Source organism: Moraxella sp. E33BD (genome assembly GCF_041807865.1).
In the GTDB taxonomy this organism is placed as follows: domain Bacteria; phylum Pseudomonadota; class Gammaproteobacteria; order Pseudomonadales; family Moraxellaceae; genus Moraxella; species Moraxella haemolytica.
In genome coordinates, this window is the sequence record NZ_JBGTZD010000002.1 from 1 (window position 1) to 57671 (window position 57671).

The 57671-nt window shown below is 40.9% G+C and carries 52 protein-coding genes and 4 tRNA genes (1 of these 56 running past the window's edge); 27 read left to right on the top strand and 29 right to left on the bottom strand.

Features of this window, described 5'->3' with window-relative positions; all coding sequences use genetic code 11:
* Nucleotides 1-149: 149 nt before the first annotated feature.
* The 5 genes from ACERC6_RS01180 to ACERC6_RS01200 all read right to left on the bottom strand — a co-directional run bounded on the left by ACERC6_RS01180 (nt 150) and on the right by ACERC6_RS01200 (nt 5029).
* Nucleotides 150-395 carry a helix-turn-helix transcriptional regulator gene (locus tag ACERC6_RS01180; protein ID WP_373627431.1) on the bottom strand — a complete coding sequence of 82 codons (246 nt, stop codon included), beginning with the start codon at nt 393-395 and terminating at the stop codon, nt 150-152.
* Nucleotides 396-582: 187 nt separating this feature from the next.
* Nucleotides 583-1404 (bottom strand): hypothetical protein, encoded by an 822-nt coding sequence (locus ACERC6_RS01185; RefSeq protein ID WP_373627432.1) that lies wholly within the window; start codon nt 1402-1404, stop codon nt 583-585.
* Nucleotides 1405-1510: 106 nt separating this feature from the next.
* A complete protein-coding gene (gene fic / locus ACERC6_RS01190; RefSeq protein WP_373627433.1) occupies nt 1511-2599 on the bottom strand; it encodes a protein adenylyltransferase Fic in 1089 nt (362 codons plus the stop codon).
* Between the two features lie 863 nt (nt 2600-3462).
* The gene (locus ACERC6_RS01195) at nt 3463-4698 is read right to left on the bottom strand and encodes a tyrosine-type recombinase/integrase (protein WP_373627597.1); all 1236 of its coding nucleotides are present in this window, start codon (nt 4696-4698) and stop codon (nt 3463-3465) included.
* A gap of 254 nt (nt 4699-4952) precedes the next feature.
* Nucleotides 4953-5029, bottom strand: a tRNA-Arg gene (locus tag ACERC6_RS01200).
* 273 nt (nt 5030-5302) lie between these two features.
* On the opposite strand from ACERC6_RS01200, the gene ACERC6_RS01205 reads away from it, so the two are divergent.
* The 4 genes from ACERC6_RS01205 (at nt 5303) to queF (ending at nt 8731) form a co-directional block, all read left to right on the top strand.
* Nucleotides 5303-5851, top strand: coding sequence for a cytochrome c5 family protein (locus tag ACERC6_RS01205; RefSeq protein WP_373627434.1), 549 nt, complete (start codon nt 5303-5305; stop codon nt 5849-5851).
* Between the two features lie 219 nt (nt 5852-6070).
* Nucleotides 6071-7048 (top strand): ABC transporter ATP-binding protein, encoded by a 978-nt coding sequence (locus ACERC6_RS01210; protein ID WP_373627435.1) that lies wholly within the window; start codon nt 6071-6073, stop codon nt 7046-7048.
* Nucleotides 7045-7815 (top strand): ABC transporter permease, encoded by a 771-nt coding sequence (locus ACERC6_RS01215; protein ID WP_373627436.1) that lies wholly within the window; start codon nt 7045-7047, stop codon nt 7813-7815. The genes ACERC6_RS01210 and ACERC6_RS01215 overlap by 4 nt, the downstream gene beginning before the upstream one ends.
* Before the next feature lie 76 nt (nt 7816-7891).
* Complete coding sequence (queF, locus tag ACERC6_RS01220; RefSeq protein ID WP_284674159.1) at nt 7892-8731, top strand: NADPH-dependent 7-cyano-7-deazaguanine reductase QueF; 840 nt, start codon at nt 7892-7894, stop codon at nt 8729-8731.
* A gap of 131 nt (nt 8732-8862) precedes the next feature.
* Here the strand turns inward: queF and ACERC6_RS01225 are convergent.
* Both ACERC6_RS01225 and ACERC6_RS01230 read right to left on the bottom strand, forming a co-directional pair.
* Nucleotides 8863-8938, bottom strand: a tRNA-Glu gene (locus ACERC6_RS01225).
* A gap of 162 nt (nt 8939-9100) precedes the next feature.
* Nucleotides 9101-9589 carry a YajQ family cyclic di-GMP-binding protein gene (locus tag ACERC6_RS01230; protein ID WP_373627438.1) on the bottom strand — a complete coding sequence of 163 codons (489 nt, stop codon included), beginning with the start codon at nt 9587-9589 and terminating at the stop codon, nt 9101-9103.
* Between the two features lie 1167 nt (nt 9590-10756).
* On the opposite strand from ACERC6_RS01230, the gene ACERC6_RS01235 reads away from it, so the two are divergent.
* From ACERC6_RS01235 to ACERC6_RS01255, 5 genes are all read left to right on the top strand, one after another.
* Nucleotides 10757-11263 carry a toxin-activating lysine-acyltransferase gene (locus tag ACERC6_RS01235; protein WP_019520343.1) on the top strand — a complete coding sequence of 169 codons (507 nt, stop codon included), beginning with the start codon at nt 10757-10759 and terminating at the stop codon, nt 11261-11263.
* A gap of 35 nt (nt 11264-11298) precedes the next feature.
* On the top strand, nt 11299-14082 hold the full coding sequence (locus ACERC6_RS01240) for an RTX family hemolysin (RefSeq protein ID WP_373627439.1): 2784 nt from the start codon (nt 11299-11301) through the stop codon (nt 14080-14082).
* A 64-nt stretch (nt 14083-14146) separates the two neighbouring features.
* Nucleotides 14147-16360: a type I secretion system permease/ATPase gene (locus ACERC6_RS01245; RefSeq protein WP_373627440.1), complete on the top strand. Its 2214-nt coding sequence runs from the start codon at nt 14147-14149 to the stop codon at nt 16358-16360.
* A 46-nt stretch (nt 16361-16406) separates the two neighbouring features.
* Nucleotides 16407-17834 (top strand): HlyD family type I secretion periplasmic adaptor subunit, encoded by a 1428-nt coding sequence (locus ACERC6_RS01250; RefSeq protein WP_373627441.1) that lies wholly within the window; start codon nt 16407-16409, stop codon nt 17832-17834.
* An 83-nt stretch (nt 17835-17917) separates the two neighbouring features.
* A complete protein-coding gene (locus ACERC6_RS01255; RefSeq protein WP_373627443.1) occupies nt 17918-19225 on the top strand; it encodes a TolC family protein in 1308 nt (435 codons plus the stop codon).
* Between the two features lie 148 nt (nt 19226-19373).
* Here the strand turns inward: ACERC6_RS01255 and rnt are convergent, their stop codons facing one another.
* From rnt to argG, 3 genes are all read right to left on the bottom strand, one after another.
* Nucleotides 19374-20054, bottom strand: a complete 681-nt coding sequence (gene rnt, locus ACERC6_RS01260; RefSeq protein WP_373627444.1) for a ribonuclease T — start codon at nt 20052-20054, stop codon at nt 19374-19376.
* Nucleotides 20054-21112 (bottom strand): dihydroorotase, encoded by a 1059-nt coding sequence (gene pyrC, locus ACERC6_RS01265; protein WP_373627445.1) that lies wholly within the window; start codon nt 21110-21112, stop codon nt 20054-20056. The genes rnt and pyrC overlap by 1 nt, the downstream gene beginning before the upstream one ends.
* Nucleotides 21113-21453: 341 nt before the next feature.
* The gene (gene argG, locus ACERC6_RS01270) at nt 21454-22794 is read right to left on the bottom strand and encodes an argininosuccinate synthase (protein WP_284674167.1); all 1341 of its coding nucleotides are present in this window, start codon (nt 22792-22794) and stop codon (nt 21454-21456) included.
* Nucleotides 22795-23082: 288 nt separating this feature from the next.
* On the opposite strand from argG, the gene ACERC6_RS01275 reads away from it, so the two are divergent.
* A complete protein-coding gene (locus ACERC6_RS01275) occupies nt 23083-23592 on the top strand; it encodes a L,D-transpeptidase (RefSeq protein WP_284674168.1) in 510 nt (169 codons plus the stop codon).
* 65 nt (nt 23593-23657) lie between these two features.
* Complete coding sequence (locus tag ACERC6_RS01280; protein ID WP_373627446.1) at nt 23658-24680, top strand: LysR family transcriptional regulator; 1023 nt, start codon at nt 23658-23660, stop codon at nt 24678-24680.
* 176 nt (nt 24681-24856) lie between these two features.
* Here ACERC6_RS01280 and ACERC6_RS01285 read toward each other — a convergent pair whose 3' ends face one another.
* The 3 genes from ACERC6_RS01285 to ACERC6_RS01295 all read right to left on the bottom strand — a co-directional run bounded on the left by ACERC6_RS01285 (nt 24857) and on the right by ACERC6_RS01295 (nt 27875).
* On the bottom strand, nt 24857-25480 hold the full coding sequence (locus ACERC6_RS01285) for a FixH family protein (protein WP_284674170.1): 624 nt from the start codon (nt 25478-25480) through the stop codon (nt 24857-24859).
* Between the two features lie 249 nt (nt 25481-25729).
* Nucleotides 25730-27085 (bottom strand): cytochrome c oxidase accessory protein CcoG, encoded by a 1356-nt coding sequence (gene ccoG, locus ACERC6_RS01290; protein WP_373627599.1) that lies wholly within the window; start codon nt 27083-27085, stop codon nt 25730-25732.
* A gap of 406 nt (nt 27086-27491) precedes the next feature.
* Complete coding sequence (locus ACERC6_RS01295) at nt 27492-27875, bottom strand: SCP2 sterol-binding domain-containing protein (protein ID WP_373627447.1); 384 nt, start codon at nt 27873-27875, stop codon at nt 27492-27494.
* 781 nt (nt 27876-28656) lie between these two features.
* Here ACERC6_RS01295 and ccoN point away from each other — a divergent pair.
* From ccoN to ccoP, 4 genes are read left to right on the top strand one after another with little or no spacing between them, the layout of a single operon-like run.
* Complete coding sequence (ccoN, locus tag ACERC6_RS01300; RefSeq protein WP_284674172.1) at nt 28657-30147, top strand: cytochrome-c oxidase, cbb3-type subunit I; 1491 nt, start codon at nt 28657-28659, stop codon at nt 30145-30147.
* 10 nt (nt 30148-30157) lie between these two features.
* Nucleotides 30158-30796 (top strand): cytochrome-c oxidase, cbb3-type subunit II, encoded by a 639-nt coding sequence (ccoO, locus tag ACERC6_RS01305; RefSeq protein WP_373627449.1) that lies wholly within the window; start codon nt 30158-30160, stop codon nt 30794-30796.
* Nucleotides 30796-30972, top strand: coding sequence for a cbb3-type cytochrome c oxidase subunit 3 (locus ACERC6_RS01310; RefSeq protein ID WP_284674174.1), 177 nt, complete (start codon nt 30796-30798; stop codon nt 30970-30972). Before ccoO ends, ACERC6_RS01310 begins: the two co-directional genes overlap by 1 nt.
* On the top strand, nt 30969-32039 hold the full coding sequence (gene ccoP, locus ACERC6_RS01315) for a cytochrome-c oxidase, cbb3-type subunit III (protein ID WP_284674175.1): 1071 nt from the start codon (nt 30969-30971) through the stop codon (nt 32037-32039). The genes ACERC6_RS01310 and ccoP overlap by 4 nt, the downstream gene beginning before the upstream one ends.
* A gap of 155 nt (nt 32040-32194) precedes the next feature.
* Here the strand turns inward: ccoP and ACERC6_RS01320 are convergent, their stop codons facing one another.
* Nucleotides 32195-33154, bottom strand: coding sequence for a hypothetical protein (locus tag ACERC6_RS01320; RefSeq protein ID WP_373627450.1), 960 nt, complete (start codon nt 33152-33154; stop codon nt 32195-32197).
* A 226-nt stretch (nt 33155-33380) separates the two neighbouring features.
* On the opposite strand from ACERC6_RS01320, the gene ACERC6_RS01325 reads away from it, so the two are divergent.
* The gene (locus ACERC6_RS01325; RefSeq protein WP_373627451.1) at nt 33381-34628 is read left to right on the top strand and encodes a lipoprotein-releasing ABC transporter permease subunit; all 1248 of its coding nucleotides are present in this window, start codon (nt 33381-33383) and stop codon (nt 34626-34628) included.
* 9 nt (nt 34629-34637) lie between these two features.
* Complete coding sequence (gene lolD / locus ACERC6_RS01330; RefSeq protein WP_284674178.1) at nt 34638-35312, top strand: lipoprotein-releasing ABC transporter ATP-binding protein LolD; 675 nt, start codon at nt 34638-34640, stop codon at nt 35310-35312.
* Nucleotides 35313-35378: 66 nt separating this feature from the next.
* Here lolD and ACERC6_RS01335 read toward each other — a convergent pair whose 3' ends face one another.
* The gene (locus ACERC6_RS01335) at nt 35379-36017 is read right to left on the bottom strand and encodes a DUF2062 domain-containing protein (RefSeq protein ID WP_373627452.1); all 639 of its coding nucleotides are present in this window, start codon (nt 36015-36017) and stop codon (nt 35379-35381) included.
* 333 nt (nt 36018-36350) lie between these two features.
* Here ACERC6_RS01335 and orn point away from each other — a divergent pair, with 333 nt between their 5' ends.
* Nucleotides 36351-36941, top strand: coding sequence for an oligoribonuclease (gene orn, locus ACERC6_RS01340; RefSeq protein WP_373627453.1), 591 nt, complete (start codon nt 36351-36353; stop codon nt 36939-36941).
* Nucleotides 36942-37081: 140 nt separating this feature from the next.
* Here orn and ACERC6_RS01345 read toward each other — a convergent pair whose 3' ends face one another.
* The 5 genes from ACERC6_RS01345 to ACERC6_RS01365 all read right to left on the bottom strand — a co-directional run bounded on the left by ACERC6_RS01345 (nt 37082) and on the right by ACERC6_RS01365 (nt 42296).
* Nucleotides 37082-37414 (bottom strand): DUF3144 domain-containing protein, encoded by a 333-nt coding sequence (locus ACERC6_RS01345; protein ID WP_284674181.1) that lies wholly within the window; start codon nt 37412-37414, stop codon nt 37082-37084.
* A 226-nt stretch (nt 37415-37640) separates the two neighbouring features.
* Nucleotides 37641-38807 (bottom strand): methionine adenosyltransferase, encoded by a 1167-nt coding sequence (metK, locus tag ACERC6_RS01350; RefSeq protein WP_284674182.1) that lies wholly within the window; start codon nt 38805-38807, stop codon nt 37641-37643.
* 248 nt (nt 38808-39055) lie between these two features.
* Nucleotides 39056-39253, bottom strand: coding sequence for a hypothetical protein (locus tag ACERC6_RS01355; RefSeq protein ID WP_284674183.1), 198 nt, complete (start codon nt 39251-39253; stop codon nt 39056-39058).
* A 122-nt stretch (nt 39254-39375) separates the two neighbouring features.
* Nucleotides 39376-40959: a minor capsid protein gene (locus ACERC6_RS01360; protein ID WP_373627454.1), complete on the bottom strand. Its 1584-nt coding sequence runs from the start codon at nt 40957-40959 to the stop codon at nt 39376-39378.
* A 176-nt stretch (nt 40960-41135) separates the two neighbouring features.
* Nucleotides 41136-42296 carry an MFS transporter gene (locus tag ACERC6_RS01365; protein WP_373627457.1) on the bottom strand — a complete coding sequence of 387 codons (1161 nt, stop codon included), beginning with the start codon at nt 42294-42296 and terminating at the stop codon, nt 41136-41138.
* A gap of 352 nt (nt 42297-42648) precedes the next feature.
* Here ACERC6_RS01365 and ACERC6_RS01370 point away from each other — a divergent pair, with 352 nt between their 5' ends.
* The 7 genes from ACERC6_RS01370 (at nt 42649) to secB (ending at nt 46829) form a co-directional block, all read left to right on the top strand.
* A complete protein-coding gene (locus tag ACERC6_RS01370) occupies nt 42649-43854 on the top strand; it encodes an FAD-dependent monooxygenase (protein ID WP_373627600.1) in 1206 nt (401 codons plus the stop codon).
* 79 nt (nt 43855-43933) lie between these two features.
* Nucleotides 43934-44024, top strand: a tRNA-Ser gene (locus ACERC6_RS01375).
* A 37-nt stretch (nt 44025-44061) separates the two neighbouring features.
* Nucleotides 44062-44152: transfer RNA gene (locus ACERC6_RS01380), tRNA-Ser, on the top strand.
* 136 nt (nt 44153-44288) lie between these two features.
* Nucleotides 44289-45350: a ribosome small subunit-dependent GTPase A gene (gene rsgA, locus ACERC6_RS01385; protein ID WP_373627458.1), complete on the top strand. Its 1062-nt coding sequence runs from the start codon at nt 44289-44291 to the stop codon at nt 45348-45350.
* Nucleotides 45351-45495: 145 nt separating this feature from the next.
* Nucleotides 45496-45915, top strand: a complete 420-nt coding sequence (locus ACERC6_RS01390) for a rhodanese-like domain-containing protein (protein WP_373627459.1) — start codon at nt 45496-45498, stop codon at nt 45913-45915.
* A 126-nt stretch (nt 45916-46041) separates the two neighbouring features.
* On the top strand, nt 46042-46302 hold the full coding sequence (locus tag ACERC6_RS01395; protein ID WP_284674189.1) for a glutaredoxin domain-containing protein: 261 nt from the start codon (nt 46042-46044) through the stop codon (nt 46300-46302).
* 89 nt (nt 46303-46391) lie between these two features.
* Nucleotides 46392-46829 carry a protein-export chaperone SecB gene (secB, locus tag ACERC6_RS01400; RefSeq protein WP_284674190.1) on the top strand — a complete coding sequence of 146 codons (438 nt, stop codon included), beginning with the start codon at nt 46392-46394 and terminating at the stop codon, nt 46827-46829.
* Between the two features lie 146 nt (nt 46830-46975).
* Here secB and ACERC6_RS01405 read toward each other — a convergent pair whose 3' ends face one another.
* The 9 genes from ACERC6_RS01405 to ACERC6_RS01445 all read right to left on the bottom strand — a co-directional run bounded on the left by ACERC6_RS01405 (nt 46976) and on the right by ACERC6_RS01445 (nt 56245).
* Nucleotides 46976-47707, bottom strand: a complete 732-nt coding sequence (locus tag ACERC6_RS01405; protein WP_373627461.1) for a YdcF family protein — start codon at nt 47705-47707, stop codon at nt 46976-46978.
* A complete protein-coding gene (gene murB / locus ACERC6_RS01410; RefSeq protein ID WP_373627462.1) occupies nt 47704-48792 on the bottom strand; it encodes a UDP-N-acetylmuramate dehydrogenase in 1089 nt (362 codons plus the stop codon). The genes ACERC6_RS01405 and murB overlap by 4 nt, the downstream gene beginning before the upstream one ends.
* The gene (locus tag ACERC6_RS01415; protein ID WP_284674193.1) at nt 48773-49243 is read right to left on the bottom strand and encodes a low molecular weight protein-tyrosine-phosphatase; all 471 of its coding nucleotides are present in this window, start codon (nt 49241-49243) and stop codon (nt 48773-48775) included. Before ACERC6_RS01415 ends, murB begins: the two co-directional genes overlap by 20 nt.
* 300 nt (nt 49244-49543) lie before the next feature.
* Nucleotides 49544-49969: an RNA-binding S4 domain-containing protein gene (locus ACERC6_RS01420; RefSeq protein ID WP_373627463.1), complete on the bottom strand. Its 426-nt coding sequence runs from the start codon at nt 49967-49969 to the stop codon at nt 49544-49546.
* A 32-nt stretch (nt 49970-50001) separates the two neighbouring features.
* Nucleotides 50002-50316: an ASCH domain-containing protein gene (locus ACERC6_RS01425; protein ID WP_373627601.1), complete on the bottom strand. Its 315-nt coding sequence runs from the start codon at nt 50314-50316 to the stop codon at nt 50002-50004.
* A 163-nt stretch (nt 50317-50479) separates the two neighbouring features.
* A complete protein-coding gene (argS, locus tag ACERC6_RS01430) occupies nt 50480-52207 on the bottom strand; it encodes an arginine--tRNA ligase (RefSeq protein ID WP_373627464.1) in 1728 nt (575 codons plus the stop codon).
* Between the two features lie 283 nt (nt 52208-52490).
* Nucleotides 52491-54032 (bottom strand): threonine ammonia-lyase, biosynthetic, encoded by a 1542-nt coding sequence (ilvA, locus tag ACERC6_RS01435; protein WP_373627466.1) that lies wholly within the window; start codon nt 54030-54032, stop codon nt 52491-52493.
* A 505-nt stretch (nt 54033-54537) separates the two neighbouring features.
* Complete coding sequence (locus tag ACERC6_RS01440) at nt 54538-55287, bottom strand: YebC/PmpR family DNA-binding transcriptional regulator (RefSeq protein ID WP_284674198.1); 750 nt, start codon at nt 55285-55287, stop codon at nt 54538-54540.
* Nucleotides 55288-55330: 43 nt separating this feature from the next.
* Nucleotides 55331-56245: a LysR family transcriptional regulator gene (locus tag ACERC6_RS01445; RefSeq protein WP_373627467.1), complete on the bottom strand. Its 915-nt coding sequence runs from the start codon at nt 56243-56245 to the stop codon at nt 55331-55333.
* 100 nt (nt 56246-56345) lie between these two features.
* Here ACERC6_RS01445 and ACERC6_RS01450 point away from each other — a divergent pair, with 100 nt between their 5' ends.
* Together ACERC6_RS01450 and ACERC6_RS01455 are read left to right on the top strand one after the other, a co-directional pair.
* Nucleotides 56346-57035 (top strand): pirin family protein, encoded by a 690-nt coding sequence (locus ACERC6_RS01450; RefSeq protein WP_373627468.1) that lies wholly within the window; start codon nt 56346-56348, stop codon nt 57033-57035.
* A gap of 140 nt (nt 57036-57175) precedes the next feature.
* Nucleotides 57176-57671, top strand: the 5' portion of a protein-coding gene (locus tag ACERC6_RS01455) for an NADPH-dependent FMN reductase (RefSeq protein WP_373627469.1). 50 nt of this gene lie beyond the right edge of the window; the window shows 496 of its 546 coding nt (coding positions 1-496); the start codon lies at nt 57176-57178; the stop codon falls past the right edge of the window.

Sequence of the window (57671 nt, forward strand, 5' to 3'; positions counted from 1 at the left end):
CGATAGGCTGGCTATATTCATCGTGTTAATGGCGTACTTGATATGTACTTCCACGCCATCTAGCATGGCTTGTAGCACCTGCATAGCTTGATGGCTTTTTTGATTGTGGGAAATGGGTAGCATGGTTTCGCTCCTATGATGGGTGCTGGTTATTGTTTGGTGCTGGTGGTCTGTGAAATGGCTGGATAGTCATCAACCGTTTCTAGGCGGTTAATCCAATCCAAAATATCGCTGTTACGCCATGCGGTCATTGTGGGGGATAACTTAATGGGTGCTGGAAATTTACCAGTCTTTACCCAGTTATAAATCGTGGATTTGGATAAACCAGTCATCATGCACACGGATTTAATTCTGCTAATGCCTTGTGCTGGGAAAGTGTCGTTTGAATGGGTCATAAAATACGCCTTTTTTGTTGTTGGTTGTTTTTTGCTAGTTCCGTAATACTCCATTGCTTTGTAATACTGTCTAGCGGTGGATAAGGCGTATTGTAAACGGTTGATTTTTAAGAACAATAAAACACCCCCTTGCTACATGAGTAAGGGGGTTATTTGGGGTGATAGGGGGGTCTTACATTTTCTGTGTTCACTCAATTTGGGTGGTTGAGTGTTCTTTACGGTCTTTATCTGCTTGTTTTAATATGCTCTCTATCCATTCATAGTTTTTGTTTTCTTGGTTGTCGTACTGAAAAATATGCCTGACGGTTTCGGCATAGCTTGTAAAACCCTGTTTTGTCATGATGTTTAAGTATTTTTTTCCTAGCCTTGCCCTTTCTTGTCTTTTATGTTCGGTTGCTTTTAGGGCGTGTTGTTTGCCTTGCTCTCGTTGGATTTGCTTATGAATGGCGGTTTTGTCATCATCGGATAAAAGCTCAAATTTTAAGATTGTATCTTGTGGCAGTCCATACAAATACTTAGCACCGCCTAGCACTTCCAAAGATTTATTAGCAAGTGCCATAGCATAAAACGCATTGCCATTTTGATATAAAAAACTGGCAAGGTGTTTTAGGGTAAGGGATAAAGCTATTAGTTCTACTACTTTTTGGCGTATGGCAGGCGTGGGCGGTGTGTGTAGGCTTGATTGCTCAAAGCTGGCAAAAAAATTATCAAGGGCGGTGCTAAATAATGTATTTTTATTAAAATAACTAACTAATTGGGCGTAAGTAAAATTACCACCGCTATTTATTATAACTTCCATGATAACATCAGTGCAAATGCTGATAATATCAGAAATACACTTATCAAATTGCGTTTGATGGTCTGCTGGCAGGGGTGTATCAGCGAAAAAAACAAGTGCAAGACGGTATATATCAATTGTATTTACACCTAAGTTGCTTTCAAACAATGCTTTTGTATCAGCAATTTGGCTCAATTCTTTTAATTTATTTTCCCATTCGGTGTGTTTCATCTCATACCTTATCCATACCTTAACCAAAAAAAGAGTGCAGGCGGGGCGGTCTAAGGTATGAAAAATAACCGCCGTTCGGTTAATTACTCCTAGCCTGCAAAAGGGTTTAAAATTGATTGTCGCTACTTTGTAGTAGTCTCATTAGTGCTGGATTGATAAACAGCTTTTCTTTGCCAGCTTGCATTTCATTCAATACGCCTATTTCACACAATTTGGCTAAGTAAGTGCTGGCGGTTTGGCGTTTGGCAATGCCTTTATCAACCAAATTGTTAATACGACAATATGGCATTTCAAAAATCACATCGACCAATTCACGGCTATAAATCTTGGGGGCGTTGTCTTTGATAAAATTAGCGGTGTTTTGGTGTAGCTCTTTGATTGCCAAAATCTTTTTAGTTGTCCAATCGCTTGTTTCCTTGATGGCAGTTAGCATATACACTAGCCAATCTTGCCAGTTACCATCGGCAGTTACGCCCATCAAGCTATGATAATAACCTGCCTTGTTTTGAATGATATAACGGCTAAGATACAAAATAGGCAAATCAAGCAAGCCTTTATCAATCAAATATAAAATATTGATAATCCGCCCTGTGCGTCCGTTACCGTCAAAAAATGGGTGTATTGCCTCAAATTGATAATGAGCAATCGCCATCTTAACTAATGGGTCTAAATCATCGTCAGCGTGTAAGAAATTTTCCCAGTCCGTCAATAGTGCTTTGATGGCGTTTGGGTCGTCTGGCGGTGTATAAATCACTTTGCCTACGCTGTTTTGTAATACCGTGCCTTTATGGGTGCGTATGCCTAACTGTGAATTTTTGATGGTTTGGCAAATGGTTAAGGCGGTGTTTGCGGTCAGTGGTCGCTCTTTAATCGCTTGTATGCCATCATAAAGGGCGGTGCGGTATCGTAAGGCTTCTTTGGTGGCGTGGTCTGCCACATTGTCATCATGGGCGTATTGAAAAAGTTTATCGGTGGTGGTTACGATATTTTCAATTTCGCTACTTGATTGGGCTTCTAGCAAGGGAATGGCGTTAATCAGCATGGTTTGATTAGGGATTAGCTCGCCTGCTTGTTTTAGGCTGGCAAGACTTGCCCTAGCGGTTACGCATAGCTTTAGCACGGTTTTGGTTTCCACATCGTGCAAAGGTGGTAGGCGTGGTAAGTTGTTGTAGGGGTGGTTTGGGTCAAATATCATCTTTAAAAAATCCAAATTTTTAAACATGATAGCATAGATATGTTTATATCATCAACATAACACACCCATCATCTTTAAAAAAACCCGAAAATTTAAAGATGATAACCCTGCTAAGTTATTCAATCTTAATAGTAAAACACCGCAAAGCCTTATAGATAAAGGGATTGATAGTGTTTGGTGTAGTCGTGGTTGTGCTGGTTTTAAGGGTGTTTGGGGTAAAATTTATAATAACTTAGCACAACTTAGCAAATGGGTGGAAAGTTTTTAACCCTTATGGCGTAAGGCTTACAGGGCTTTTTTTGAATAACTTAGCAAACTTTTGGGGTGTGTTTTTTAATTTATCCTTAAAAAGGTGTGGATATATTGATAATAAAAACAAGCACGCAAGCCCTAGCACCGAACCATGACAAACGCCGATTAGGTTAAAAATGGGTCAGCTTTGGGCAAGGTTGGTTACACGGTTCACGCTCACGCCTATCAGCGGTTCGGTCGGAATGGCTGGAATGGCTGAAAAATGAAAAGTTATATCATAACCTATAAAAAAATTGCAGGCGTGGCAAGCCTATAAAAAATCAACACCGCCAAAGCTGGTAAAAACACCGAACAAGCAAGAACGGCAAAAAATACCAACGGCACATAAAAAAATCAAAGACGGCAAACGGCAAAAGGATAAATATATAAAAAAATATTATTTTTTTATTTTTTATATATCTTTTTGGGTGGTTTTTTTTGTTTGAATTAGCTCGTACTGGCACAAATTTTTGCACTTTTTTGTTATATTATAACATTAAATATATTCTTTAAAATAAATACCCCCTTTTGATTTGTATTTTTAATCATTTTTGGGCGTGCAGGCGTGCTATTTACTGCATGGCTTGGATTTCTAGCGGTTGTGTGTCTGGTGTATGGCTGTCTTTTGCTTTTTTATTCAGTCGCTCTAAAAATAGGGTAAGTTGGTCGGTGCTGGTGTCAGCAGTTAGGCGGTTTTGGTAGGTTTTGAAGTCGCTTTGTCGGACTTCATCAACGATATTTGCCCAATCGTTCATCATTTGAGTGCGTCTGGGTAGCATTTGGGCATCATTGTACGCCCGTTCGGTTTTGTCTCTGCTGATATGGGCTAGTTGTAATTCAATGGCTTTGGGGTTGTACTGCATTTCATAAAGGCTGGTACTTGCCAATCTACGAAAGCCGTGTCCAGTCATTTTGCCTTGATAGCCCATGCGTTTTAATGCGGTTGTAAAGGCGTTTTCACTCATTGTGCCTGTCTTGCTTCGCTGGCTATACAGCACATAATCACTATTAAAGCCAAAAGATTTGATTTGCTGTAGTATCTCTATCACTTGCGGGGCAAGTGGGACGATGTGGGGTAAGTCGTTTTTCATGCGGTGGGCTGGTATTCGCCAAACTTTGGCGTTTAGGTCGATTTCTTGCCATGTCATGCCTAGCAGTTCGCCAGTTTGTACAAAAGTATAAGCCAAAAGATAAAAGCCGTAACGGGTCATGGGTTCAATGTTGGCGGTGTCGATGTCTAGCATGAGTTTGGGTAATTCTTGTATTTTAATTCGTGCGTATTTGGTCTCTTTGTGTGTGATGGTGCGTCTGATATTTCTTGGAATGGGGTTATATAGGTTTGGCGTTAATTGTTTGAGTACAACAAAGCTATAAATGCTGTTGAGTTGTCCAATGATACGCCGTGCGGTGTATGTAGCCCCTTGATTGGTTAGGTTTTCTGTCAGTGTTAAAATGTCGGTCAGATTAACGGCGTGAATGTCCTTTATGCCAAACGCTCTTTTGATGTGATTGTTATAAATGCTTAAATCTCGTTCATAGGTTTTGATACTAACATTATTTTTTTGATGATGTAGCCATTTTTGGGCGAAAAAATCAAAAGAAGTCTGATTGTCTTTTTTGGCTTTTTCAGCCTTGATAATGTCTTTTGGGTTTTTGCCTTGTTCTAGTAATTCTCTGATTTTTAGATTTTCACTTCGTGCATGGCTTAGGCTCATGGCTGGATATTTGCCCAAAGTGATTTCATGTTGCTTGCTCATGTAACGATAAACCGCCATAAATACTTTATTGCCTGTATTTCTTACATACAGCCAAAGCCTGCCAGCGTCAGCATATTTATCTGGTCGGTTCGGTTTGCATTTTCGGACGGTTTAAGTTTTTTAATGGCGGTATCTGTAAGGCTCATGCTGGTATATTTCCTGTATTAAATTTTATACCAGTAAATATACCAGTTTTTTCGTGGATTTAAACGGTTTTATACGGACGGTATAGGACGATAAAACCAATAAAACCCTTTAAAATAAAAGGGTTCAAATACTGATTTGAACCCTATAGGAATATTATGTGGTGCACCTAGCGGGAATCGAACCCACGACCTTCAGCTTCGGAGGCTGACACTCTATCCAACTGAGCTATAGGTGCTAAGACTTAAAAAGAATATCGGTGCCTATTGGGCATGGCGAATTTTAGCAAGTTTTTATAAAAAATGCCACCCATTCCCACAAAAAGCGAGAAATTTTTAAAAATATTACTAATTTTTTGCTGATTTATTGAGATATTACATAAAAAGCATGGCATTTTACCTTCCTTTTCCCTTATAATAGCAGGGAGAATTTTTAATCATTTGGGCGTGTGCTAGCAAATCGCTGAATCAGCCCAAGACACCCAGAGTTTTTTGCTCAAGGCTAAGATGAGATGATGACAATGAAAAAAATTGTAATGTTATCTGCCGCCGCTACGCTGGCGATTTTCACAATGGCAAGTCAAGCTCAAGAAGCTACTCAGCCTACAACCACAAAAGAAGTTGCTAAAACTCAAGAAGTGGCAGCATCTGACAACCCTCAAAAATCAGCAGAGTCTATCCCTGAGGATAGCGAGCAGGTCAAAAAACTGATTGCGTTATACCCAAAACTCATCTCACGCATTGCCCCTTATGGCAAAGTATGTTTTGATGGCGAAGAGTGTGACATTAACATCACCGTACTTGCTCCTGCTGTAGAAGGTGAGGCACGCCCTGGCGATATGCTGTATAAAGCAATCTGTGCAACTTGCCATGATGCAGGTTTGTTGGGTGCACCAAAGACTGGTACTTCTGATTGGGCGTCTCGCATTGCTAAAGGCACGGCGACTTTATATGACCACGCCATCAATGGCTTTAACGCCATGCCTGCTCGTGGCGGTGCTGACATCTCTGATGATGAAGTAAAAAATGCTGTAGATTACATCATCAGTCAGTCTAAATAACCTGTTGTTATGACCAAATGGCTTAGGTGGGCAGACTCACTTAGGCTATTTGGTTTTTTTATTATTGCTAAATTGTCAAGACGATGTGGCGAACTAGTGGTAAAATTTAGCAAGGTGGCGTCATTCATCAAAGTTTTAAACCGATTGATGAGTGATTGGTTTGTCATTTCAACTTTCGTCTCCATATACATCACTTACTCTTAATGAAACGATATTTACATGACCAGTCCTGCTTTAAAGATTACCAACCTAAAAAAAACTTATCCCAATGGCTTTACCGCTCTAAAGGGCGTGGATTTGACCGTACCACAGGGCGAATTTTTTGCCTTGCTTGGGGCGAATGGGGCGGGCAAATCCACCATGATTGGGATCATCAGTTCGCTTTTTCCACCTACTGATGGCAAAGTGGAAATCTTTGGTATAGATTTACATAAACAGCCAAGCCTTGCCAAGTCCCAATTGGGTGTTGTTCCTCAAGAATTTAATTTTAATCAATTTGAACAATGCCTTGATATACTCATTACTCAAGCAGGTTACTATGGCATCAAAGAATCAGAGGCGTTGCCACGAGCTGAGTTTTTGCTCAAAGAGCTGGGGCTTTGGGATAAACGCCATACCAAATCACGCTCACTCTCTGGAGGCATGAAACGCCGTCTGATGATTGCTCGTGCCTTAATCCATCGACCCAAGCTCTTGATATTAGATGAGCCAACTGCAGGCGTGGACATTGAGCTTCGCCGTTCCATGTGGGATTTTATGGTGCGTATCAATAAGGAGGAGGGTGTCAGCATTATCCTAACAACGCATTATTTAGAAGAAGCTGAGCAGTTGTGCAGATATATCACCATCTTAAATCATGGCGAGATTCTGATTAATACCGAGATGAAATCACTACTTACGCAGTTATCTTTAGAAACTTTTGTGTTTGATTTAAAAGATGAGCAGGCTACTTTGCCACAAATTAGCACTGCCCACCGTGTGCATCTGGCGGATAAAAAAACCTTAGAGATTACTTTGGATAAATCACAAAGTCTAAATGCGGTATTTATTGAATTAAATAACCTAAACATAGAAGTGCTAAGTATGAGAAATAAAGCCAACCGTTTAGAAGAATTATTTATGGGTGTGGTGGATAGTCATTTTCATCAGAATGGCGTGAACGAAGAGAACCGACTAAATGACAGAGAAGAATCATGAATACCCAATTTATTGCTTTTTATACCCTATTATGTAAAGAAATAAAACGCATTTTACGCATTTGGCCACAAACTTTATTACCCCCTGTCATTACCATGACGCTGTATTTTGTGATATTTGGGCAGATGATAGGCAGTAGAGTGGGGGAGATGGGCGGTGTTAGCTATATGCAGTTCATCGTACCAGGTCTGATTATGATGGCGGTGATTACCAATAGCTACTCGAATGTTGTCTCATCATTTTTTAGTACCAAATTTCATGGCAGTATTGATGAGCTTTTGGTATCGCCCATATCTAAGCACGCCATATTATTAGGTTATGTTTGTGGTGGCGTGTTTCGTGGGCTTGCCATCGCTTTGATTGTGAGTATTGTGGCATTATTCTTTACCAAATTGCCAATCGCTCATGTGCCAATCATGCTAATCACGGTTATTGGTACATCGGCATTATTTTCGTTGGGTGGATTGATTAATGCGGTATTTGCTCGCTCATTTGATGATATTTCTATCGTGCCAAGTTTTATTTTAACACCCCTAACATATTTGGGTGGGGTGTTTTATTCTTTAGAAAACTTATCGCCATTTTGGCAAAACTTATCGCTACTAAACCCCATCGTGTATATGGTAAATGCCTTTCGTTATGGTATTTTGGAGCATTCTGATGTCAATGTTGGTTATGCTTTACTGGCGATTTTGTTATTTTGTGTGATATTTTATGGTGTGGCGTATCAACTATTAAAAGATGGCAGACGCATCAGAATATCTTAATTTATAAATAAGACTTGATGGGGTGGGACTGACCACCTAAATTGATGGTATTAACTGATTTGTAAAAGGTAAAAAAATGAGTATTCATGGTGTATTGGGTGAAACCACAAGCTATCCTAAAACCTATGACCCTAGTATTTTATATCCCATTTCACGACAACTTGGGCGAAATGAGATCATCAAAGATGTGGGTTTTGACAAGGTCTATCACGGCGTGGATATGTGGCAAGCCTTTGAATTATCATGGCTAAGCCCTATTGGTGTATCACAAGTGGCGATGGCTCGATTGTTCATTCCTGCTGATTCGCCAAATATCGTAGAATCCAAATCCTTAAAATTATATCTAAATAGCCTAAATTTTACCAAATTTAGCACTGCTGACGAATTAAAAGCCACCCTGCAAAAAGACTTATCGGTCTGTGTGGGGGCTGATGTTGCTGTGGAAATCATCGGTTTAGATGGCAGTGAGTTAAACATTGCCAAGCCAATGGGGGTTTGTATTGATGGTGCGTTAGATGATGTGAATGAAGAACTGGTTTTAACTGATGATATTGACAGCAGTTTTTTAAAAAATACCAAGCGGGGCAAATTAACAACCCATCAATTCTATAGCAATCTGTTACGCTCGAACTGCCCTGTTACCAACCAACCTGACTGGGGGGTGGTGCAGATTGAGATGACCAGCGACCATCAAGTGGATTTTGGCAATGTTTTAAAGTATATTTTGTCATTTAGACAGCATAATGGTTTTCATGAACAGTGTGTGGAGCGAATCTTTGCTGATATGATGACATATTTTCAGCCAACATCGCTAAGAGTGCTTGCCAACTATACCCGCCGTGGAGGTATTGATATTAATCCTGTAAGGGTATTTAACAGTGAGGTGGGGCAGATTGGTCGAGTGGTGCGTCAATAATGCTAATCGCCTAAATATCAATAAGAAACCGCCTGCTCTTGTGAGAGTTGGCGGTTTCTATATGGATGATAAAAATAAACTTGTTAATAAAAAAACAGCCCTTAAAATATTAAGGGCTGTTTTTAGAATATTGGCACTCCATAGGGGATTCGAACCCCTGTTACCGCCGTGAAAGGGCGGTGTCCTAGGCCTCTAGACGAATGGAGCACAGGACTGTAAAGTTAATCAATGAATAATTACTTTACCAACTTTTGAACGCTTTCACCGTATCTCTCAAAAGTGGGGCTATTATATCAAGTTATTTTTATTCGTCAAGAATTTATTTTAAAAAATATTAAAATAGTTTATAACTTTTTGATTTATATATATTTAATCTTTGAAATTGTTGAATTGTAATGGCACGCCAAAAGATTTTTCTTTCAATAACGCCATTGTTGCTTGCAAATTGTCTCTTTTTTTATCGGAAACACGCACTTTGTCGCCTTGAATGCTGGCTGAGACCTTTAAATCGCTCTCTTTGATGGCTTTGCTGATTTTTTTGGCGGTATCGCTGTCTAGCCCATCTTTTAGGTTGATGACTTGCTTGGTGTGTTTGCCTGACTGACTCTTTTCTTGGGGGTCTAGGGTTTGTAGGTCCACGCCTCGCTTGATGAGCTGTTTTTCAAAGATGGCGTATACATTATCAGCCTGTAGTTCGTTATCAGTAGTGATGGTAACGGTTTTGGCTTTGTCATTCATCTCAACTGTGATATTACTGCCTTTAAAATCAAAGCGAGTGGCGATTTCTTTTTCGGTATTGCCGATGGCGTTACGCACTTCTTGGGCATTAAGTTCAGAAACGATGTCAAATGATGGCATAATATTTCCTCTTTGATGGGTGTTATGACAAGTTTTAGCAATCTGTTTTTTGAATGCTTGAAGGCTGGTAGAGATACTAAACCCTGTTCAAATATTGTAATCATATATTAAGGTTATGTTATCACACAATGCCATCAAAAGCGATGATTTTGTGATGAAAGGGGGTGTCTAAAAATGTGCACGAACTTTTGTTATTGGTTAGAGCTCTTTTTGGATTCTGCCCAATCTGAAAAATACGCTTTTTGGTTTGACTTCTTCGGAGTCCTATGTTGATTAACCTGCTTAATTCTATGTGAAAATTTGTAGTATGATTATACTGAGTTGGTTGATTTTTTATTATTGCTATATTATAATAACCAAAAGATTAAATAATTTTAAATTTTATTGTTTTGCTGTATAAATAATTCCATTAAATACTTTTTTAACTCAATTAAAAATTATAAATCTTAAAAATTAGATTTACTTTTAAATTGCTCTCTACGATTGCGGCAAGACAATTTTTAAAAGCGTTTAATTTAACCAGTAAATGCTCATTAAAATATGTTTGACAGATAATTTATGATTGGCTTTTTTATCTGCCTTATTGAGTAGACTGATGTTTTTCTTTAGTAACTGGCTTTTGGCATTGTATTCTTGAATGTCTTGATAGTCAGAATGCACTCAAATGTGACCATTTGAATCTTTATGGTTTGATGACTCTTTTCGCCTTACTATTTTAAGCTGTCTAAAGGATGTTTTGGTTGCATCAATTAGCACGGTGTCAATATTAGTGTCTGTCCATAATGACTTTTGATGAGTTGTGCAAAATCTTTTATGCTTATTCGGTATGCTTTCTATCTATATGATGGTTTTGTATGTCGCACTTTCGTTAATCCCAAAGTCCTAGCTTGGATGAATGAACCTTGGTTTTTTGGCGGTAGTTTAAGGCTGTTATAAGTTTTTTTGGGATTATTTTTGCTTTCCATCGCTTGGTATAGACTCCTTGGCGTGGGTAAACATATGCTGATAGGTTGCTCGTTCTGTACCAAAGTAATGTTAAATGATATTTTGAATTAAATTGGTATTATGATTCTTTGGTTTAGGGGGTATCAAATTGTGTTGAGCTGAAGTTAATGTATAAATCTATTTGAGTTACTTAATTAAAAAAACTTAGAGAGTTGAATACTCATGAATGATAATTTTACAGAACTTGGAGCGATTACTTGGCTGTGGGCTAATTCTAATTTGCATAAGAATTGGACGCTTTCTCTCTTAACAACAAATGTTATTCCAGCAATTGAAACGAAGCAGTATGTACTGCTAAGAAGAGATAATATGCCTGTAGCATATTGTAGTTGGGCTAAGCTTAGTTTGGAAAATGAGGTTAAATATATTAACGATGTTACCTCTCTTAAGTTGGAAGATTGGCAGTCGGGTAACCGAAACTGGTTTATTGATTGGATTACCCCATTTGGCGATAGTCTGAGACTGACAAAACACATGAGAGAGTTGTTTGCAGATGAATTGTTTAGAGCTATCCGTGTGGAAGAAAATTCGTCGCATGGTAAGATAACTGAATTCCATGGAAAATCTGTTGATCCAAAGTTGGCCTCAAAAATGTTTGCGCAATACCACGAAGATCTGATGAGCAAACTATCAACTCAGAATAATTTTATTATATCTAAAGATAATTAATTCAAACCTTTTTAAAACAATTAGGGTAAATAGCCATGTCTAAAATAAATGTAATTAAAACTAATATTCAAGCCGGTTTAAGCTCCACTAAGTCTGGACTAAAAAGTCTTTATTTGGCCATTCCTAAGGACTATGATCTACAAAAGGAAGGGAGCTTAAATAACTTCATCAAAGCTGCCGATGAGTTAGGAATTGCTCGTTTGGCAGAAGAGCCTAATCACACTGAAACAGCAAAAAAATCTATTGATACGGCAAATCAGCTACTCTCTCTTACACAAACCGGTGTTGCTATCTCTGCAACAAAACTAGATGAACTCTTAAAAAAACATTCTGCCAATAAGTTGGCACAAGGGCTGAAAAGTGCAGAGAATATTGATCATCAATTAGGAGATGCAAGTAGTGTGTTGGCAACCCTCAGTTCTTTCTTGGGTACTGCTTTAGCAGGCATGGAACTTGATTCTTTGATCAAGCAAGGCGATGCTGCACCTACTGATTTAGCGAAAGCCAGTATTGAATTGATCAATGAAGTGGTTGGCAACCTATCTAGTAGCGTTCAAACAGTTGAGGTATTTTCTGCACAGCTGGCAAAGCTAGGCTCCACTATATCGCAGGCTAAGGGTTTCTCTGGCTTAGGAAATAAGTTGCAAAACTTAAATTTCTCTAAAACCAGTGTTGGTTTGGAAGTGATTACTGGTTTGTTATCAGGTATTTCTTCAGGTTTTGTTTTGGCGGATAAAGATGCATCAACTGGTAAAAAAGTGGCTGCAGGTTTTGAGTTAAGCAATCAAGTTGTTGGTAATGTAACAAAAGCAATTTCTTCATATGTTTTAGCACAACGCGTTGCTGCTGGTCTATCAACTACCGGCGCAGTTGCTGCTTTAATCACCTCATCAATTATGTTGGCAATTAGTCCTTTGGCATTTGTGAATGCGGCGGATAAATTTAACCATGCCAATGCTCTTGATGAATTTGCAAAACAATTCCAAAAATTCGGCTATGATGGAGACCATCTATTGGCTGAATATCAGCGTGGTGCAGGCACTATTGAAGCTTCGTTAACTACAATTAATACGGCATTAGGTGCAGTTTCTGCGGGTGTTTCTGCCGCTGCTGTAGGATCTGCTGTTGGTGCACCTATTGCCCTATTGGTCGCTGGAGTAACGGGATTAATCTCTGGTATTCTAGAGGCATCTAAGCAAGCAATGTTTGAAAGTGTTGCGAATCGTTTGCAAGGTAGAATTCTAGAGTGGGAAAAGCAAAATGGTGGTCAGAACTATTTTGATAAAGGTTATGACTCTCGTTATGCTGCTTATTTGGCTAATAACTTACAATTTTTGTCTGAGCTAAATAAAGAGTTGGAAGCTGAGCGTGTTATTGCTATTACACAACAACGCTGGGATAATAATATCGGTGAGTTGGCAGGTATTACCAAGTTGGGAGAGAAAGTTGAGAGCGGAAAAGCTTATGTAGATGCTTTTGAAGATGGTAAAAAAGTGGAGGCCGGTGTTAATATTACATTAGATGCCAAGACTGGAATTGTAGACATCAGTAATTCAGATGGCAAGAAAACTCAAGCATTACACTTTACTTCACCATTATTAAGTGCAGGTAAAGAATCTCGCGAACGCATAAGTAATGGTAAATATTCTTATATCAATAAATTGAAATTTGAGCGTGTTAAAAATTGGCAGATCACTGATGGTGAGGCAAGCTCTAAATTAGACTTCTCTAAAGTTATTCAGCGTATTAATGAGCAGGAAACTGTAGAGGAAATTGAGCTGATTGTAAATGCTGGTGCTGGTAACGATGATATCTTTGCTGGGCAAGGTAAAATGAATGTGGACGGTGGAGCCGGACACGATCGTGTTTTATATAGCAAAGATGGTGGCTTGGGTAATATTATCGTAGACGGCACACATGCAACTGAAATGGGCAGCTATATCGTTAATCGTACAGTGGCTAAAGGTGATATTTATCATGAAGTTGTGAAACGCCAAGATACTGCGGTAGGTAAACGCACAGAGACTCTTGAGTATCGTGATTATGAATTGAGACAAGTTGGATATGGGTATAAGTCTACTGATCAATTAAAATCCGTAGAAGAAATAATTGGCTCTCAATTTAATGATAACTTCAACGGCTCCAAATTCACTGATATCTTCCACGGTGGAGATGGAAATGATCTACTTGATGGTGGTGCTGGCGATGACCGTTTATTTGGTGGCAAAGGTGCAGATCAACTTTTAGGTGATGATGGAAATGATCTACTTGATGGTGGTGCTGGCGATGATGTATTAAATGGCGGTAATGGCGATGATGTATACATTGTTCGAAAAGGGGATGGGAATGATACGCTGTACGATGCTAAAGGTAATGATAAATTGGCATTCGCAGATGCTAATTTATCAGAGTTAACTATTGAGCGTACTAAAGAAGGTATATTGATTAAGCGAAATGATAATTCGGGTAGTATTAATATATCAAATTGGTACATTACATCCAAATTGGTGAATTACTACGGTCATAAAACTGATAATAAAATTGAGCACCTTATTGGCAAAGATGGTACTTATATTACCTCTGAGCAAATTGATAGCCTTTTGGAAAACAAACAAGTTGGTGAGAAAATCACATCTCAACAATTGCAAGAGCTTGCAAACAAAAATAAGAGTCAAGAGATATCTGTATCGGACATTGCAAGCAGTTTAAATAAGCTAATTGGCTCAATGGCGTTATTTGGTACAGAGAATCCTGTGAGCTCCAATACCCTGCAACCAACTACACAACCGGTTCATGGTATTTTAGCTCCAAGTGTTTAGTGATTTAATTTACTAGACGATATCACCACCCATATCATTGGTTATAGATTATGAAACTAGTGATATGGGTGGTGATACTTCTTTAATTAGACTTAATGTACAAACCCTTAATAGTAATTTAGTTATGATAGATTATGCTCAACAACCTGCTCTATCTGCTCTGGTTATCCTTGCCAAATACTATGGTATTTCTGCAAGTCCAGCAGACATTATGCATCAGTTTTCTGATAATGCAAAAGGAGACCTGAATGAAATTGAATGGATGTTGGCAGCAAAGAAATTGGAATTAAAGGTAAAGATTATAAAACAGCCTTTAGCTCGATTGTCAATGATAACACTTCCTGCTTTGGTGTGGTGTGATAATAAGCCCGATTTAGATCAAAATTTAAACTCTCATTTTATACTAACTAAAATTGATGGGGTGGGATCTGCTGCAAAATATCTCATCTATGATTTGATCGAAAATCGTCCTATGATATTAGATGCAAGTGAGTTTTCTGAAAGATATTCTGGTAAGTTAATGCTAGTAACTTCCCGTGCGTCAATATTGGGTTCATTGGCTAAATTTGATTTTACTTGGTTTATTCCTGCGGTAATCAAATATCGTTATATTTTTTTTGAAGTTATTATTATTTCGGTGGTGCTACAGATTTTTGCTCTGATTACGCCATTGTTTTTTCAGGTTGTGATGGATAAGGTATTGGTGCATCGTGGTTTTTCTACTCTGGATGTGGTAGCGATTGCCTTATTGGTAGTAAGTTTATTTGAAGTCATTTTAAGTGGTCTACGCACTTATATTTTTGCTCATACAACCTCTCGAATTGATGTAGAGCTAGGAGCACGATTATTTCGTCATCTACTCGCTTTACCACTTGCTTATTTTGAAAGCAGAAGGGTGGGTGATACGGTTGCACGCATACGGGAGCTGGAACATATTCGCAATTTCTTAACTGGTCAAGCTCTTACTTCAGTTTTAGATTTGGTGTTTTCTTTTATATTCTTGTTTGTAATGTGGTATTACAGCCCTACTTTAACACTGGTAGTTTTGGCATCATTACCAATATATGCGTTTTGGTCTGCCTTTATTAGCCCAATTTTACGCACTCGACTAAATGATCAATTTGCACGCAATGCAGATAATCAATCTTTTTTAGTGGAAAGTATTACTGCGGTTGGTACGGTAAAAGCAATGGCGGTTGAACCTCAAATGACCCGTCGCTGGGATAATCAATTAGCAGCTTATGTGGTTTCTAGTTTTCGGGTAGCTAAGTTGGCAATGGTTGGGCAGCAAGGAGTACAACTCATTCAAAAGATGGTTGTTGTGGCAACTCTATGGATTGGTGCAAAATTGGTAATTGAAGGCAAGCTATCGGTAGGTCAATTAATAGCATTTAATATGCTGGCAGGTCAGGTGGCCGCTCCTGTTATTCGCCTGGCACAGCTATGGCAAGATTTTCAGCAAGTAGGTATTTCAGTGGCGAGATTGGGTGATATTTTAAATACTCCAACTGAGCATTCTACATCTCGCTTAACTTTGCCTGATATTAAGGGTGATATTACATTTGAAAATGTTGATTTTCGCTACAAAATAGATGGGCATTTAATATTACAGAATTTAAATTTACAGATTAACGCTGGAGAGATACTAGGTATCGTAGGACGCTCTGGTTCAGGTAAATCAACATTGACAAAATTAGTACAGCGTTTATATGTACCAGAAAATGGGCGAATATTAGTTGATGGAAACGATTTGGCATTAGCTGATCCCGCTTGGCTGCGTCGCCAGGTGGGTGTTGTTTTGCAGGAAAATGTGTTACTCAATCGTAGTATTCGAGATAACATTGCCCTAACTGATACGGGCATGTCATTAGAGTTTATTATCCAGGCTGCCAAGATGTCTGGGGCACATGACTTTATTATGGAATTGCCTGAGGGTTATGATACGATTGTTGGAGAGCAAGGTGCAGGCTTGTCAGGTGGACAACGCCAGCGTATTGCTATTGCGCGTGCTTTAATTACAAATCCGCGTATTTTGATTTTTGATGAAGCTACTAGTGCATTAGACTATGAGTCGGAAAGAGCCATCATGCAAAATATGCAGGCAATTTGTCAAGATAGAACAGTCTTAATTATTGCACATCGCCTATCTACTGTAAAAATGGCACATCGCATTATTGCGATGGACAAAGGGAAGATTGTGGAGCAGGGTACACATCAAGAATTGTTGCAAAAAGAAGATGGTTACTATCGTTATTTATATGATTTGCAGAATGGATAAGTTTGTTCTATTAATGCTATTATTAAACATTCAAGGAAAATAATTCATGTTTATACAAGCACTTAAAGATTTTTTTATTCGTTATGTGACCGTTTGGCGAAATACATGGGCAGTGCGAGACCAACTAACCCCTCCTAAGCGTACTAAAGAAGAACTCGCTTTTCTTCCTGCACATCTAGAACTCACTGACACACCTGTATCCAGCTCTTCTAAGTGGACAGCTAGAATAATCATGATATTCGTCCTATTTGCTTTGCTATGGTCTTGGGTTGGACGGATTGATATTGTTGCCACAGCTTCGGGAAAAATTTCTTCAGGTAGTCGTAGTAAAACTATTCAATCTTTGGAAACAGCCATAGTTAAAGCTGTGTATGTGCGTGATGGTCAGAATGTTCAGCAAGGAGAGGTATTGGTAGATTTGGTGGCGGTTGGTTCAGATAGTGATGTCGCTCAGTCCGAAAAAGCCTTGCAATCAGCACAATTATCCAAACTACGCCTTGAAGCAATTTTATCAGCATTGAATCACCGTATCAGTCCTAAGATTGATTTAGCATATGCAAAGTCTTTAAATATTTTAGAATCGGAAATTAATGAAGCCCAAACTTTGGCCCAAAATCAATATCAAGCATGGTTGGCACAAGATGAACAATTAAAATTAATCTTAAAGGGGCATCAGGCGGAATTACAGTCTGCCCGATCTCAAGAACAAAAGTTGGTTGCGGTTGGTGCAATTGAACGCCAAAAGACTGATGACTATCGAAAGCTTAAAGCAGAGAACTTTATATCCGAGCATGCCTATCTGGAGCAAGAAAGTAAATTACTTAGCAATCAGAATGATTTACAAAGTACGCGTAGTCAGATTCAAAAAATACAAGCTGCAATCATGCAAGCTGAACAAAACCGTATGTTATATACTCAAAATCTAAAACGCGATACATTAGAATCTTTGCGTCAAACCAATGAGCAAATTAATCAATACACTGGTCAAACTAATAAAGCTAAGCAGCGTCAGAAATTGCTAAGTATTAAATCGCCTGTTAATGGTACCATACAAGAGTTAGCAACTTACACTTTAGGTGGAGTCGTACAAGCAGCACAAAAAATCATGGTTGTGGTGCCTAATGACAATCAAGTGGAAGTAGAGGTATTGGTGTTAAATAAAGATATCGGCTTTGTAAAGGTTGGTCAGGATGTTATTGTCAAAGTTGAGAGTTTTCCTTATACTCGTTATGGTTATTTGACAGGCAAAATCAAAAGCATTAGCCATGATGCCGTAGAACACCAACATTTAGGACTGGTATATACTGCACTTGTTGCTCTTGATAAAAGCACATTAAATATAGATGGGGTAACAATCAACTTAACACCAGGGATGAATGTTGCTGCTGAAATTAAAACGGGTAAACGCCGTGTTTTGGATTATATGTTAAGTCCATTGCAGACAAAAGTTGATGAAAGTTTTCGTGAGCGTTAATTTTCCCTGTGCTTTTATTTAATTTGATAAACTGAGTGTTGTAATAAGAATTGTTAAAAGCACCCGAATCAACCAGGGAAACCATGAGAAATATAAAAATGAAAAAGTATGTTTATCCTTATTCACTTTCTTTATTCTTTTTTATGAATAGTTCTCCTACTTATGCGTTTAATTTGCAAGAAGCGTGGTTTGCTGCACAACAAAATTCTGCAGATTATCAGGAGGCGTTTTATCAAAAAAATGTTATTCAAGAAAAACAACGGCAGGCCAAATCAGTTTTCTATCCACATCTTTCTGGGAATATCAATTATCAGAATCAACCTCATTCTTCGACTCCTATTAAAGAAAATTATGGTTGGGATTTACAGCTTAGTCAAACTTTATTTGATGGAAGTGAGATTGCCAAATATCGTCAAAGTATCTACAATAGTAAGGTGGCTGAGAAAAATTATAATGATGCTAAAGAGCAACTATTATACAATGTGGCAGAGAATTATTTTAATTTGTTACTTAGTAATGAAACAATCATTGCTTATACAGCAGAAAAAATATCTTATGAACAACAGGTTAGGCGTGCTCAGGCATTATTTGACAAAGGTGTTGCTACAGCACTAGATATACACGAAGCTCAAGCGGGTTATGACAATGCTGTAGCACAAGAGATTGCCGCAATTGCAAAAAGACAAATTTTGGAAAATCAGCTTAATAATTATACAGGGTTGGATAGTAAACAAATTGAGCCTATTTCTATCCTTGATCAAATTGATGATTATCTTTTACAGATTAAAAAATATAGCCTAGATGAATGGCAATCGATTGCTTTGGAGAATAATCATAGGTATTTAGCACAAAAATATGCTGTTAACAGCCAAGAAGAGGCTGTTAAAGCTGCTAAAAATAATCGTTTACCTACACTCAAAGGGCAGATTAAATATCAAGATGTATCATCTCCCAATAACTACAAAGCTGATGATAAACAAAGAAATGCTACAATACAATTGCAGTTTCATATTCCCTTGTTCGCAGGTGGAGACCTAAATAGTAAAATAAGTGAAGCAATGAATCAATATGAGGCAACCTATGCTCAATTAGTTGCTATGGAGAGACAAATTAAACTGGCAATACGCCAAGCTTATGCTGAAAGTAATGCTATGTACCATCAAATTCTTGCACAAGAACGCGTACTTAAAAGCAGACAACTCCAACTCAAATCAACTGAAACAGGACAAATATACGGCATAAGAAACCATTTGGAGGTAATACAGGCTAGGCAGGGAGTAACAGAGGCAGAGCAAAAACTTGCAGAGACTAAATATAAATTCTTGATGGCTTACCTTACACTTATTAAAGAAAGTGGTTTAGAGTTGGAAGAGAATATAAACATTATTTGATCGAATTGGCTAAACTTTGAATTAAGCCAAGGGTGTACTAAAAGATAAAATCTGTGTTTTGGTGATTTTAGATTGTCAACAAAACATAATTATTTTGCGTTTTTAATAATACATCATACCAAATTAATGGCATGATGTATTATTAATATTATAATTCGCTTGTTTCTGCCGATTCTATTTTAGCATCAACGCTTGGCATGGCGGTTAGCATGGGCAACTCATTAAATACTTTACAAAATAGCTCGGCGGTTTTTTGAGTGTCGTATAATGCTGAGTGGGCATGATTATTATCAAAGTCAATGCCTGCCATGACGCAAGTCCTTGCTAGTACTGTATGACCGTATGCCAAAGCGGATAGGCTTGCTGTGTCTAGTACGCTAAACGCATGAAAGGGCGAATGATTTTTGCTATTGGTGCGGGCGATGGCGGCATTTAAGAAGGTAAGGTCAAAATGAGCATTATGCCCCACCAAGATGCACTGACGGCAATCAAAATGCTTACGAACTTCTTTAAGTGCTTTAAAAATGCGTCTTAGGGCGATTTTTTCGTCCTCGCTGATCGCCTTGCGAAAGGGACTATCAGGATTGATGCCCGTAAATTTTAAGGCGGCAGGCTCAAGGTTCGCTCCGACAAATGGCTCAATATGGGCGTTTAGTGGCTCGCCTTGATACAGATTGCCTGTATCATCCATCAAGATGGGAATGCAAGCAATCTCAAGCAGGGCGTCTGTTTGAGCGTTAAAGCCTGCAGTCTCAACATCAACCACCACAGGCATAAAGCCACGAAAACGCTCTTTTAGGGTTGTTGGTTTATTGGCGAACTTTGTCATCACAACACCTGTCTCCAAGCTAGGGTCTGACCTGCCAATAGTGGCGTAAGCGTCTTGCCATCTAAGTAGTCATAGGACTCTGTGACGGTTTGTTCTTGTTTAGCTAGAGTAATGGTGCTGGTATTGATAGGCAAGCCATAGAAGCTAGCCCCAAAACGACTGGCAAAACCTTCTAGTTTATCCAAAGCCCCTACGCTTTCAAAGGCGGTGGCATAAAGTGGTAGAGCGTGTACGGCAGAATAGCAGCCAGCACAGCCACAAGCGGACTCTTTGGTGTGGGTAGCGTGAGGTGCAGAGTCTGTACCCAAGAAAAATTTGGGATTGCCAGAGGTAGCAACTTCTAACAAGCGTTGCTGATGCTTTGCTCGTTTTAAAATCGGTAAACAATAAAAGTGTGGTTTAACACCGCCAACGAGTAGATGATTGCGATTAAATAATAAATGTTGAGGTGTGATGGTCGCTGCGATGTGCTTGTCTTGTGCCAAGCAAAAATCAGCAGCATCGGCAGTGGTGATGTGCTCCATGACGATTTTTAACTCAGGAAAATATTTGATAATGACGGATAAAATCTCGTCCAAAAAACGCTTTTCACGATCAAAAATATCCACATCGCTATGAGTAACCTCTCCATGCACCAGTAATGGAATGCCGTGTTTTTGCATGGCTTCAAATACAACCGCTCGCCCCAAAATATCAGTAACGCCATCTGATGAGTTGGTGGTTGCTCCTGCAGGATAAAGCTTGATGGCTTGCACCACGCCTGAGACTTTGGCACGCTCAATTTCATCAGGCGTGGTCTGATCGGTCAGATATAGCACCATGCGTGGGTCAAATTGGTCTTTACGAGTTTTGCTGATGTCTGCCTTTGCCAAAGCAGTCAAAATCCGCTCTCGGTAGGCAATGGCGTCTGCAGTTGTCTTGATGGGTGGCACAAGGTTTGGCATGCAGATGATGCGGTTGAAACTTGCGGCGGCGTGCGGTACGGTAGTGCGTAAAGCATCACCATCACGCAGATGAATGTGCCAATCGTCTGGCTGAATCAGGGTAAGTGTGGTCATGGCTGGTTCGTTATTGACTGACTAATGATGAATGATAATGACTATTTATTGTTAATATTTGGTATTTTAGCATGAAATGGGTGGGGTGTACGAATATTTGTGGTATATTTTGCAAGTTGCATGACTGTGTGAGTACATAAATGATACTTGCGTTACAAAAGACAAGTCATTGATTTTTTGTGATACTCAAAAGGTTGTAACCATTTTTATGCCATTTGTATTATCCAAGGCAGGATAGCATCTGCATCTGGGTGCGTGGTGCTTTTCGTTGGTATAAATTTATTTAATATGTCAACAAAAAAGCACACACAGTATCAGTGTGTGCTTTTGGGGAAAATGGGCTACTTTTGTTCAAGTTGCGGCACAGCATTGCCACTACCTACACCAAGCAGACCTGTTTGGGTATAGATGGCTAGCTTATGGCGAGTATCGGTGATGTCTAGATTACGCATGGTCAGCTGTCCGATACGATCTAGTGGTGTAAATGCTGCATCTTCAACTTTTTCCATAGATAGGCGTTCTGGTTGATAGGTTAAGTTGTCAGATTCGGTGTTTAGGATACTGTAGTCGTTGCCACGACGCAACTCTAGCGTTACTGCACCTGTGATGGCACGAGCCACCCAACGCTGGGCGGTTTCTCTTAGCATGAGTGCTTGGCTATCAAACCAGCGACCTTGATATAGCAGACGACCCAAACGCAGACCATTGATTCGGTATTGTTCGATGGTGTCTTCGTTGTGAATGCCTGTTACCAGACGCTCATAGGCGATGTGTAATAGTGCCATGCCAGGGGCTTCATAGATGCCACGAGATTTGGCTTCGATAATTCGGTTTTCGATTTGGTCGGTCATACCCAAACCATGACGGCCGCCGATTTCGTTGGCTTTTAGGATTAGGTCAACAAGATTGTTGATGCGTTCGCCATTGATGGCAACAGGCACACCTTCTTCAAAAGTAACGCTCACCTCTTCAGCATCAATCTTGACATTCTCATCCCAATAGCGTACGCCCATGATGGGTTCAACAATCTTATGGCTGGCGTTTAAGAATTCCAAATCTTTAGCTTCATGCGTAGCTCCAAGCATATTGCTATCGGTAGAATAGGCTTTTTCTTTACTCATTTTATAATCAAAGCCGTTATCAATCAAAAACTGGCTCATCTCAGCTCGGCCGCCAAGCTCATCGATGAAAGACTGGTCAAGCCATGGTTTATAAATCTTTAATTCTGGGTTGGCAAGCAGACCATAGCGATAAAAACGCTCAATGTCATTGCCTTTATAAGTTGAGCCATCACCCCAAATATTAACCTCATCTTCACGCATGGCAGTAACCAGCATGGTGCCTGTTACTGCACGACCTAACGGCGTAGTGTTAAAATAAGGCATTCCGCCTGTGGTTATATGAAATGCACCGCAGGCAATGGCGGCAATGCCTTCTTGGGCAAGCTGCATACGGCAATCAATCAGGCGTGCCTTAATTGCACCGTACTGCTCGGCTTTGGCAGGGATGGCGTTGTAGTCGTCCTCGTCAGGCTGACCTAGATTGGCAGTGTAAGCATATGGCAAAGCACCTTTTTGCTTCATCCAAAGTAAGGCGGCGGAAGTATCAAGACCGCCAGAAAAAGCGATACCAACTTTTTGACCTTCAGGCAGGTGCTGTAAGATGGTAGTAGTAGTTGACATAAAAAACTCCAAAAAATAATGAAAATTTCAAAAATTATAGCACTTTTACTGGGCTTTTGGGGTTGATTTTTTATTTTTTTAAAAAAATTACTGATTACACGAGAAAGTGTAAAAAACATGAATAAGTATAAAAAATGATAAGAAAACATGATAAATTTACCATCATTTCTTAAGAAAATAGGGAAAAATCTGGCAAAATTTGCTAAACTAACATTTTATAAAATATCTATCATTTTTTAACTTAATACTCCTTGAAATTTTTATTGAATTGTTATTATCTAGGTGGTCATGAATTCAACCGCAGACAGCATTCATTTACACATTGATACCACTTGCCAAAAACTTAGTGTTTTTAGGGGTAAGGGGCTTGTTTGTGCCTTTAGCATATCCACCGCTAAAAATGGAGTGGGGCAGTTTGAGGGGACGGGGTGTACACCACTTGGCAGGCATATAATCAGTGATAAAATCGGTGGTGAATATCCTGTTGGTGCAGTCTTTGTTGGTAGGCGATTTACAGGCGAGATTTATGATGACAAACTTGGGCGGGCATATTCTGATAGAGATTGGATTTTGAGCCGTATTTTGTGGTTAAAAGGCACAGAAGATGGGTATAATCTGGGTAAAACAGCAGATGGCATGGTCTGTGATACGCACGCACGCTATATCTACATACATGGCACGCCTGATACTGAGCCGATGGGTGTGCCGATGTCGCATGGCTGTGTGCGTATGCGTAATAGTGATGTAGTGCGACTATATGACATGGTTGGTGTGGGTACGCCTGTGCTGATTGTATAGTAAGCAGGTGGCACAACATGGGTGTGTGCTGATGAGTTTTTAATCGTAAGATGATAAGGGCAATCATGAACCTACAAAAAGTTGATTTAAACCTACTGGTACATCTTGATGTATTGCTACGAGAAAAGAATGTTACTCGTGCTGCCGAACAGCTTGGTATCACCCAGCCTGCGATGAGTAATATTCTGCGTAGGCTTCGCTCTTTATTTAATGATCCGCTATTGGTGCGTTCAAGTGAAGGCATGACCCCTACCGAGCGAGCAGGCGAACTACAGCCACGCATTCGTGAAATTCTCTCTGATGTCAGCACTCTGCTTGAGCCACGCACAGAGTTTCGCCCTTATAGTACATCTAGAGTATTTCGCATCATGACCTCTGATTATGCCGAGGCGACTTTAGTGCCACGCTTGGTCAAGGCACTTCGTAGCGAAGCACCGAATGTCATTTTGGACTTTTTAACTCCATCTGATGTGTCCTACCAAGACATGGAGCAAGGGCGTGTAGACTTGGCGATTAACCGCTTTAATGAAATCCCTCAAAGCTTTCATCAAGTACTGGTATGGCGTGATACTTTTAGTTGTTTGTTATCAGCAGACAGTCCATATGTGAGCAGATTTAATCTCAAAAACTACCTAAAAGCCCAGCATGTTTGGGTGTCTAAGACAGGCATGGGTGTGGGTTTTGGGGTCAATCCTGAAAAATCAGGTGGTCTAGGCTCTATTGATCAAGCCTTGCAACGACTAGGACAAAAACGCCGAATTAGTGTTTTTACTCGCCACTATCAAATGCCCGCCATGCTTGATGCCAATAAAGATTTGATTGCAACTTTGCCGACTCGTGTCGCCAAGCTACAAGCACACAACAATCCACAGATTATTGTCAAAGAACCGCCATTCTTTATTCCAGAGTTTGAACTCACAATGGCATGGTCGCCCTTGCTACAGCACCACTCTGCACACCGCTGGTTAAGACAGTTGATTTTACATGTGGCTCGTCAGGTTATTGCAGAAGAAGAAAAGGCTGATGATTACCAAAGCGGTCAATCTGATGTATTGTTTGATGATTTGAATAATAAATTTGGATTTTAAGAACAAAGAAGATGAAGGATGCAAAAGGTAAATGGTAAAAAAAGGGTGAATGATGCAAGCCATAAAACCATTACCAAACATAAAAAACCCTAGCTGATTACTGGGTTTTTTATGGTTATTTTTTGGATTTTTGCTGTTTTAAGATGGTATGGTTGTTATGAAAGTTGCTATTAATATTACTGGTTTTGCTGATTAAATCGTTTGTCTCTTTGGTCGGGTAAGGCACCATCATTATCATCAAAGCTAGATAATGGAGCCATGACGGCATTTTTGGCAGGGAGTTTTTGCACATGAATCAGTCGCCAGTTGTGAATGCCATCATTATTGACTTGTAGGTAATATTTGGCAGGTGTATCATCAAGATAGACCTTGCCCTCATAGATATTATCGCTGATATGTCTGATGCTAAAATCCCTGTCTTTACTCTCATCGGTGGCGTGTGAAATACTAACGGCAAGAAGTTTTGGGTATTGTAGTGGTGTACCGTCTTTTAGTTTTCCGCTTTGTAGGCTGTCTTTAGGGTAGCGAAGTTCAAACCTAACCTTATCACCATCAAAACGCATCACACCAGAGATATCAAGGTCATGTGCCAGCTTATCTCGTGTGGCGTCTTGATAGAGAGTTTTGCCGTCCATGTACCAATCATCTCGTACGGTACTGTCTTGAATCTTGATGGAATAGCCGATAAAAAACAGGCAAACCACCACCACAAAAGCAGGCAGACCAACCACAAAAATAGTCATAAAAGGGTTTTTGTACCAAGGTTCTTTTTGAGATGTTTGTTTTTGGTTGGTATTCATGACAATGAGGCTATAAAAAATTTTACTCTATTTTAGCATATTTTTAATCAAGCCAAAATATTGTTAGTTTAAAAATTCCAAATGTAAGATGGTTTAAACTTAATATATCTTAAAAGCTGATTGGCACTAGCATCTTTAGCTAAAACCAATCCATCCTTGATGATTGTCTAATTCTCATCAACAACCACAAAAAACACCCCAAGAAAGATACTTGGAGTGTTTGCTTGGTTTTAATGACTGGCACTGTGTTTATTGTTTTGGTTGATGGATAAAATTATCATCAGCACTGGCACTATATTTGCCATCTTCGGTATAGACCGTGATGGTGATTGGTGTTGTGCCATCTTTGATGATATTGGCATCACCGATGATACTGACAGGCAAATCATACGGCTCATTCGCTTGCAATGGGATTTGTTTGAAGCGAGACTGTAGCGTCAATCCTTCGGTAGGCTCTAGGCGTACCTTGTAAATTTGCCTTTCGTCTGTTTTGTTGACGATTTTTAGGACATAGCTGTTTTCTACTTTTCCATGCTTGACAGTGCTGATTTGTCTGCGGTCATGGCGAATTTCCATCTCCAATGGTGCACGACCTGTAGCGACCAATGTCGCTGCGGTGATGGCGGCACCTAGTACAAATATATAGGCAAAGATACGAGGGCTGATGACTTTGGTTTTTTGTTTTTCGAGCAGTTGTCGCTCGGTGGTGTAGCGTATCAGTCCACGAGGATAGCCCACTTTGTCCATGATTTCATTACACGCATCAACACAAGCAGCACACTGAATACATTCCACCTGCAATCCATCACGGATATCAATCCCTGTTGGACATACTTGAACGCACATGCTGCAATCTACGCAGTCGCCATAACCCTCTGGGTGATCACCTCGTTTGCGTGCACCACGAGGCTCACCTCGTTCGTAGTCGTAGGAGACCAGTAGCGTGTCTTTGTCAAACATTACCGACTGGAAGCGACCATAGGGGCATAGATGTACACACATATGTTCACGCATATAGCCTGCATTGGTCTGAGTTACAAAGGTGATTAATATAAAAAACACCCAAGTAATTTTGCCCCAACCCATAAAAAATGGCGTATGCCCATTAAAGAACAGATAATCTGTTCCTACAATAAAGGCGATGAATGTCAAAGCAGTAATCGCAGAGAACACTAGCCAAACACCATGGATAAGCAGTGTTTTTAGGATTTTTTGAGTATTCCAAGGTGCTTTGTCAAACTTGATGCGTTGATTGCGTTCGCCGATGACCCATTTTTCTATATGCTGATACAGATGTACATAGATGGTCTGTGGGCAGGCATAGCCACACCACACACGCCCAGCATATACCGTAACCATAAATAGCGTCATGGCAGCAATGATGAACACGAATGCAAAGAAATAAAAATCCTGTGGCATAAAAGTTGCCCCAAAGATATGAAACCTTGGTTCAATCACATCTAATAAAATCGCCTGTCTGCCATTCCAGCGAATCCAAGGTGCAACCAAAAAACCAACTAATATCGCATACATCACCACAAGACGGATATTTTGGTATTTACCCTTGGCAAAGCGTGGGTGCACACGATGTTTTGTCGCATCCATGTCTTTAGAATGTGGAATGATTTTTTCTGGAGGTGGGCGTTGTTTTTTTGGTTTTTTTGGGGTGAGTTCTGCGGGTGCTGGCTTGGACGCTTGGTCTGCTTGATTGGCTGGCACCTTTGACTGGTTTTGTGAGTCTGGCATATAGACACCTTGTATGGCTGACTGTAAATATATCGGTTGATAAAATCAGCAAAATTGCTTGATGTGTTCTTAGGTCTTATTTTTATATCTTGGTGTTATTATAGCATTTTTGATAAATAGAAAGCGTAACTTTTGACTGATTATTTTATAATATGAAACACTATTTATCCAAATCCTAAAAACACCCAAATTTGGGTAGTTTTTAGGATTATGTCTAGACAAATGCATAAAACTTGAATAAAACCTTAAAACAGGATAGTTGTCATTAAAACTCAGTATGGCTTAAAATTTCCTTAAAGAGTGCTTTTTGTTCAGGGCTTGGTTTGGCAGATTGCAACGACATGATGGCACTCATGTCGCCATCAATGCGGATTTTGCCCATCATAAAGGCTTCTATGGCAATATTAGTGTCGCCTGTTTGTATGATGTCTTTAAGTGTTTGTTGGTCAATTCTGATGGTGCTAACAGCGTGATCTGCATGACCTTGGTGGATTTTACCATCTTGTAGGTGTAGTAGGGCAGAGGTGTCTTGTTCAATGGTAATATTAATGATGAGTGTCTGCAAGGTGGGTGGTAGGTTTAGTTTACCAGTTTGGGCGTTAAGTTGGCTTACAACATCAAACCATGCCTGTGATAAAAATTGTGCCATTGGGTCATCTCCAAGATTTTTAAAATAAATAGTAGGGCAAGCCAACTTTAAATAACGATTGCGTCATGGGGTTGGCTTGTGCATCATGGGTGTATTATAAACCAAAAAGCCGTCAATTAAATGGCTAAATGTCATAAAATTCAAACGCAAAGGGCGGTACAGGAAGTGATGACCAAATTGTAAATATTTGTGACAGATGACAGATACCTTGCATTGGCTATTCAAAAATCATGATTACCGACCATCTTGCCATCCAAATATCCCCTAAATTCAAGTTTTTGTTTTAAAAAAATCCGTCAAGATGGGCTGAAAATGGATAAAAATGCCTAAAATCACAAAAATTTTGCTAAAAATTCAATTATTTTTACAAAAGATAGCCTAAAAATTACATTTGTGTTGTATAATAAAAGCTGAGAAGTATTGTTAATACCCTATTATCAATATGGAATTAAAATAAGTTTGGTTTGCACAATATTAAATAGTGCTACCAAATCATGCAAGCCAAGCAATTCATCAGCCAAGCAAGCATAACTAATACACATTGTATAGATTTGATGATCTTTGTTGTATTTTCCTTAAAAAAATTAAGGGTTTTTATCTTGGCTGGCTTGTAAGTTGATGATATTTGTATTGCTTTGCGTTAAAATATATAAAAGTACAAATCAAAAAGCGTTGATTTTATCGCTGATGGCTGATTGATGATGAAGATAAATTAGACAGCATCAAGCAACATCAGCAATGAAATTCGCTATACAAATCGGGCTGCACAGGAAAATATCCAATGAGTCTAACTAATACAGCAGTAGCACCGAATATTGACCGTGAGTATGAAATTACTATTGTGCGTTTCTTTACCATCATGGCAGTATTTTGGGGCATCGTTGGCATGACAGTGGGTGTGCTTATCGCATCACAGCTTGCATGGCCAGCTTTAAACTTTGATACATCTTGGCTATCTTTTGGACGCTTAAGACCGCTACATACCAATGCGGTGATTTTTGCGTTTGGGGGGTCAGCACTTTTTGCAACATCTTATTACATCGTTCAGCGTACCTGTCAGACACGCTTGTTCGCTCCATATTTGGCTTGGTTCACATTTTGGGGCTGGCAAGCCATCATTGTCTCGGCGGTTATTACCTTGCCTTTGGGCATTACTTCTAGTAAAGAATATGCTGAGCTAGAATGGCCGATTGATATCGCTATTGCATTGGTGTGGGTTGCTTATGCTATTGTGTTTTTTGGCACTTTGATTAAGCGTCAAACTGCGCATATCTATGTGGCAAACTGGTTTTTTGCCGCCTTTATCATCACGATTGCACTACTTCATATCGTGAATAACTTGGCGGTGCCAGTAGGTCTATTCAAGTCATATTCGCTATATGGCGGTGCGACAGATGCGATGGTTCAATGGTGGTATGGTCATAATGCGGTAGGCTTTTATCTGACGGCTGCTTTCTTGGGCATGATGTATTACTTTATTCCTGTGCAGGTTGGTCGCCCTGTTTATTCTTACCGTTTATCTATTGTTCACTTTTGGGCATTAATTGCTTCTTATATGTGGGCAGGCGGACACCACTTGCATTATTCAGCATTACCTGACTGGACTCAGTCTTTAGGTATGGTGTTCTCGCTTATCCTGTTTGCACCTTCTTGGGGTGGTATGATTAATGGTGTTTTGACACTGTCAGGCAGTTGGGACAAATTGCGTACTGACCCAATCATCCGCTTCTTGATTGTGGCACTTTCTTTCTATGCCATGAGTACCTTTGAAGGTCCAATGCTTTCTATCAAAGCTGTAAACGCTATCAGCCATAACACTGATTGGACGGTAGGTCATGTGCATTCTGGAGCACTTGGCTGGGTGGGTATGGTTACCATTGGTTCTATCTATGTGCTATTGCCGCGTATTTGGAACAAAGCAAAAATGTACTCAACCAATCTTATTACGGTACACTTTTGGCTTGCGACTACAGGTACGGTTCTATATATCGTAGCACTATGGATTTCTGGTATTACTCAAGGTATGATGTGGCGTGCTACCAACCCAGATGGTACTTTGGCTTATGACTTTATCCAAACCGTTGTTGTATCACATTGGCCGTTCGTGGTGCGTACATTGGGTGGGGCGTTGTATGTTGCAGGTATGCTTGTGATGGCTTATAACTGCTATAAGACCATTAAAATGCCGAGCATTCCTGAAAAAATCGCCAAGCCTGATGAGGTAAACACAGGTCGTGATGAAGTATTTGATAATGACACCATCAAGGCTTAAGGGGAAAATCATGTCAAATATTACTCATGAAATTGTTGAAAAAAACACAGGCTTACTGGTTGTCTTTATTGTCATTGCAATTAGTTTTGCAACCTTGGTTGAGCTAATCCCACTGATTTATGACACCAATGCACCCGATCAAGGTGGTGTAAACAAACCTTTGCCAAATATGCGTCCTTGGACAGCACTTGAGCTAGAGGGGAGAGATGTTTATATCCGTGAGGGTTGTCATGTTTGCCACACTCAAATGGTTCGTCCACTTCGTGCTGAAGTGGAACGCTATGGACCATATAGCCGTGCAGCAGAATCCACTTGGGATCATCCGTTCCTATGGGGTTCTAAGCGTACTGGCCCTGACTTGGCTCGTGTAGGTGGTCGTTATTCAGACCAGTGGCACAAAGACCACTTGATTGACCCACGCTCTGTTGTGCCTCAATCCGTGATGCCTTCATATCCTTGGCTTGCTAAGAATGAAGTTGATGGCGTAAAAGTACAGCAAAAAATGCGTATCTTTAAAGATCGTTTTGGTTTGCCTTACACTGAAGAAGACATTGCAGCAGCACCTGACCAAGTTCAGGGAGCGACCGAGCTTGATGCATTGGTTGCTTACCTGCAACAACTTGGTATTGCAATGCAGGGTCAACGCTAATGAACTGGGGCGTTTTACATAGTATTGCAACCGTTGCGGCTTTTATTGCCTTTATCGGGATTGCATGGTGGGCGTACTCGCCTAAGAATAAAAAACGCTTTGAAGAAGATGCACAACTTGCGCTTGATGACAAGAATTTCTTGTCATCGCACGAGCGCACTAAGGATATACAATGAGCTTTTTTTGGGGTTCTTGGATTACTGTCCTATCACTTGCTTGCTGGTTATTTATCTTCAGCGTACTTGTGTGGACATTAAAATCTAAACCTGTCTTAGAAGAAGATGAAACGACAGGGCATTCATACGATGGTATTAGAGAGTATGACAAGCCATTACCAAAATGGTGGCTGGTTATCTTCTTTGGTACACTAATTTGGGGTTTGGGCTATTTTGTGCTATTCCCCGCTATTCAGCCAAATGTCTGGAAGGGCATTACAACGGTTGAGGTTGATGGTCAAGAAGTGCCTTGGACATCAGAAAACGAACTTAACAGCCAGCTACAAGCCAACAATAAAGTATTTACTGAAAACTTTGAACAAGGCATTTTGGCAAATGCAGGTGCAACTGAAGCAGTTGCTGTACTAGCAAAACTTAATGAATTACAAGCTCATAAAAAAGACGAAGCTGAACCATCAAAAGAGCTTCAAGACCAAATTGATGAGCAAGTAAAATTGCTAGCACCTTATGTGGATAAACTTTCAGCCGATCCTGAGGCACTAAAAGCAGGTAGCCGCCTATTCTTGCAAAACTGTGCATTATGTCATGGCTCGAACGCTAAAGGTTCTTTGGGTTATCCAGACCTAACGGATAATGACTGGCTATATGGCGGTGAGGCGGAGAATATCCTAATTACTATTCATAATGGTCGTGTGGGTGCGATGGCGGCATGGCAAAAGCAACTGGGTGAATCTGGTGTGCGTGCTGCTGCTGATTATGTGCTTAGCATCTCTGGCAACCAAAACGGCTATGATTTAAATGCAGCCACTGTTGCTCAAGGCAAAGCCATCTTTGAAGCAAACTGCGTGCTGTGCCATGGTTCTGATGCTAAAGGTATGACCGCAATAGGTGCACCGAACTTAACTGATGATATTTGGTTATTTGGTGGAGACCGTGAGTCTGTCCGTACTACCATCCGTCATGGTCGTTCTGGTGTGATGCCTGAATGGCAGACCAAGTTGGGTAATGAGCGTATCATGTTGCTTGCAGCTTATGTGCGTTCACTGTCGCAAAACCCAACAGAATAACACGCTGTTATTAAAAAAGAGCCGTTAATCGGCTCTTTTTTGGTTTCTGATTAAAAAGCAAGTACCGCCCCTGATTAACCAAAGTGATTGACAATAAACAAAAAACAATCAGAGTGTTTATTCTGATTGTTTTTTGTGGCTGACTGAATTATTTTTTAAGAGATTTTTTGGTTTTGGCTGTAGATGGCGGCCTGCAACCAAATATTAGCTTGGATATAGTCATGCACCTTAATTTTTTGTGTGTCATCGGTGGTAACTGCAGCGATACGCACCACCAGAGGACTGGCATCAGGCTCACGCAAAATTACCACATCAAATAAGGTGATGTCTTTATTAAAAAACTGAGTTTGGCTAATGCCAAGTACCTGACCTTGACACCAAGCCTCATCTTCTTGACCAAAAGTGTCGCCAAAAAGATAAATACAGCTGTGTCCAAAGTTAATCTCAACAGGGGCGAGCGTCTCACCATCATCAAGATTGGGCTGCCATGCACGAATTTTATCATCAATATCATCAGGAACTTGACCGCCATTTTGACTGACAATGTCATTAAATGCACGATGATAGCGAATGGCAACAGGGTCTTCTACCAAGATGGTTTCGTCTTGATTGCTTGGTTCAATATGGTATGCCCATGCACTAAAATTGACATAGTAGGTTTTTGGGGTTTTGTATTCTGTACGGTTGACGGCATACAGTTGGTCAAAAGCGTAGATTGTTGCACCATCTTTGGTCTTTAGGCGTAAAATGGCGTCTGAGGTCTTTTCACAGCGGATGATGCGTTCTATGTGGCATTCTATTCCGTACGGACTATTGACCGCAGGAAAAGCGTTCACAAATGCTTTTGGTATACCATCTTCTAGACTTAAGATTTGTTTGATGTGGCAAGGTGTATCATTGGCAATAAGTATCTTGTTATCTGATGCATGACTTTGGGCCAATCCACTAGATAGGTGGGCTGTCTCAAGCATTGACTGTAGCCAGTTGGGAACATCTTGATTGATGTCATCGGTCAAGATTGCCCAGTGGTCGCCATGTCCTGCGTTTTGATCGCAAGGCAAATCCACTTTAGCGGGTGGCACTTCATGTTTGTAAGTATAACGCATCTGGTTCATACAATATTCTCAAAAGATATTTTTAAAATTTACCATTTAGATAGGGAGTTTATCTAAAAAATCAAGACAAAAACTTATCTAAAACTCATCTGATGTGTCATTTTATATAAAACCATCAAAATATGTATCAAAATCACCATTGTTAGCGACTCGCTGTGAATTTGTGATGTTAATTTGTGCTAAATGGTGTAAACTATGGCGATTATTCATTAAGAGAAAGTTGATTATGTTTCGTCCATTAGCGTTATTTATTGGGCTAAGATATACAAAAGCTGAGCACAAAAAAGGGTTTATCTCTTTTATTTCGCTCATCTCTATGATCGGCTTAGCATTGGGCGTGGCAGTACTTATTACGGTATTGTCGGTGATGAATGGCTTTGACCGTGAGATGAAAACTCGTATCTTGGGTATGATTCCGCAGGCGTCGGTGATTTCCTATGGAATCATTCCGGATTGGCAAGATTTATCCGACAAAATCATCAAGCAAGATCGAGGGCAAAAGATCAAGGCAACTGCCCCCTTTATCCACCTGCAGGGCATGGTAGCAGCCAATGGGCAGGTCGCTCCTGTGATGATATCAGGCATTGAGCCAGAATATGAAAAGCAAGTTTCTATCGTAGATAATCATATGATCAAAGGTAGTTTTGATGATCTAAAAGCAGGTGAGTTTGGTATCGTATTGGGCAAGAGTACAGTAGATGGATTGGGTCTTGATGTGGGTGATAAAGTAACGCTTGTGCTTCCTGAAGCGTCATCATCGCTGATAGGGTTGATACCTAGATTTAAGCAGTTTACGCTTGTTGGGACTTTTAATATTGGTAAAGATGTAGATGGTGTGCTAGGCTTTGTGGCGATGCGTGATGCTGGTGTGATGCTAAGGCTGCCTGAAGGGGCACAGGGGATACGCTTGCTGATGCACGATGTCTTTAAGGCACCTGTTGCTGCTAATGAAGCGGCCAAACTCGATGATAATCTGTATCCTGATGATTGGACAAGCACTCATGGCAATCTATTTAATGCAGTTAAAATGGAAAAGTCTATCATCGGATTACTGCTGTTTTTGGTGGTGATTGTTGCGGCGTTTAATATCGTTTCAAGCCTTGTGATGTTGGTTACTGATAAAAAATCAGACATTGCCATCTTAAAGACTTTTGGGGCATCATCTAAGCTAATCATGCAGGTATTTTTGGTGCAAGGCATGATTATTGGCGTGATTGGTACGGTCGTGGGTACGATTTTGGGTGTGGTGCTTGCCTTGAGCGTTAATGACATTGTTAACTTTTTAAGCGGTTTATTTGGTGTAACTTTAATGCCGGCAGGTGCGTATCCTGTGGATTTTTTACCATCAGAGGTTCAGGTACTTGATATTGTAGTCATCGTTTTGGCATCGTTTCTATTAAGTTTTGTTATGACCATTTATCCTGCACTGCGTGCATCTCGCATTCAGCCGGCACAAACATTGCGTTATGAATAAGGAGATGGCATGAGCATTATTTTGCAGGCAAAAAATATCACAAAAACTTATGATGAAGGACGGATTCAAACCACTGTATTGACTGGGTTGGATTTAACCATTTGCAAAGGTGAACGAGTCTCTATTGTTGGTAGCAGTGGTTCAGGAAAAAGCACGCTGCTACATCTGTTGGGTGGTCTAGATACTCCAACGGCAGGAGAGGTATGGTTGCAAGGCAAATGTCTAAATCAGCTCAACGAAACAGAGCGTGGTGATTTGCGTAATCAGCATTTGGGATTTATTTATCAATTTCATCATCTGTTGGCAGAATTTACTGCTACCGAAAATGTCGCCATGCCCATGCTGATGCGTGCTAATGTTCCCATCGGTGAGGTACACAAGAGGGCTAATCGTCTGCTTGAGCGTGTGGGACTTTCACATCGGATGCACCATAGACCAAGCGAGCTTTCGGGTGGTGAGCGTCAGCGAGTAGCCATAGCTAGAGCATTGATTACCAATCCTGCACTCATTTTGGCAGATGAACCGACCGGCAATCTAGATGATTACAATGCCAATGCTGTTTTTGAGTTGTTGTCAGAGTTGCAACATGATTTTGGTACGGCATTACTTATGGTAACACATGATAGAAATCTGGCAGCTAGGGCGGATAGACAGCTTGAGATGCGTGGTGGTCAGTGGGTTTGATGAAGTAGCTGAACGCTTAACAAAAAACGCCTTTAAAGAGGCGTTTTTTGTTTTATTCGGTGGTGCTTAAATAGAAAAATCTTCAGGGTTGTTATCTGTTTGAGATTTGGCATCTCTGAGTTTATGACCTTTTTGGGTGCGAAATCTGGGGGCTTTGGTGTTGTAGCCTAAGCGTTTTTGCCAACTATTAACGATGTAGTACTGCCATAATACTCGAAATAACAGCCCTAGAACGGCACTGGTGATGATGCCACATACAACCAAACCCAATGTGAATGCTTTGAGTGAAAATAGGTGATTAGCAAAAGGGTTGACACCATTTCCTGTTACCCAAAGACTAAAGTCTGAGATGACAATCCCAATAGTGCGAATACCAATCATCGGTTCACCCAATAAGAACGCCCCTACACAATAAGATGCCCAAAATACAGGAATGGTGGTTAAAGGATTGGTAATCCAAGTTAGGGCAATTGCCATTGGTATGTTGGCTCGCAGTAACAATGCTCCGATGATAGCAAGGGGCATCTGACCTGGCAAGGGAAAAAATGCACACAGTACACCAATGTATACCGCTCGTGTCAATGCACCACGGCTCATGTGCCATAGGCGAGGGTCGGCGATGAATGGAGCAAACCACCCCATGATTCTACTTTCACTCAACTTTTCTGGCGTGGGTAGCCATTTTTGTAATTTTTTCTTGGGCATAACGACAATCTAAAAGTTAAGAACAGCCATTAATGACGGATGTTATCTAAAGAATATTATAACAAAAAAACTAAACGCAGAGATGGTCGGTATCCTTGTTAATTATTGTTTTTTGTATATGAGCTTTATATCAATATAAAAAACAAAGAAGTAAATTATCCAATTCTAGCATACCATGACACATAAAGACAAATAAATTGCAGTCTTTATGGTTTGAAAAAATACTTTAAAAATAACTACTTGATATCATAAAAGAGTTCTGCAAGCATGATCAAGGTGTGATAAAATGCCAATATTGATCAACAACCATCAAAATATAGAAGTGATACAACGATGAGTGATAAAATTCAGATTAACCATCCAAAACCTAGCAAAAAACCCACTAAAAAAGCCTTGATCTGGATTGACCTTGAGATGACGGGGTTGGATACTCAAAATGATGAGATTATTGAGATTGCCACCATTGTTACTGATGATCAACTTAATATTTTGGCAGAAGGTCCTGTGATTGCTATTAAGGTGTCAGATATTGTGCTAAACGGCATGGATGACTGGAATAAAAAGCAACACGGTCAATCAGGTTTGATTGACAGAGTGCGTCGTAGCACGATGACGCTAATGGATGCGGAAAATGCGACACTGGAGTTTCTCGCCAAGTGGTGCGATGAGGGTGTATCTCCAATGTGCGGCAACTCAATTTGCCAAGACAGACGCTTTTTGGCACGCCAAATGCCACGACTTGAACGGTATTTTCATTATCGCAATCTAGATGTATCAAGCATCAAAGAGCTATGCTATCGTTGGCGTCCTGATGTGGCAAGCGGATATCAAAAGGGTGGGGCTCATTTGGCATTAGATGATATTCGTGATTCTATTCGTGAGCTTCGTCATTACAAGGCGCATTTTTTTAAATTGCTGGATTGATGAGTGAAATTGTGTGGTTCAATCCATTTCCGCTTTAGCCACCGAATAAAAAACCGCCTTTTTTGATGATGGGCGGTTTTTTGCAAACAGGTTCTTAAATGCTTTTAACATTTAGTGTGTTTTAACAAAGATTTTAAGAATTATTTTTTAATATTGGTGTATTTTTCAAAGTTCTTGATGTAGTCGTCTAGGTTGTCAGACAGCATTTGTTGGTATTGGGCGGTGTAAAATTTGATGATGTCATCTTTTTCTTTTTCAAAATCACTTGCTTTAGTAAAGCCAATGGAAGCGACAGATGCACTATAACGAGCTGACGCATATAGTAAAGATGAGCCAACTTGACCTGCGTGTGATTGTGGAGATAGCTGACTGTTGGCAAGGTTGATAAACGCATCGGCACGCTCATAAAAAGCATTGACTTGAGCTTGAAACTCTTCAGGACTTAGGTTGGGCTTATTGGTTTGTTCGCTCATGAGATTTTCCTGTTGGGTTTATTGATTTAAAACGCTTGTTGGTTTGTTTGGTATCAAGACTGATAAGATTAAAATCATGTCATATCAAGAAGATAAAAACCAAAAGATGATGGAGTGTAAAAGTAATGCATTACGCTTGTGATATATTACGATGATTGCCAAAATTACAAGATTAGCTAATACTGAGCTAAAACATGATAACTTTGGCAATATTATCTGTATCTAACTATAGACCTGCATCTGCTCGTAGAGCTTCAGCACGATCGGTTTTTTCCCAAGTAAAGGCATTATCTGAGCCTGTACGCCCAAAATGCCCATAACTGGCGGTAATTTCGTACATTGGTTGCAATAAGTCTAGCATGCGTGTGATGCCATAAGGGCGTAGGTCAAAATGTACACGAATCAAGCGTTCTATTTCTTGGTCGCTGATTTTGCCAGTATTAAAGGTATTGACCGAGATAGAAGTTGGTTCTGCCACACCAATGGCATAAGATACCTGCACCTCGCAGCGGTCAGCCAGACCTGCAGCCACGATATTTTTGGCGACATAGCGACCTGCATAAGCAGCACTTCTATCTACCTTGCTTGGATCTTTACCAGAGAATGCACCACCGCCATGGCGTGCCATGCCACCATAAGTGTCCACGATAATCTTGCGACCTGTCAGGCCGGCATCACCCACAGGACCACCGATGACAAATTTGCCTGTTGGGTTGATGTGGTACAGTGTGTCTTTATGCAGTAGTTCGCTTGGAATAATAGGTTTAATGATTTCTTCCATCACAGCCTCTTTTAGGGCAGTGTGGCTGATGTCTGGATTGTGCTGAGTGGACAAAACCAGAGCATCTACAGCAATAGGTTTGTGATGGGCGTCATAACGCAAGGTAACTTGTGCTTTGGCATCTGGGCGAAGCCAACTTAGTGTACCATCTTTACGAAGTTGGGCTTGACGCTCCATCAAGCGATGGCTTAGTTGAATGGGTGCAGGCATCAGTACATCAGTCTCATTTGTGGCGTAGCCAAACATTAAGCCTTGATCGCCTGCCCCTTGGTCTTCTGGACGACTTCTATCCACGCCTTGGGCGATTTCTGGCGACTGTTTGCCAATCATGTTAATAACCGCACAGCTATTGCCATCAAAGCCCAAATCAGAATGATTATAGCCGATTTTATTGACGGTAGCACGCACAATACCTTCAACATCAATATCAGCATGCGTGCTGATCTCGCCTGCTAAAACAATTGCCCCTGTCTTAGTAAGGGTTTCGCAAGCGACACGAGCGTCTTTATCTTGGGTTAAAATGGCATCAAGTAGAGCGTCTGAGATTTGGTCTGCCATCTTATCTGGATGACCTTCAGAGACGGATTCTGAGGTAAATACTTGGTAGTTCATAGATAATCACTTATAAAAATAGATAAAAAATTATGCGAATTTTGGTGGCTTTTCTAGGCTTGACAAAATGGTCTGATGACCGAACGCACAAGGTGGACTGCGTTTGTGTTTATTGTGCAAATATCAATGTACACAATACAAATAAAATCACAAGGCATTTGGTGGAAAATTATAAGATATTTTTAATAAAATTACCAATGAATATTTTTTTATATTTGAGTGGGCTTAAAGGAAGGGTCTTGGTGGTTTTAGTTGAGTCTAAATTGATTGGGTTTTTTGAAAGTTGTAAAATTATTAAGCCTAAGGGTTTGGTTTGCCAGATTAATCTTGGTCTTCTTTTCAGCCAGCAGTGTTTCGTTGTGTTTGCGTAGGCGTTCTATTTCTGCTTGTGCCGCTTGAAACTGCTCGGCTGTGATTTGGGTTTCTTGATTGTTTTCGTCTGTCATGGGTTACTACCTATGTTATGCAATTACAAATTGCGGACAATAAAAAACCCTTGCAAATTGCAAGGGTTTTTGAGATTAAAGGTTAAAGTGCGAACTACATCGCCATCATTTGCTTGTAGGCGTTAATTTTGCTTTGACGCAAGGATTCTATCTCGGACTTCGTCAATGCTTTTACCTGAATTGATGATGAATTTAGCTTCCCACTCGGTGAGTTTTGAGAAGTCGTAGCCGAATGTTTGTTGCCAGAATGGTTCAAGTGTGCCATATTTTTCTCTCAAAGTGGTTAAAGTATCACTACCAAGTCGTAGTTGTGCTGAATATTGTTTTCCAGTTAAGGCATATACACCAATCACGGTTGCACCGCTTTGTTCAATATGTCCCTTAAATGAAGCAAGTGTGCCACCTTGTGTTTGAGTATCATCGACCATTATAACATAATTACCCTTTGGTATGCTACCGTCAAAAAATGGTGGATTCACCAATCTGTGCCAACCATCGCCCCCTGTGCGAGAGACTTTGACCGCTTGCACAACATTTAAATCCACTTGTCCACCAATCTTCTTTGCCAAAACCGTTGCTACAGCCACAGGTATCATATTTCGTCCTGTACTTTCTTCGGCGTGAACAGGGGCAAAAACAACTACTTTGTTGCCAATTAGGTCTTTTAATTTTTGAACTGCCTCATCACTGACCAAATCTTGTGCTAGCCTATAAGCACTAACCACATCGCCAGCTTTGGCTTGTTCATAAAGCAAATGACTGGTCGCATCGCCAAGTTTTCTATCAATAATGGTATTGGGCAAATCCCCCCAATCGGTGCGTGTCATAGACAATACTCTATCTTTTGTATTGTCTAATTTTAACACAGCACCAAACGCCTTTTCAAACGCCACAGGCTCAAGCTCTCTCATCTGCTCCAAAGTCAAAGGCGTAAAGTTTTTATCCAGTTGCAAGGATTTAAACTTTTCTATACTCATACCACCATCACGAAACAGCTTACCCCGTGTCTTACCAAGCACTTCATCTTGATAGTGAGCAGGTTGATTTTTTAGCCATTCATAGTAGGTCTGATTTTCTACCACGCCATGCTCGCTTGCACGCTGTTTTGGGGCGGTGTAGCCATCATAGATGATTTCAAAGCTACTTCTACAATTAAAGTGATAAGGCGGATAAGTGGCTTTATCTAAGGTCATTACCACACCATCCAAATGGCGACAAATAGGGCTGGTGCGTCTGTCTAAGGTTGCGATAACCTTAATGCCTTTGATGATGTCTTTGTTATCGTTGATAAAGGCTTGCTTTGCCTCACTTGCCATTATCGCCGTGCCTGTATGGGCAAGGGTTTTGGCGTGTCTTGTACTGATATTCAAAATACCATCTTGATAGCGATTGGCACGACTACCCCTTATCATCTGAATTAATTTGGCATTATCTAGGCTTTCGCTATGGGCTAGGCGTATGGCACGGATAATCCGCTCGCTTTCATTTTCGCCAAATGATTTAGTTAATTCATCTAGGCTGATGCCCACATTGGTAGTTAGATGTAGCGGCTTTTCAAAAACTTTATCAGCGTACGCCATTAGGCTTTTTGGGCTGTTTAACCGTTGTCTGGTTGCCTTGTAAGCCTCATCACTATGTACCTTGTAGCGATGAGAAAAAAGCGTACGCCAATTTGCTTTTAAGCCGTCCACATACGCCCCAAACAAGCCTTGTAGCTCTTTATCGGCATTTGTGGTTAATTGTTTGATTTCACGCTGATTTAGGCTTTTGACTTCATGGTTGAAGATTGTTTTGGAAATGGTTGGTTGATTGAATTTAGGGTTTTGCTGTGGTTATGATGGATGATTAACTGAATGATTGGTCATAAGACTGGTTTTTGATTTTATTTTTTCATGAGTGCTAAAGCCACTGATAAAGCAAGTATTTGCACGGCAATGATGAGCATAACTGTAAGCCACCATCGCCCATGTGCATAGGCAATGCCACACGCCCACGCACCACCGCCGCCGCCACCATAGTAGCCCATATAGTATAGTCCAGAGGCGAGTGAACGCCCTTTGGTAACTTGGCTACCGATATAGCTGATGGTGGCAGACTGGGTGATGAATACCCCTGACGACATGATGGTAAGTCCTATGATGATTGCAAGCAATGGCGTGCTTAGTGTGATAATCATGCCAATAATGGAGCAGAGCACCGCCCCTATGATGACCCAAATCATACCAAAGCGTGCAATCAGTCTGCTTGACATGGGTGTGATAATCATGCCAATAAGATATAGAGCGAAGAGATTGGCAAGATGTGAGGTGCTGAGCTGATAAGGTGCGTCCGATAAGTGCAGACCAATAAAAGTAAAACACCCCACAAGGGAGAATAGTACGCAACCACCCAAGAGACAAGCACTCATCAAGTGGCGGTTTTTGGTGTGGGAAAATAGCAATGACAGGGAGTTGGTAAAATTACCACTTTTAACAAAATGATGTGATTTTGGTAGTGTTTTAAGCACCCATATCGCCCCAATGAGTGTGCAGATTGCCATCACACCATAACCGTATCGCCAGCCGATCAGCTCGTGTAAATGCCCTGCAATAAAACGCCCACTAAATCCCCCAAGCACCGTACCTGTTACATACAAACTCATCATCTGAGTGACATGGTTGTTGTACTCTTCCCCTATATAGGCAATCAATACAACTGTAATCCCAGGTATCGTCAATCCTTGTAAGAACCGCCAAATTGACAGTTCATTGACCGACCCACTTGCACCAATCATGCCTGTGGGTATGGCAAGTAGCAGTAATGAACCGACAATAAACACCTTGCGACCGAAGGCATCTGATAGCATTCCCATAAAAGGCGAGATAAGGGCGATGGCAAGTACGGTTGCACCTACCGCCACACCAATGGCAACTTCTGAAGCATGAAAATCTGCCATCAAGGTCGGCAAAATCGCTTGCACCGAATACACTTGTAAAAAGGCAAAAAAACCAATCATGGCGATGGTAAATTTTGCAGTTAGGGTAGGTGTATTATTGGTGGTCATGGCGGTGGTGAAATAAGAAGCAGGGAGTTTATTGTAGCATGATTATTCCTTATTTGTCCGATGTCAAAGGCAGAAATTTTCAACATGATGATGGATAAAAAAACACCGTATACTAGGGGGATTTGTGGTACAATTTTAGCTAAGTTAACTGTTGGTTTATTTTTAATTTGTGCTTTACCCATGTGATGAGTTTGACCAATGTTAGCTTGTTTACTTTGATACCACCCAAAAGCGTTGCTATTGTAGGACCATGATGAATATAGCCATCCACCATACCCAGACCACGAGCGAACCAAACACTGTAGCACAGTTACCAGCCGACAACCATGTCATCATCATTGGTGGCGGTCAGATGGGGCTGTCTTTTGCATTGTTGTTGGCACATCATGGCATTTATAGTACGCTGATTGAGCAGGCGACTTATCCAGTCATCAGCCCTGATGACGATGTGGGTCGTACTCAATATCTAGACAGTCGCAATACGGCACTTTCACGGCGTACGGTGCAAATTTATACTGAGATTGGACTGTGGCAACAGATGCAAAGCCATGCTTGTCGTATTGATGGCGTGGAGATTAGTGAGTTGGGTAGTTTTGGGCAAGCCAGATTAGATAAGAAAGCAGAAGGTGTGGAGAGCTTTGGTCAAGTCATGGAAAATGCTTGGATGGGGCGGCAGCTACTACTGGCGGTGCAGGACAATGCATTCATCACATTGATTGATGGGGCAAGTGTGGTGGATATTCGTCAAGATGAACAGGTGGCGGCAGTTGAATTTAGCAAAGATGGGAAGAATTTGTGTCTTGATGCACCACTTGTAGTAGCTTGTGATGGCAGGGATTCGGTGTCTCGTCGCCTGCTGAATATTGATGTGGATACGCACGATTATCGGCAGGTGGGCATTGTGGGTGTGGTGCAGACGGATAAGCCACATCAGCATATTGGCATTGAGAAGTTCTCACCTGTTGGGCCTTTGGCGTTATTGCCTTTGACGGACGGTCGTGGTGATGGCAGTGATGGCACAACTCAGGGGTATCGCCGCTCGGTGGTGTTCATTTGCAAGACAGGTGAGGAGATTCGTTATCTGCAAGATGATGAGTATTTTAAGACAACATTACAACAGGTGTTTGGTGAGGATGCTGGGCGGTTTGTGGCGGTGGGTCGTCGTGGTGCTTATCCGCTTATGAAGGTGCTGGCTCATCGCCAAGTGGTGGGTCGTTGTGTGGTTATGGGCAATGCTGCTCACACTTTGCATCCTGTGGCAGGTCAGGGATTTAACCTGTGTTTAAGAGATGCTTACGCCTTAGCTGGTATGCTTGCTCATCAAAAAAAGCTCAATCCAAATTATGATTTGGGTAATTATGCCAATCTAAGAGCGTATGAAAAAGCACGGCAAACCGACCAAAAACGAGTGATTCATTTTTGTGATACGGTGGTGCATGGCTTTAGTAATAGCAATCCTGTGATGAAATTCGCTCGTAATGTTGGGCTGATTGCTTTTGACAAGATTCCAGGTGTCAAACCATTAGTGGCAAGTTATGCCATGGGGCTAAAATCCTAACCATCTGATTAGAAAAATTTTTCTAAAAACCAAAAAAATACTTGCAATCTAACAAAAAATCGTTATAATACACGCCTACGGAAGCTTGGCAGAGCGGTTGAATGCACCGGTCTTGAAAACCGGCGTGGGTTTGTAGCCCACCGAGAGTTCGAATCTCTCAGCTTCCGCCATTATTCTTATTCCATCTTTGATGGATTTACCGCTTTAGGAAGCTTGGCAGAGCGGTTGAATGCACCGGTCTTGAAAACCGGCGTGGGTTTGTAGCCCACCGAGAGTTCGAATCTCTCAGCTTCCGCCATTATTAAACCACCCAAAACAAAAGGGTGGTTTTTTTATTATTCCATCGTCAGAACCTAAAAACTGTAAAATATTTGTCCAAAAGCCAAATTTACGATAGAATAAAAACTCTCATCCGTCCTTATTGATCATTGCCCATGTCTTTAATCCGTCGCCGTAAACTAACCAAAAACCAAACCCGCCAAATCCAAAAAAACCAAGATAAAATCATCGATGATGGCACGCTTGTTGGCGGAGTGATTGTTTCACATTTTGGAAGGCAGCTTGATGTACAGATTACCGAATTACCCCAGATTATTGAAGAGGGTGTAAGCCTTGCTGTTGGTGATATCTGGCGATGTCATGCTCGCACCAACTTACCAATGATGGCATCAGGCGATGGTGTAAAATTTAGCATTGATACAACGGCAAACTTAGGGCGGATTGAGGTGCTGTCTAATAGACGCACGCTGATTGCTAGACCTGACCGCTATAACAAGGTTAAGCCCATTGCTGCTAATGTAGATACCTTGGCAATCGTTTTTTCGTCGCTACCCAAGCCTGCAACCAATCTGATAGACCGTTATTTATTGATTGCCAGATTAAGTGGTGTGCAACCTTTATTGGTGCTCAATAAGGCGGATTTGTTGGCGGATTTTGCTGATGTTGAGAAGATTTATGAAGAATATCAACTACTTGGCAGTAAATACGGTTTTGAGATTATTAAGACTTCAAGTGTTACTTTGGGTGGATTAAGTGAGTTAAATGCTTACCTACAAGGTAAATTAACCATTTTTGCAGGTCAGTCAGGTGTGGGAAAATCTAGTCTCATCAATCAGTTATTGCCCAATGCCAATCAGTCTACCAACATCATCTCTGTGGGTTCTCAGTTAGGACAGCACACCACTACCACCAGTCGTTTACTGGCTTTTGATGATAGCGAGCTATCAAAGGGCGGTATCATTGACACACCCGGCATTCGTGAATACGGTATTTGGCATTTATCGGACAATGACATCATGGTGGGGTTTGATGAGCTTTATGAACGGCGAGGTCAGTGCCAATTTCGAGATTGTAATCATGTTCAAAATGCCAAAGGTTGTGCGTTTTGGCAGGCGGTATTGGCAGGCGAGATACTTGAACGCCGTGTTGAGAGTTTTAATGAATTGGTAAAAGAAGCAAAAATGAATGCGTCATCTGCCAGAAATCAATTCAAATAACTTGATAATAAAAAGTGGGGTGCTGAACTAAGCATGGCACTGGCTGTGCTAAAAGCCATATAGACATAAAGCACTTAAAAGTAAGTGCAATTTAATGTGGTTATCGGTATAATAAGACTTTTGATTCATTAAATTTGGAGTAACTGTGGAGCGTTGGCTGGCTTTTATGGGTAATCACCCAGTATTATTCGGTATTTTGGCGGTACTGATTGTGGCATTTTTTATGGTGGAAGGCAAGCGTAATGGCAAGAAGGTCTCTCCTAATGAGCTTGGGCTACTGGTTAATAACCAAAACGCACGCATCATTGATATTCGCCCTGCCAATAAGTTTGCGGTATCGCACATCGCAGGCAGTCGCAACATTCCTTTTACTGAGCTAAAAAATCACCTTGATGAACTAAAAGCCATCAATGAGCCTGTGGTCATCGTCTGTGATTTGGGTATGCAATCAGGGGCTGCGGTCAGCTTAGTAGGGAAACCAAACTTCATGCGTCTAGCAGGCGGTATTCAGGGTTATCAGGTGGCAGGGTTGCCTTTATCAATGGCGAATAAAACCAAAAAATAAGAGAGTTAATGGGTGATTCAATCAATAGTTGCTTGAAAAATCAACGACCATCCCAATATAACTTTTATCTATTTAAGCGGGATTGCCTAAATAGATTGAATTTTTTATCAATACAAGGTTGGTATTATGACCCAAGTAACCCTATACATTAAAGAAGAATGCCCTTATTGTCGTGCCGCTGTACAATTATTGGCAAACAAAGGGGTGTTATATAACGCTATTAGTGTCTATGACATGACCGCTGATGAGAAAGAAGCACTGGCTGTAAAGACCAATCGTTATCGCACTGTGCCACAGATTTTTATTGGTGAGACATTCATCGGTGGCTTTGATCAACTAAACAAGCTAAACCAAAGTGGCGAGCTTGATGCCATGTTGGCAGAGTAGTAATATCTCGATGGCGAGTTGATGACTTTTTAGTCTTTTAGTAACCCACTTATCATCTATATTTTGTAATTCTGTAAAAGGAAAATATCATGACAGAACAAACCCAACCACAACTTGGTCTTGAGCGTATCTATATCAAAGACCTATCTTTTGAAGTGCCAACAGCTGAAGTATTTACCAAAGAGTGGCAACCAGAGCTTGATATCAGTCTTGCTACTGCATCGATAGACTTAGATGAAGACCATAAAGAAGTCGTACTTACTGTTAATGTTACTGTAAAAAATGGCGGTTCAACAGCGTATATCGCCGAAGTGCAACAAGCAGGCATTTTCTTATTAAAAAATATTCCAGAAGGGGATTTGGAACACTTGCAACAAGCATACTGCCCAAATATCCTATTCCCATATGCTCGTGAAGCGATTAGCGATTTGGTGTCTCGTGGCAGTTTCCCACAGTTGCTCCTTGCCCCAGTCAACTTTGACCAAGCCTACCTACAAGCCCAAGCAGAAGCAAAGGATAATGCCTAAGCTAGGTATCTAGAACGGGTTTTAAAAATAAGCAGTCTTATGATTGCTTATTTTTTTATTTAGTGTTTGAAGATGGGCCTATCTTGGGTAAAAGACTTTGTATCTGAGTAATTAATCAAATAATTAAAATGCCCATGTAGAGAGTACTAAGAGAAGATTTTTGCCTTGCGTCTAGGGGTGCTGATTTCTTCTAGAGTGATTTGATTAAAACTTCGGCAGTTTGGCTGTGGGCGAAAAATATCACGGGTTAAGGCGGCGATTTCATAGATGGCACGGCGAGAATGTATTAGATTGTTATCAATATTTGTCCAGCTAAGTGGCACAGCAAGCGGTGCAACAGCAGGGGTGGTTGAAATATTCATGCGGGCAAACTGGCGGCGAGCCCGAGCCATGTGGTAGCGGTCGGTGATGAGATGTACATGAGCAGGAAGTTCGTGATAAGAGAGTAGTTTGGCAGTAAAGACGGCATTTTCACAGGTGTTCATGCTGGCATTGTCACTGATGATGATGGGTCTTGGTTTGGCACTAGAGAGTGATAGCTTAAGATAATCTTGTAGCCATGGTGACTCAACACCACTTGTAATGATGGGTAAGTGGGTTTGCTGATAAGTGGTGGCGGTAGTATCAGCACGGCTTTGGCTATAATGGTTTAAGATGATGTGATTATTTTTTTTGGTGAGACCACCACCAAGCACTACCAAAGCCGATGATGCTTGGTGGTCGTCAGACAGCGTAATGGTACTAAAAGCATTAAGAAAAAGCACGCTTAGATTGGCAAAAATTGGCGTAAATGGTGAGATAATAGCAAAGATAACCACCAGTGCCACAATAATGAATGTTCGCCAAATGATTTTTAGTGTTTTTTGCCGTACTGTCATGGAGAGCTTTGACCGTCGGTGGTTATCCATACAGGTTCACGCACAAGTTGAATGCCAAATTTTTGTAAAATGGTGTCAATGATCAAAGATTGTGTCGCCTTGATATCATCTTGACTGGCAGTGTACGGAGTATGATTGGTTAGTACTAGTGCTTGTTTTTCGTGAGTGAGTATTGGAAAAATCCCCTTGCCTTTAAGTCCTGCTTGGTCAATGAGCCAACCTGCAGGGATTTTTATGTTGCCATCATCAATGGGGTAGCTTGGCAGGGTGGGATACTGTGCTTGCAATGTCTTAAAATCACTCATGGCGATGATGGGATTTTGAAAAAAAGAACCGCAGTTTGCTAATATGTTGGGGTCGGGTAATTTATCAGAACGAATCTGCACAACAGCATCAAAGACATTTTTGGGGCTTGGGGTGTCTTTGTACTGAGCTTTGGCAAACTTATGCGATATGACAGCTAGGTCGCCATAGTTGGTGAGTACTTTATCGTTACTTGTATGCAGTTTGAACACAACATGACTAATCAGGTAGCGATTGGGGCTGTCCTTAAAAACACTGTGCCGATACTCAAACTGACAAGCAGTGTTGTCAAATTCAAGTTGCTCACCTGTCGTTAAATCAAAAGCGATAACGTTGATAATAAAATCAGAAACCTGTACGCCATATGCTCCAATATTTTGCACAGGGCACGCCCCCACAAGACCTGGTATGAGTGCCAAGTTTTCAAGTCCATACCAACCTTGATGTAAGCAGTGCTGAATAAAGTGATGCCAATTTTCCCCGCCTGCCACCTTGATATTGACGCCATCGTCATCATACGCAATCACCTCAATGCCTTGGTATCTAGGTAGTAAGACTAGACAGTCCAACCGGCTTGGTAGTAGCACATTACTACCCCCAGACAGCACAAAAATGGCTAGGTCTTGTTGTTTGGCGAAGTTGATGGCATGGGTAATGTCATCTTTTAATGTGTTGGCATCATCTAAAATCATCGCATGACTGGCGATACAGGATAATGCCATGGTGTTATTTTTGGTGAGATTGTACTGCTTGATGATTTTATCATGCGTTGTTTCGGTCATGATTTACCTCTTGTTGCCAGCGGTCTAACCAACGATGGCTGACTTGTTCAATATGCTTGAACATACTTTTAAAATCACTCATGTCGCCATAGTAAGGGTCGGCAACTGCTACATCATCAAACATGGTTACTTGTGCGGTCGCATCGGATGGCATGATTTTTTGCAGGTCTTTTAGATTGTTATGATCCATCGCAAAAATTATATCAAAATCGTAAAAATCATGTTGCTGAACCTGTCTGGCTCTTAGAGTGGATAGGTCATAACCTTGTTGGTTGCCCGTAGTGATGGCTCGTTCATCAGGCGGGCTGCCGATATGATAACTGGCAACACCTGCTGAATCAAAGCGTATATCAAGCCCTTGTTTTTTGGCGTGCTTAGCCATGACGGCTTCAGCAGTAGGACTGCGACAGATATTACCAAGACAGACAAATAAAATAGATGTTGGATACATAGATATTTTTGCTCAAAAAACCTGCAAAGCAGTATCTAAATTAAGTAGTGGATAATAAAAGTGGCACAAAACCATTAAATGTTCATTTTAACACAAAAAACCCAATCATACAGGTGCTATTGTCGGTATTGAGTGATATGAACCGCTAAATTGCCTAAATATTTTTATGTTTATAAAGTAAAAGATAATCTTGAGTGATTGGCTGTGTCAATCATCCATCTTTTACGCTAACCTAATTTTTGGAATTATATGGCTAGGTAAAAGTATGCTAGTAGGATACACGCATGCTAATTTTATGGCTTACCAACCACTCTTAAAGCGTGCTAAATCTCTGCGTTGTTTCTTGTCAGGCTTGGTGTCGGGGCGAGCAAGGTTTTGTAGTTTTCTTTGCTCGGCAAAAAACTCTCTTGTTGCTATGCTTTCTTGTGTCTCTTCGTACAGCGTGGCGGCCATGGTGGCATTACCACGATTTTCTGATAATGCCTTAATGACTACAATTTTTTCTTCTAACCGAGTGGCATGTCCTTGCCTGATGGCTAAGGTATCGCCCACTTGGAGTTCACGGCTTACTTTAATTTTTTGTCCATTCATGTGTACTTTGCCAGATTCGATGGCTTCTTTGGCAAGAGTGCGGGTCTTAAAAAACCGAGCCGCCCACAGCCATTTATCGGCACGGACTTTGTGTGGGGTGTTTTGGTCGGTGTTTGGGTTTGGTGTTTTTGTCATGGGTTATTATCTTTGATTGACTTGCGATATGGTCATAGGATTTTGATGACTTTAAATATTTCAAACAGTAGCCACATTTTATCATCAAACACCTCAAACTGTTCAAAAAATTGCTGATGAGTATCTTGCCAGTAGGCTAATGACAAATCACCTTCACCCTCTTTTTGTGCCAATTTTTCATCCACATCACAAAAGCGAATGATGAATTGGGCGGTGTTTTGAATAACACAGCGTGGGAGTCCATCCCCATCTGTAATAACCTGTAGACTGCCAACGGGACAAACAGGATTGTCTAAATGCCATTGTAAGGCGGTGCAAGTGGCGGTTTTTGTACCGCTTATTACCAGTTAGCATAACTCATCTGCCATTTGTGGACTGTTGCCAAATGACCAGTGGGGCAGGGAGGAGATATCTAGACAGTCTGCTTGAGTGCTATTTAGTTTGTCAAACATGATTTACTCTTATTTTAAAAAATTACCATTAAGGGTTTCTTAATGGTAATTGATGAGTTTACATTTTCTCAACGGTCTTAATGCCTAATAAATCCAATCCTAATTTTAGGGTGTCAGCGGTGAGTTTAGCAAGCAAAAGACGGCTGGTTTTGATGGGTTCATCGGCAGATAAAATCGGACAATGCTCATAAAATGATGAGAAAATCCCTGCCAGTTCATACAGATAAAGTGCTAGAACATTAGGTGTGCCGTCTTTAGCAAGCGTGCGTAACGCATCTTCAAATTGCAGTAGCTTAAGGGTAAGCGTCCGTTCGTGTTCATCATTAACTAAAATATCGCCTGTCAACTCATCAGGATTGAGTTCTGCTTTAGAAAAAATCGACCGTACACGAGTGTAGGCATACTGCATATAAGGGGCGGTATTACCTTCAAATGATAGCATATTATCCCAGTCAAACACATAGTCAGTGTTGCGGTTTTTGGATAGGTCAGCGTATTTGACCGCACCGATTGCAACCGCCTTAATAAGAGTCTGTTTTTCGCTTTCGCTCAGTTTGGTTTGGCGTTCACTCATCAATGTTGTGGCTCGCTCAATGGCTTCATCAAGTAGGTCGGCAAGTTTTACTGTGCCACCTGTGCGAGTCTTAAAGGGTTTGCCATCTTTACCTAGCATCATACCAAAGGTAAAATGATTCATCTTAAAATCATCAGGAACAAATCCGCCAAGTCTAGTGATTGCCCACGCCTGCTTCATGTGTTGGGCTTGGCGTGCATCAGTAAAGATGATGACTTCATCAGCTCCTAGTGTCTTGTAACGATAATGAGCGGCAGCGATGTCGGTGGTGGTATATAAGAAACCGCCATCATTTTTTTGGACAATCACCCCCAAAGGATTGCCTTCTTTATTTTTGTATTCGTCCATATAGACGACTGTCGCCCCATCATCTTTGGTGGCAATGCCTTTTTCAATTAGGCTATCAACCACGCCTTGTAGCATTGGGTTGTATAGACTCTCGCCCATAATGTCTTTTTTGGTTAAAGTAACATTGAGTCTGTCATAGGTGGCTTGACACTGATTCATGGTAACATCTACCAGTTGCTGCCAGAGTTTTAGGCTGTTTTCATCACCGCTTTGGAGCTTGACGACATTTTGGCGAGCGGTAGTGGCGAAGTCTTCATCGCTATCAAACTTAGCTTTGGCGGAGCGATAAAATTCTTCAATATCGGACAATGCCATCTCGTCAGTGTCGCCAGTTTGTACAAGCTTAAGGTAGGCAATCAGCATGCCAAACTGTGTACCCCAGTCGCCAATGTGGTTGGCACGAATGACGGTATTGCCTAAAAATTCTAAGGTACGCACCATGCTATCGCCAATAATGGTGGAACGCAAATGTCCAACATGCATTTCTTTGGCGACATTGGGAGCAGAATAATCCACGACAATTTTTTTACCGCCTGTGGTATCAATGCCAAGCGTAGGGCTGTTTAGGGCGACTTGAGCAGATTTTTCAAGAAAGTCATTGGCAAGAAAAATATTGACAAAGCCTGGATCTGCAATTTCGGTTTTAGCGATAAGCTCATTGGCAGGTAGATTGTCTAGCACGCTTTGGGCAAGTTCTCTTGGGTTTTTGCCTAGTTTTTTGGCAACTCCCATCATGCCGTTGGCTTGGTAGTCGCCAAATTCTTTTTTGCTTGATGGCTTAATGACGGGGTCGGCACCCATGTCTGCCCCTGCACTGGTCATGGCGGTGGTAAATAGGTCGTGTAGCTTAGATTGAATGTTCATGATGACTCTTATGGTTTATCAAAGTGAATAAAATCAATAATAATGAAAAATAGGAATAAACAGATAATAATACCAAAAAACAACCAATTTTTGGAAAAAATTTATCACATAAATATTGATGCGGTCATGATGGTGTTAGATGATTTTGATTTGTCTTAAAGCTGTTGTTGTATCGGTTTTGAAGGGGGTTGGCTGATTTTTGGGTGTGATGATTATTGAGTATCATGATTAAAAGTCTCTTGCAAAAAAAGACGAGTTTTAATAAAGCTCGTCTTTTTGTTGGCTACTTTAAAAACACTCCGTAGCCAATATTGTTCGTTAAATCCTCACATTCATAGCCAATCTCGGTCAAAGCATCTACAATGTGTCGCAATGAGTTTTTACTGGCCTGTAAGCCAACCAGTACTCGACCTTCAGCAGCACCGTGATTGCGGTAGTGAAATAGCGTAATGTTAAAATCTTGCCCTAGCTTTTCAAGGAAATTTAATAATGCCCCAGGGCGTTCAGGGAACATGATGCGAAATAGGCGTTCATCGGTCAGTCGTCCATGCCCACCAATCAGATAGCGGATATGTGTTTTGGCAACTTCATCATCGGTTAGGTCATAAGCTTCATAATTGTCTTTATCAAAAATCCGCATTAAAGTGGTTCGTTCAGCTTGCCCTTCTTTTAAGCCAATACCGACAAAGACTTGGGCGACTGCTGGGTTGGTGGCATCTAGCCGATAGTTAAACTCGGTGATGTTTCGCCCCTCTAGAACACGGCAAAAATCCAAAAATGCCCCTGTCTGTTCTGGTAATCGCACCGCAAAAATTGCCTCTTTGTTCTCACCAATCTCGGTGCGTTCGGCAATATAACGCAAGCGATCAAAATTCATGTTCGCCCCTGATATGATTGCTACGCAGTTTTTGCCTGCTAGGTTATGCTCTTTGGCATATTTTTTAAGACCTGCCAGTGCTAATGCCCCAGACGGTTCAACGATATGGCGATTTTCCTCAAATATGTCTTTGATGGAGGCACAAATTTCGTCATTATTACAGGTTATCACATCATCAACAACCTTGCCTTGACCATTTGATTTGGTCAAATTGACGACATCAAAAGGAATCTGACCGATTTGGGCGACCGCCACACCATCGGCAAATAAGCTAACCTGTGGCAGTCGAGTTCGCTCGCCATCGGCTAAGGCGACTTTTAGGCAAGCAGAGCCTTCAGATTCTACTGCAATGACTTTGACATGAGGGGCAACCTCGCCTAAAAATGCTGCTACGCCTGCAACAAGCCCACCACCACCGACAGGCACGAAGACATACTCCATCTCTCTCCAGTCTTGCGATAGCTCTAATGCTACCGTGCCTTGACCTGCAATCACAAGCTCATCATCATAAGGGGCGATGTAGGTCATGCCATCGGTATTTGCCTTATCCATAGCAAATCGGTTGGCTTCATCAAAGCTATCGCCATGCAGATAGACATTGCCTCCAAAAGCCTTGACCGCCTGCACCTTGATATCAGGGGTGGTTTTTGGCATGACAATTAGGTTGTTAAGTTTTAAGCGATTTGCTGAATAAGCAACCCCTTGAGCGTGATTGCCAGCAGAGGCACAAATAATCCCCTTTACCTTTTGTTCGTCTGATAGCTGACTGATTCGGTTGTACGCCCCACGCAGTTTAAAGCTAAATACAGGTTGCAAATCCTCTCGTTTTAGGCGAATGTTATTACCAAAGCGAGTGGATAACTTTTCTGCTTTTTCAAGCGGTGTACGAACGGCAACATCATAGACGGTGGCTGTGATGATGGCACGGACATAGTCGGATAGGGTCATAAGGTTTCCTTAGTATCTTATTTTACAAATTTTGGTTAGCGATTTGGCTTGTTGGGTTTTTGTGATGAACTTGCTTGTTTTGACTGATTGGGTTTAAACATGGCTGTTAAAAGTGTGCTTTTAGGACAAATGACAATCTGTAAATTTTGCTTGAGTGTTTATCAATCACTACCCTTAATCAGCTGTGTCATGAATCTGCACATCAACCATATGGTTGCCAATCAAGCCAATGTTGCTGTCATTATAAGCTTATTGTAGGCGAGTTTAAAACATTTGCCAATCATCAGTTGATAAAAGTTTTTATTTTAATAAGTTTTGGCGGGCGAAATAATCATAAAATCATTAGCCATCACGCCATCAGTATAAGCCAATGATGAACTGTTGCGCCTAAGATTGCAAACTGGTGTGTTGTTTTGTGGGTGTGATGGTGATATTTCTATGTACATAGGGTAAAAAATAAGATTGGCAAAAACCAATCTTATTTTATGTGTTAAGTTATGAAGTTTTAAGCATCTAACTGTGCCATCACTTCATCGCTAAAATTGACATTGGTATAGACTTCTTGGACATCGTCCAAGTCTTCTAGCATATCAATCATTTTTAGTACCTTTTGAGCATCGTCAATGTTATCAATATCAGCAGTTGTGCTTGGCGACATGGTAACTTCAGCACTATCCGCTTTTAGACCTGCTTCTGCTAAAGCATCCACCACCGCACCAAAGTCGTTTGGTTCTGTGATGACCAAAAGGCTCTCGCCGTCATTTTCAATATCACTTGCCCCAGCTTCTAGGGCGATTTCCATGACTTTGTCTTCAAGTGTAACATCATCAAATACAATCTCACCACGCTTAGAAAACAAATATGCCACTGAACCTGATGTACCAAGATTGCCACCATGTTTAGAAAATGCGTGGCGTACCTCGCCAACAGTACGATTGACATTATCGGTCATCGTCTCTACAATGACTGCCACACCGCCTACGCCGTAGCCTTCGTAGGTAATCTCTTGGACATTGTCTCCTTCGCCACCACCTTGACCTCGCTCAATGGCGCGCTTGATGACATCTTTGGTCATGTTGGCAGCATTGGCTTTTTCTAAAACAGCACGAAGACGGGGGTTGTTGGCTGGGTCTGGATCACCACCTTTACTTGCAGAGACGATTTCACGGATAATTTTGGTAAAGATTTTGCCTTTTGCGGCATCTTGCTTGGCTTTGCGATGCTTGATGTTCGCCCATTTACTATGACCTGCCATATTACACCTTTAAAAATAAAAAATTGAAATGAAAATGGCGACATTATACAACAGTTGTGGGATTTTTTCTATGGTCATTGTGTCCTAGTGCTTCTAATTGCCCAACATTTTCTTTCAAAAAATCAATCATGTATCGCACCTTAATTGGCAGAAGGCGAGTGGCGGTCAAAATGATAATTGGCACAGGTTTGCCCTGCCAATCAGGCAATACTGGTATAAGCTCTGTGTCAGCTGCAATATTGGGTAGTAATGCTATCCCAAGTCCTTGTTTGGCCAGTCCACTTAGTAGGCGAAAGCTGTTGGAATGATAGAGCATTTTGGGGTGGGTGGTCAGCACCTGCGTATCACAAGATAGCTCCCAATCCAAAACCCCTAAAAATGCCAAACCGTGATGATGAGCCAGTTCATCAGGTGTTTTGGGTGTACCAAGCTTGTCTAAGTAGGCTTTTGATGCAAATAACCGCAAGCTAGATTGGCTTAAAGGATGGACAATGTAGTGATTTTCTTTTGGTATGCCTGCCCGTATTGCCATATCCACACCGCCTGCCAAAAGGTCAGTTTTTTGGGCGGAGACATCAATGTGGAGTTGGATTTTAGGATATTTTTGATAAAATTTAGGCAAAATGGTCATGAGCCAATCTGCAATTTCGTTATTCACAGATAATTTTAATACCCCTTTGGGTTCTATTTTTAGGCCATTCATCGCCTGATGGGTGCGATTAATTTCATCTACGATGGCTGTTGTGCGTTCAAAATAAAATAGTCCTGCTTCAGTGAGTTCTAATTTTCGTGTGGTGCGGTGAATGAGTTTTAGCCCCAGATGATTTTCAAGTTCATTGATTTTTCTGGATAAGGTGGACTGGGGGATATTTAGAGTTTGGGCAGTTTTGCTAAAACTTTTGTTTTTAACCACTGCCACGAACAAAACCAAATTGGCTAATTGTTGAGGATTCTGCATTATTATACCATATATGGATAAATGTTATCTATTATAGCTATTTATTGGATAATAAGAAAGCTCTATAATATCTCATACTTCATAACATATGAGAAAAAATATGCTCTATATTAGAAAATCTTCTGAGCGTGGTCATGCTAATTACGGCTGGCTAGATACTCACCATAGTTTCTCCTTTGCAAATTACCATGACCCTGCTTTTATGGGTTTTTCTGACCTTAGGGTCATCAATGAAGACCGCATTGCTCCAACCATGGGTTTTGGCACACATCCGCACAAGGATATGGAGATTTTGACCTATGTATTAGAAGGTGCTATTGCCCATCAAGACAGCATGGGGAATGTCAAAGATTTTCAGGCAGGCGAGTTTCAGATTATGTCGGCAGGCACAGGCGTTACGCATTCGGAGTTTAATCCAAGTGATGACACAACCTTGCATCTACTGCAGATTTGGATACAGCCTAATGTGCTTGGCGTTACCCCAAGATATGATCAAAGACGCTTTGCCGATAAGCAAGGGGGCGTGCTGATTTTATCGCCAACAGCTGAGCATGAGTCATTTCAAGTCTATCAAGACATGAAATTATGGCGATATCAATATGCCAAAGACAGTACTGATACCATCACTTTGGATACCAATCGCCACTACTGGTTACAAGTGGTCAAGGGGAGTTTTTCTGTCAATGGCAATACTGTCTATCAAGGCGATGGCATGGCAGTTGGTGAAGAGAGTGTGCTTGATGTTATGATAAATGAGGATTGTGAGTTTTTGTTGTTTGATTTACGCTGATGATTGTTAATTTTAATCGCTTAATATTCATCTATTATTTTAGACCAAGTGCTAAGAAATTACTTTTTGTCGTTGGTGATACACAGATGGTGCAACCAATGATGAATTTATCAATATGTTAGGTTTTAAAGAGAAAGGTTATGACAAAACAAGTTGCCGTGCTTGTCGGTTCTGCAAGCAAAAGTTCTTTTAATCATTTGGCGGTAAAGTATTTGCAAAAAATCGCTCCAAGTTCGTGGGTATTAAACATCGTTGAGATTGGTGATTTGCCTTTATATGACCGTGATTTTGATGGTATGGATATTCCTGCTTATACTCGTGTGCGTCAAGCAGTCAAGGCATCAGATGCAGTGATTTGGGTGTCGCCTGAGCATAATGGTGGTTATTCTGCGATGCTTAAAAATGCTATTGATGTGGTGTCTCGTAACCCAGAAGGAAGCCTATGGATTGGCAAACCGCTTGGGTTAATGACGGTCAATGCCAGTGGTAGCACAAAAGCGATTGATGCGTTGCGTGTTATTGCGTCTGCACCTTATATCAATATGCCAACTCTGCCGTTTGGGGCGAGCATTGGTGGGATTTTTGCAGGAGCGTTTGATGGTCATGGTGAGCTGGTTAGTGAGCCTGCTAAAGCCA

What these genes read in the sequence shown, in the direction of transcription:
- ACERC6_RS01335 (WP_373627452.1), bottom strand. Translation starts at nt 36,017, where the DNA reads ATGCCCAAGAAAAAATTACAAAAATGGCTACCCACGCCAGAAAAGTTG.
- ACERC6_RS01215 (WP_373627436.1), top strand. Translation starts at nt 7,045, where the DNA reads ATGAATACCCAATTTATTGCTTTTTATACCCTATTATGTAAAGAAATA.
- ACERC6_RS01250 (WP_373627441.1), top strand. Translation starts at nt 16,407, where the DNA reads ATGTTTATACAAGCACTTAAAGATTTTTTTATTCGTTATGTGACCGTT.
- ACERC6_RS01205 (WP_373627434.1), top strand. Translation starts at nt 5,303, where the DNA reads ATGATGACAATGAAAAAAATTGTAATGTTATCTGCCGCCGCTACGCTG.
- ACERC6_RS01405 (WP_373627461.1), bottom strand. Translation starts at nt 47,707, where the DNA reads ATGACAGTACGGCAAAAAACACTAAAAATCATTTGGCGAACATTCATT.
- ACERC6_RS01275 (WP_284674168.1), top strand. Translation starts at nt 23,083, where the DNA reads ATGAATTCAACCGCAGACAGCATTCATTTACACATTGATACCACTTGC.
- ACERC6_RS01370 (WP_373627600.1), top strand. Translation starts at nt 42,649, where the DNA reads ATGGGGCTGTCTTTTGCATTGTTGTTGGCACATCATGGCATTTATAGT.
- ACERC6_RS01310 (WP_284674174.1), top strand. Translation starts at nt 30,796, where the DNA reads ATGAACTGGGGCGTTTTACATAGTATTGCAACCGTTGCGGCTTTTATT.
- ACERC6_RS01420 (WP_373627463.1), bottom strand. Translation starts at nt 49,969, where the DNA reads ATGACAAAAACACCAAACCCAAACACCGACCAAAACACCCCACACAAA.
- ACERC6_RS01440 (WP_284674198.1), bottom strand. Translation starts at nt 55,287, where the DNA reads ATGGCAGGTCATAGTAAATGGGCGAACATCAAGCATCGCAAAGCCAAG.
- orn (WP_373627453.1), top strand. Translation starts at nt 36,351, where the DNA reads ATGAGTGATAAAATTCAGATTAACCATCCAAAACCTAGCAAAAAACCC.
- ccoP (WP_284674175.1), top strand. Translation starts at nt 30,969, where the DNA reads ATGAGCTTTTTTTGGGGTTCTTGGATTACTGTCCTATCACTTGCTTGC.
- fic (WP_373627433.1), bottom strand. Translation starts at nt 2,599, where the DNA reads ATGATATTTGACCCAAACCACCCCTACAACAACTTACCACGCCTACCA.
- ACERC6_RS01235 (WP_019520343.1), top strand. Translation starts at nt 10,757, where the DNA reads ATGAATGATAATTTTACAGAACTTGGAGCGATTACTTGGCTGTGGGCT.
- ccoO (WP_373627449.1), top strand. Translation starts at nt 30,158, where the DNA reads ATGTCAAATATTACTCATGAAATTGTTGAAAAAAACACAGGCTTACTG.
- argS (WP_373627464.1), bottom strand. Translation starts at nt 52,207, where the DNA reads ATGAACATTCAATCTAAGCTACACGACCTATTTACCACCGCCATGACC.
- ACERC6_RS01180 (WP_373627431.1), bottom strand. Translation starts at nt 395, where the DNA reads ATGACCCATTCAAACGACACTTTCCCAGCACAAGGCATTAGCAGAATT.
- rsgA (WP_373627458.1), top strand. Translation starts at nt 44,289, where the DNA reads ATGTCTTTAATCCGTCGCCGTAAACTAACCAAAAACCAAACCCGCCAA.
- lolD (WP_284674178.1), top strand. Translation starts at nt 34,638, where the DNA reads ATGAGCATTATTTTGCAGGCAAAAAATATCACAAAAACTTATGATGAA.
- murB (WP_373627462.1), bottom strand. Translation starts at nt 48,792, where the DNA reads ATGACCGAAACAACGCATGATAAAATCATCAAGCAGTACAATCTCACC.
- ACERC6_RS01210 (WP_373627435.1), top strand. Translation starts at nt 6,071, where the DNA reads ATGACCAGTCCTGCTTTAAAGATTACCAACCTAAAAAAAACTTATCCC.
- secB (WP_284674190.1), top strand. Translation starts at nt 46,392, where the DNA reads ATGACAGAACAAACCCAACCACAACTTGGTCTTGAGCGTATCTATATC.
- queF (WP_284674159.1), top strand. Translation starts at nt 7,892, where the DNA reads ATGAGTATTCATGGTGTATTGGGTGAAACCACAAGCTATCCTAAAACC.
- rnt (WP_373627444.1), bottom strand. Translation starts at nt 20,054, where the DNA reads ATGACAAAGTTCGCCAATAAACCAACAACCCTAAAAGAGCGTTTTCGT.
- ccoG (WP_373627599.1), bottom strand. Translation starts at nt 27,085, where the DNA reads ATGGATGCGACAAAACATCGTGTGCACCCACGCTTTGCCAAGGGTAAA.
- ACERC6_RS01355 (WP_284674183.1), bottom strand. Translation starts at nt 39,253, where the DNA reads ATGACAGACGAAAACAATCAAGAAACCCAAATCACAGCCGAGCAGTTT.
- ACERC6_RS01415 (WP_284674193.1), bottom strand. Translation starts at nt 49,243, where the DNA reads ATGTATCCAACATCTATTTTATTTGTCTGTCTTGGTAATATCTGTCGC.
- ACERC6_RS01445 (WP_373627467.1), bottom strand. Translation starts at nt 56,245, where the DNA reads ATGCAGAATCCTCAACAATTAGCCAATTTGGTTTTGTTCGTGGCAGTG.
- pyrC (WP_373627445.1), bottom strand. Translation starts at nt 21,112, where the DNA reads ATGACCACACTTACCCTGATTCAGCCAGACGATTGGCACATTCATCTG.
- ACERC6_RS01320 (WP_373627450.1), bottom strand. Translation starts at nt 33,154, where the DNA reads ATGAACCAGATGCGTTATACTTACAAACATGAAGTGCCACCCGCTAAA.
- ACERC6_RS01255 (WP_373627443.1), top strand. Translation starts at nt 17,918, where the DNA reads ATGAGAAATATAAAAATGAAAAAGTATGTTTATCCTTATTCACTTTCT.
- ACERC6_RS01240 (WP_373627439.1), top strand. Translation starts at nt 11,299, where the DNA reads ATGTCTAAAATAAATGTAATTAAAACTAATATTCAAGCCGGTTTAAGC.
- ACERC6_RS01230 (WP_373627438.1), bottom strand. Translation starts at nt 9,589, where the DNA reads ATGCCATCATTTGACATCGTTTCTGAACTTAATGCCCAAGAAGTGCGT.
- ilvA (WP_373627466.1), bottom strand. Translation starts at nt 54,032, where the DNA reads ATGACCCTATCCGACTATGTCCGTGCCATCATCACAGCCACCGTCTAT.
- ACERC6_RS01295 (WP_373627447.1), bottom strand. Translation starts at nt 27,875, where the DNA reads ATGGCACAATTTTTATCACAGGCATGGTTTGATGTTGTAAGCCAACTT.
- argG (WP_284674167.1), bottom strand. Translation starts at nt 22,794, where the DNA reads ATGTCAACTACTACTACCATCTTACAGCACCTGCCTGAAGGTCAAAAA.
- ccoN (WP_284674172.1), top strand. Translation starts at nt 28,657, where the DNA reads ATGAGTCTAACTAATACAGCAGTAGCACCGAATATTGACCGTGAGTAT.
- ACERC6_RS01280 (WP_373627446.1), top strand. Translation starts at nt 23,658, where the DNA reads ATGAACCTACAAAAAGTTGATTTAAACCTACTGGTACATCTTGATGTA.
- ACERC6_RS01245 (WP_373627440.1), top strand. Translation starts at nt 14,147, where the DNA reads ATGGGTGGTGATACTTCTTTAATTAGACTTAATGTACAAACCCTTAAT.
- ACERC6_RS01365 (WP_373627457.1), bottom strand. Translation starts at nt 42,296, where the DNA reads ATGACCACCAATAATACACCTACCCTAACTGCAAAATTTACCATCGCC.
- ACERC6_RS01395 (WP_284674189.1), top strand. Translation starts at nt 46,042, where the DNA reads ATGACCCAAGTAACCCTATACATTAAAGAAGAATGCCCTTATTGTCGT.
- metK (WP_284674182.1), bottom strand. Translation starts at nt 38,807, where the DNA reads ATGAACTACCAAGTATTTACCTCAGAATCCGTCTCTGAAGGTCATCCA.
- ACERC6_RS01325 (WP_373627451.1), top strand. Translation starts at nt 33,381, where the DNA reads ATGTTTCGTCCATTAGCGTTATTTATTGGGCTAAGATATACAAAAGCT.
- ACERC6_RS01285 (WP_284674170.1), bottom strand. Translation starts at nt 25,480, where the DNA reads ATGAATACCAACCAAAAACAAACATCTCAAAAAGAACCTTGGTACAAA.
- ACERC6_RS01450 (WP_373627468.1), top strand. Translation starts at nt 56,346, where the DNA reads ATGCTCTATATTAGAAAATCTTCTGAGCGTGGTCATGCTAATTACGGC.
- ACERC6_RS01345 (WP_284674181.1), bottom strand. Translation starts at nt 37,414, where the DNA reads ATGAGCGAACAAACCAATAAGCCCAACCTAAGTCCTGAAGAGTTTCAA.
- ACERC6_RS01185 (WP_373627432.1), bottom strand. Translation starts at nt 1,404, where the DNA reads ATGAAACACACCGAATGGGAAAATAAATTAAAAGAATTGAGCCAAATT.